At 68.8% G+C, this 56,818-nt stretch carries 53 protein-coding genes (2 of these 53 only partly in view); 34 read left to right on the top strand and 19 right to left on the bottom strand.

Features of this window, described 5'->3' with window-relative positions; all coding sequences use genetic code 11:
- The 4 genes in view from IPJ61_RS00810 to IPJ61_RS00795 are tightly spaced (each overlapping or abutting the next) and all read left to right on the top strand, a layout consistent with a single transcriptional unit that may run on beyond the window.
- A protein-coding gene (locus IPJ61_RS00810; protein WP_297102072.1) for a hypothetical protein crosses the window boundary here: on the top strand, window positions 1-468 show its 3' portion. It extends 447 nt beyond the left edge of the window; 468 of the gene's 915 nt are visible here — the last part of the coding sequence; its start codon lies off the left edge, out of view; its stop codon occupies window positions 466-468.
- On the top strand, window positions 465-1,589 hold the full coding sequence (locus IPJ61_RS00805) for a hypothetical protein (protein WP_297102071.1): 1,125 nt from the start codon (window positions 465-467) through the stop codon (window positions 1,587-1,589). Before IPJ61_RS00810 ends, IPJ61_RS00805 begins: the two co-directional genes overlap by 4 nt.
- On the top strand, window positions 1,589-2,251 hold the full coding sequence (locus IPJ61_RS00800) for an ABC transporter ATP-binding protein (protein WP_297102068.1): 663 nt from the start codon (window positions 1,589-1,591) through the stop codon (window positions 2,249-2,251). The genes IPJ61_RS00805 and IPJ61_RS00800 overlap by 1 nt, the downstream gene beginning before the upstream one ends.
- Complete coding sequence (locus IPJ61_RS00795) at window positions 2,248-3,429, top strand: ABC transporter permease (protein ID WP_297102066.1); 1,182 nt, start codon at window positions 2,248-2,250, stop codon at window positions 3,427-3,429. The genes IPJ61_RS00800 and IPJ61_RS00795 overlap by 4 nt, the downstream gene beginning before the upstream one ends.
- Before the next feature lie 384 nt (window positions 3,430-3,813).
- On the opposite strand, the gene IPJ61_RS00790 is transcribed toward IPJ61_RS00795, so the two are convergent.
- Both IPJ61_RS00790 and IPJ61_RS00785 read right to left on the bottom strand, forming a co-directional pair.
- Window positions 3,814-5,502 carry a glutamine--tRNA ligase/YqeY domain fusion protein gene (locus IPJ61_RS00790; RefSeq protein ID WP_297102064.1) on the bottom strand — a complete coding sequence of 563 codons (1,689 nt, stop codon included), beginning with the start codon at window positions 5,500-5,502 and terminating at the stop codon, window positions 3,814-3,816.
- Window positions 5,499-6,017 carry a DUF4112 domain-containing protein gene (locus tag IPJ61_RS00785; protein WP_297102062.1) on the bottom strand — a complete coding sequence of 173 codons (519 nt, stop codon included), beginning with the start codon at window positions 6,015-6,017 and terminating at the stop codon, window positions 5,499-5,501. Before IPJ61_RS00785 ends, IPJ61_RS00790 begins: the two co-directional genes overlap by 4 nt.
- A gap of 256 nt (window positions 6,018-6,273) precedes the next feature.
- Here IPJ61_RS00785 and gltX point away from each other — a divergent pair, with 256 nt between their 5' ends.
- Window positions 6,274-7,728, top strand: coding sequence for a glutamate--tRNA ligase (gene gltX, locus IPJ61_RS00780; protein ID WP_297102059.1), 1,455 nt, complete (start codon window positions 6,274-6,276; stop codon window positions 7,726-7,728).
- Here gltX and IPJ61_RS00775 read toward each other — a convergent pair.
- Together IPJ61_RS00775 and IPJ61_RS00770 are read right to left on the bottom strand one after the other, a co-directional pair.
- On the bottom strand, window positions 7,710-9,419 hold the full coding sequence (locus IPJ61_RS00775) for an NAD-dependent malic enzyme (RefSeq protein WP_297102058.1): 1,710 nt from the start codon (window positions 9,417-9,419) through the stop codon (window positions 7,710-7,712). The two genes, gltX and IPJ61_RS00775, sit on opposite strands and share 19 nt — an antisense overlap.
- A gap of 76 nt (window positions 9,420-9,495) precedes the next feature.
- Window positions 9,496-10,449: a glutathione S-transferase family protein gene (locus tag IPJ61_RS00770; protein WP_297102056.1), complete on the bottom strand. Its 954-nt coding sequence runs from the start codon at window positions 10,447-10,449 to the stop codon at window positions 9,496-9,498.
- Between the two features lie 22 nt (window positions 10,450-10,471).
- Between IPJ61_RS00770 and IPJ61_RS00765 the strand changes: the two genes are divergently transcribed.
- On the top strand, window positions 10,472-12,451 hold the full coding sequence (locus IPJ61_RS00765; protein ID WP_297102055.1) for an ABC transporter ATP-binding protein: 1,980 nt from the start codon (window positions 10,472-10,474) through the stop codon (window positions 12,449-12,451).
- Here the strand turns inward: IPJ61_RS00765 and IPJ61_RS00760 are convergent.
- The 7 genes from IPJ61_RS00760 to IPJ61_RS00730 all read right to left on the bottom strand — a co-directional run bounded on the left by IPJ61_RS00760 (window position 12,423) and on the right by IPJ61_RS00730 (window position 20,139).
- Window positions 12,423-13,253, bottom strand: a complete 831-nt coding sequence (locus tag IPJ61_RS00760; protein ID WP_297102054.1) for a hypothetical protein — start codon at window positions 13,251-13,253, stop codon at window positions 12,423-12,425. The two genes, IPJ61_RS00765 and IPJ61_RS00760, sit on opposite strands and share 29 nt — an antisense overlap.
- Window positions 13,250-14,224, bottom strand: a complete 975-nt coding sequence (locus IPJ61_RS00755; RefSeq protein ID WP_297102053.1) for a hypothetical protein — start codon at window positions 14,222-14,224, stop codon at window positions 13,250-13,252. The genes IPJ61_RS00760 and IPJ61_RS00755 overlap by 4 nt, the downstream gene beginning before the upstream one ends.
- Window positions 14,225-14,280: 56 nt before the next feature.
- Complete coding sequence (locus IPJ61_RS00750) at window positions 14,281-15,183, bottom strand: DUF4097 family beta strand repeat-containing protein (protein ID WP_297102051.1); 903 nt, start codon at window positions 15,181-15,183, stop codon at window positions 14,281-14,283.
- An 18-nt stretch (window positions 15,184-15,201) separates the two neighbouring features.
- The gene (locus tag IPJ61_RS00745; protein WP_297102049.1) at window positions 15,202-15,729 is read right to left on the bottom strand and encodes a toxin-antitoxin system HicB family antitoxin; all 528 of its coding nucleotides are present in this window, start codon (window positions 15,727-15,729) and stop codon (window positions 15,202-15,204) included.
- Between the two features lie 66 nt (window positions 15,730-15,795).
- Window positions 15,796-16,695: a hypothetical protein gene (locus tag IPJ61_RS00740; RefSeq protein WP_297102048.1), complete on the bottom strand. Its 900-nt coding sequence runs from the start codon at window positions 16,693-16,695 to the stop codon at window positions 15,796-15,798.
- Window positions 16,692-18,260, bottom strand: coding sequence for a hypothetical protein (locus IPJ61_RS00735; RefSeq protein WP_297102046.1), 1,569 nt, complete (start codon window positions 18,258-18,260; stop codon window positions 16,692-16,694). The genes IPJ61_RS00740 and IPJ61_RS00735 overlap by 4 nt, the downstream gene beginning before the upstream one ends.
- Before the next feature lie 127 nt (window positions 18,261-18,387).
- The gene (locus IPJ61_RS00730; protein WP_297102044.1) at window positions 18,388-20,139 is read right to left on the bottom strand and encodes a DEAD/DEAH box helicase; all 1,752 of its coding nucleotides are present in this window, start codon (window positions 20,137-20,139) and stop codon (window positions 18,388-18,390) included.
- Window positions 20,140-20,295: 156 nt separating this feature from the next.
- Between IPJ61_RS00730 and IPJ61_RS00725 the strand changes: the two genes are divergently transcribed.
- On the top strand, window positions 20,296-20,835 hold the full coding sequence (locus IPJ61_RS00725) for an NUDIX hydrolase (RefSeq protein ID WP_297102042.1): 540 nt from the start codon (window positions 20,296-20,298) through the stop codon (window positions 20,833-20,835).
- Window positions 20,836-20,843: 8 nt separating this feature from the next.
- Here IPJ61_RS00725 and IPJ61_RS00720 read toward each other — a convergent pair whose 3' ends face one another.
- Genes IPJ61_RS00720 through IPJ61_RS00710 form a run of 3 tightly spaced genes read right to left on the bottom strand, consistent with a single transcriptional unit; the run spans window position 20,844 to window position 24,455 of the window.
- Window positions 20,844-21,515, bottom strand: coding sequence for an exonuclease domain-containing protein (locus IPJ61_RS00720; protein WP_297102040.1), 672 nt, complete (start codon window positions 21,513-21,515; stop codon window positions 20,844-20,846).
- 55 nt (window positions 21,516-21,570) lie between these two features.
- Window positions 21,571-23,397 (bottom strand): DUF294 nucleotidyltransferase-like domain-containing protein, encoded by a 1,827-nt coding sequence (locus tag IPJ61_RS00715; RefSeq protein ID WP_297102038.1) that lies wholly within the window; start codon window positions 23,395-23,397, stop codon window positions 21,571-21,573.
- 23 nt (window positions 23,398-23,420) lie between these two features.
- The gene (locus IPJ61_RS00710) at window positions 23,421-24,455 is read right to left on the bottom strand and encodes a LacI family DNA-binding transcriptional regulator (protein WP_297102037.1); all 1,035 of its coding nucleotides are present in this window, start codon (window positions 24,453-24,455) and stop codon (window positions 23,421-23,423) included.
- A 244-nt stretch (window positions 24,456-24,699) separates the two neighbouring features.
- Between IPJ61_RS00710 and IPJ61_RS00705 the strand changes: the two genes are divergently transcribed.
- The 7 genes from IPJ61_RS00705 to pflA all read left to right on the top strand — a co-directional run bounded on the left by IPJ61_RS00705 (window position 24,700) and on the right by pflA (window position 37,008).
- A complete protein-coding gene (locus IPJ61_RS00705) occupies window positions 24,700-26,019 on the top strand; it encodes an ABC transporter substrate-binding protein (protein ID WP_297102036.1) in 1,320 nt (439 codons plus the stop codon).
- Window positions 26,020-26,090: 71 nt separating this feature from the next.
- On the top strand, window positions 26,091-27,038 hold the full coding sequence (locus IPJ61_RS00700) for a carbohydrate ABC transporter permease (protein WP_297102034.1): 948 nt from the start codon (window positions 26,091-26,093) through the stop codon (window positions 27,036-27,038).
- Window positions 27,031-27,843 (top strand): carbohydrate ABC transporter permease, encoded by an 813-nt coding sequence (locus tag IPJ61_RS00695; protein ID WP_297102031.1) that lies wholly within the window; start codon window positions 27,031-27,033, stop codon window positions 27,841-27,843. The genes IPJ61_RS00700 and IPJ61_RS00695 overlap by 8 nt, the downstream gene beginning before the upstream one ends.
- Window positions 27,840-30,848 (top strand): beta-galactosidase, LacZ type, encoded by a 3,009-nt coding sequence (lacZ, locus tag IPJ61_RS00690; protein ID WP_297102029.1) that lies wholly within the window; start codon window positions 27,840-27,842, stop codon window positions 30,846-30,848. The genes IPJ61_RS00695 and lacZ overlap by 4 nt, the downstream gene beginning before the upstream one ends.
- Before the next feature lie 40 nt (window positions 30,849-30,888).
- Window positions 30,889-33,810: a glycoside hydrolase family 2 TIM barrel-domain containing protein gene (locus tag IPJ61_RS00685; protein ID WP_297102027.1), complete on the top strand. Its 2,922-nt coding sequence runs from the start codon at window positions 30,889-30,891 to the stop codon at window positions 33,808-33,810.
- Between the two features lie 56 nt (window positions 33,811-33,866).
- Complete coding sequence (pflB, locus tag IPJ61_RS00680; RefSeq protein WP_297102026.1) at window positions 33,867-36,131, top strand: formate C-acetyltransferase; 2,265 nt, start codon at window positions 33,867-33,869, stop codon at window positions 36,129-36,131.
- Window position 36,132: 1 nt separating this feature from the next.
- A complete protein-coding gene (gene pflA, locus IPJ61_RS00675) occupies window positions 36,133-37,008 on the top strand; it encodes a pyruvate formate-lyase-activating protein (RefSeq protein WP_297102024.1) in 876 nt (291 codons plus the stop codon).
- Here the strand turns inward: pflA and IPJ61_RS00670 are convergent.
- From IPJ61_RS00670 to IPJ61_RS00660, 3 genes are read right to left on the bottom strand one after another with little or no spacing between them, the layout of a single operon-like run.
- Entirely contained in the window at window positions 37,002-37,679 is a 678-nt protein-coding gene (locus tag IPJ61_RS00670) for a response regulator (protein WP_297102022.1), read from the bottom strand. The two genes, pflA and IPJ61_RS00670, sit on opposite strands and share 7 nt — an antisense overlap.
- The gene (locus tag IPJ61_RS00665) at window positions 37,676-39,667 is read right to left on the bottom strand and encodes a sensor histidine kinase (protein ID WP_297102020.1); all 1,992 of its coding nucleotides are present in this window, start codon (window positions 39,665-39,667) and stop codon (window positions 37,676-37,678) included. Before IPJ61_RS00665 ends, IPJ61_RS00670 begins: the two co-directional genes overlap by 4 nt.
- 26 nt (window positions 39,668-39,693) lie before the next feature.
- The gene (locus IPJ61_RS00660) at window positions 39,694-40,377 is read right to left on the bottom strand and encodes a hypothetical protein (protein ID WP_297102019.1); all 684 of its coding nucleotides are present in this window, start codon (window positions 40,375-40,377) and stop codon (window positions 39,694-39,696) included.
- A 419-nt stretch (window positions 40,378-40,796) separates the two neighbouring features.
- Between IPJ61_RS00660 and rpsJ the strand changes: the two genes are divergently transcribed.
- The 11 genes from rpsJ to rpsQ are packed head-to-tail and all read left to right on the top strand — an operon-like array spanning window position 40,797 to window position 46,138.
- The gene (rpsJ, locus tag IPJ61_RS00655) at window positions 40,797-41,108 is read left to right on the top strand and encodes a 30S ribosomal protein S10 (RefSeq protein ID WP_015071250.1); all 312 of its coding nucleotides are present in this window, start codon (window positions 40,797-40,799) and stop codon (window positions 41,106-41,108) included.
- 11 nt (window positions 41,109-41,119) lie between these two features.
- The gene (gene rplC / locus IPJ61_RS00650) at window positions 41,120-41,776 is read left to right on the top strand and encodes a 50S ribosomal protein L3 (RefSeq protein WP_297102016.1); all 657 of its coding nucleotides are present in this window, start codon (window positions 41,120-41,122) and stop codon (window positions 41,774-41,776) included.
- A complete protein-coding gene (gene rplD, locus IPJ61_RS00645; RefSeq protein WP_297102014.1) occupies window positions 41,773-42,477 on the top strand; it encodes a 50S ribosomal protein L4 in 705 nt (234 codons plus the stop codon). The genes rplC and rplD overlap by 4 nt, the downstream gene beginning before the upstream one ends.
- Window positions 42,474-42,785: a 50S ribosomal protein L23 gene (rplW, locus tag IPJ61_RS00640; protein WP_297102012.1), complete on the top strand. Its 312-nt coding sequence runs from the start codon at window positions 42,474-42,476 to the stop codon at window positions 42,783-42,785. The genes rplD and rplW overlap by 4 nt, the downstream gene beginning before the upstream one ends.
- A gap of 34 nt (window positions 42,786-42,819) precedes the next feature.
- A complete protein-coding gene (gene rplB, locus IPJ61_RS00635; RefSeq protein WP_297102010.1) occupies window positions 42,820-43,656 on the top strand; it encodes a 50S ribosomal protein L2 in 837 nt (278 codons plus the stop codon).
- Window positions 43,657-43,674: 18 nt separating this feature from the next.
- Entirely contained in the window at window positions 43,675-43,956 is a 282-nt protein-coding gene (gene rpsS / locus IPJ61_RS00630) for a 30S ribosomal protein S19 (RefSeq protein WP_297102009.1), read from the top strand.
- 27 nt (window positions 43,957-43,983) lie between these two features.
- Complete coding sequence (gene rplV / locus IPJ61_RS00625; protein WP_297102005.1) at window positions 43,984-44,385, top strand: 50S ribosomal protein L22; 402 nt, start codon at window positions 43,984-43,986, stop codon at window positions 44,383-44,385.
- Between the two features lie 4 nt (window positions 44,386-44,389).
- Window positions 44,390-45,202, top strand: coding sequence for a 30S ribosomal protein S3 (rpsC, locus tag IPJ61_RS00620; RefSeq protein WP_297102003.1), 813 nt, complete (start codon window positions 44,390-44,392; stop codon window positions 45,200-45,202).
- Window positions 45,203-45,204: 2 nt separating this feature from the next.
- Window positions 45,205-45,624 carry a 50S ribosomal protein L16 gene (gene rplP, locus IPJ61_RS00615; RefSeq protein ID WP_297102001.1) on the top strand — a complete coding sequence of 140 codons (420 nt, stop codon included), beginning with the start codon at window positions 45,205-45,207 and terminating at the stop codon, window positions 45,622-45,624.
- Window positions 45,624-45,857, top strand: coding sequence for a 50S ribosomal protein L29 (gene rpmC, locus IPJ61_RS00610; protein WP_297102000.1), 234 nt, complete (start codon window positions 45,624-45,626; stop codon window positions 45,855-45,857). The genes rplP and rpmC overlap by 1 nt, the downstream gene beginning before the upstream one ends.
- A 2-nt stretch (window positions 45,858-45,859) precedes the next feature.
- Window positions 45,860-46,138 carry a 30S ribosomal protein S17 gene (rpsQ, locus tag IPJ61_RS00605; RefSeq protein ID WP_297101997.1) on the top strand — a complete coding sequence of 93 codons (279 nt, stop codon included), beginning with the start codon at window positions 45,860-45,862 and terminating at the stop codon, window positions 46,136-46,138.
- A gap of 66 nt (window positions 46,139-46,204) precedes the next feature.
- On the opposite strand, the gene IPJ61_RS00600 is transcribed toward rpsQ, so the two are convergent.
- Complete coding sequence (locus IPJ61_RS00600; RefSeq protein WP_297101995.1) at window positions 46,205-46,600, bottom strand: phage holin family protein; 396 nt, start codon at window positions 46,598-46,600, stop codon at window positions 46,205-46,207.
- Window positions 46,601-46,671: 71 nt separating this feature from the next.
- Between IPJ61_RS00600 and IPJ61_RS00595 the strand changes: the two genes are divergently transcribed.
- Window positions 46,672-50,148 carry an ABC transporter ATP-binding protein/permease gene (locus tag IPJ61_RS00595; RefSeq protein ID WP_297101994.1) on the top strand — a complete coding sequence of 1,159 codons (3,477 nt, stop codon included), beginning with the start codon at window positions 46,672-46,674 and terminating at the stop codon, window positions 50,146-50,148.
- Between the two features lie 149 nt (window positions 50,149-50,297).
- A complete protein-coding gene (locus tag IPJ61_RS00590; RefSeq protein ID WP_297101992.1) occupies window positions 50,298-50,882 on the top strand; it encodes a hypothetical protein in 585 nt (194 codons plus the stop codon).
- A 149-nt stretch (window positions 50,883-51,031) separates the two neighbouring features.
- Here IPJ61_RS00590 and IPJ61_RS00585 read toward each other — a convergent pair whose 3' ends face one another.
- Window positions 51,032-52,423: an IS1380 family transposase gene (locus IPJ61_RS00585; RefSeq protein ID WP_297105453.1), complete on the bottom strand. Its 1,392-nt coding sequence runs from the start codon at window positions 52,421-52,423 to the stop codon at window positions 51,032-51,034.
- A 164-nt stretch (window positions 52,424-52,587) separates the two neighbouring features.
- Between IPJ61_RS00585 and IPJ61_RS00580 the strand changes: the two genes are divergently transcribed.
- From IPJ61_RS00580 to rpsH, 7 genes are all read left to right on the top strand, one after another.
- Window positions 52,588-53,514: a hypothetical protein gene (locus IPJ61_RS00580; RefSeq protein WP_297101990.1), complete on the top strand. Its 927-nt coding sequence runs from the start codon at window positions 52,588-52,590 to the stop codon at window positions 53,512-53,514.
- Window positions 53,515-53,752: 238 nt separating this feature from the next.
- Window positions 53,753-54,721 (top strand): type IV toxin-antitoxin system AbiEi family antitoxin domain-containing protein, encoded by a 969-nt coding sequence (locus IPJ61_RS00575; RefSeq protein ID WP_297101988.1) that lies wholly within the window; start codon window positions 53,753-53,755, stop codon window positions 54,719-54,721.
- Between the two features lie 390 nt (window positions 54,722-55,111).
- The gene (gene rplN / locus IPJ61_RS00570) at window positions 55,112-55,480 is read left to right on the top strand and encodes a 50S ribosomal protein L14 (protein ID WP_297101987.1); all 369 of its coding nucleotides are present in this window, start codon (window positions 55,112-55,114) and stop codon (window positions 55,478-55,480) included.
- Window position 55,481: 1 nt separating this feature from the next.
- Window positions 55,482-55,850 (top strand): 50S ribosomal protein L24, encoded by a 369-nt coding sequence (rplX, locus tag IPJ61_RS00565; RefSeq protein ID WP_297101985.1) that lies wholly within the window; start codon window positions 55,482-55,484, stop codon window positions 55,848-55,850.
- Window positions 55,850-56,470 carry a 50S ribosomal protein L5 gene (gene rplE / locus IPJ61_RS00560; protein ID WP_297101983.1) on the top strand — a complete coding sequence of 207 codons (621 nt, stop codon included), beginning with the start codon at window positions 55,850-55,852 and terminating at the stop codon, window positions 56,468-56,470. The genes rplX and rplE overlap by 1 nt, the downstream gene beginning before the upstream one ends.
- Before the next feature lie 8 nt (window positions 56,471-56,478).
- A complete protein-coding gene (locus IPJ61_RS00555; RefSeq protein WP_219080753.1) occupies window positions 56,479-56,664 on the top strand; it encodes a type Z 30S ribosomal protein S14 in 186 nt (61 codons plus the stop codon).
- Window positions 56,665-56,744: 80 nt separating this feature from the next.
- Window positions 56,745-56,818: the start of a 30S ribosomal protein S8 gene (gene rpsH / locus IPJ61_RS00550; RefSeq protein WP_297101979.1), read on the top strand. Its footprint extends 331 nt past the window's final position; 74 of the gene's 405 nt are visible here — the first part of the coding sequence; the start codon lies at window positions 56,745-56,747; the stop codon falls past the right edge of the window.

The raw sequence follows: 56,818 nt of genomic DNA, 5'->3' as shown, positions 1-56,818 counted from the left end.
GCCGGCGGGTGCCGACGTCACGCGGAGGAGCAGCTCTTCGGAGACCCCGACGCGGTGTTCTTGCTGAGCGACGCGCTCAACAGCTTTTATGTGGACTGGGACGTGGTCCGCGCCACGCCGCAGGCCAAGGCTGTGACCAAGGAATGGTCGCGGTGCATGGCCGAGCGCAACCGGGTCTACGCCGAGCCCAGCGAGGCGAACGCCGAGGCCGCGGAGTCGTCCTCGCGGATCGCCTACGACGACGAGGGAAACGCGATGGGCACGGAGCGGACCGGCGTGAGCCCGACGGAGATCGAGATCGCCGTCGCCGACGCCACGTGCCGCGCGGAGACGGGCTACGACGAGACCGTGATCACGCTCCTCACGGCCGCCTACGCGCGGGAGGCGATGAAGATCGAAGGCGATATCCTCGCCGTCCTCGAGGTGTACGACGAGGCGATGGCGCGATCCCGGGAGCTGCTCGGGTGACGGGCCGGCGCTCGGTCGGGCGCATCGTCGTCTGGGTCACCCTGGCGTTGGCCGTCGCGGCGGGGCTGGTGCTCGTCGGGCGGTGGTCGGTGCCGCTGAACGAGCGGCCGGGGTTCGCTCCGCCGACGGCGATGCCGATCGTGGTCAGCCCGCAGATCGGCACGGTGACCGACCTGGTTCCGCTGAACGCGCAGGTGCAGTTCCGCTCGGCGGTCACCGTGCCGTTGCTGACCGCGCAGCCGGACGCGTTCCGGCACGCGGTCACCGCCGCCCCGCTGGACGTGGGCGATGAGGTGGAGGTCGGCGACCTGCTCGGGGAGGTCAACGGCGTGCCGGTCTTCGCGATGCGGGGGAGGGTGCCGTCGTTTCGCGTGATGTACGCGGGTGACCGGGGCGTCGACGTCGGGCAGCTGACGGCGTCGCTGGTGCGGCTCGGCTACCTCCGGGCTGAGGCGCAGGAGGTGACGCCGGCGGTTCTCACCGCCACCGAGCGGTTCCTGAACGACCGCGGGTACCGAGACCTGGGCGGGGCGCTCGCGAAGCATGGGATCGATGGGCGGTTGTTCGCCTTCGTTCCCGCGCTGCCAGCCACCGTCGCCGCGAGCCAGGCGGCGGTGGGCGCCATCGTCGATGAGGGAGCGGCACCTACCGTCACCCTGATCGCCGGCGATCCCGAGCTGGTCGTGGCGCCCGCTCGTGCAGGCGTCGAGCTGCCCGCGGGGGTGGCGATCTCCGCCACCTGCGGCAGCCGCACGCTCGCCGGCGAGCTGACCGACGACCGCGCCACGTGGCGGGCGTCCGACGAGCAGGGCGAGGGGGAGGCGGTGCCGGAGACCGGGTGGGTCGTCGACACGCACGATGCCGACGCCGAGACGGTCGGGGCCTCGTGCGCCGCCACCGCGACCGTCTCGCAGGGCGACGCCGACACTGTCTGGGTGCCTGCGGCCGCGCTGTTCAGCGCCGCGGACGGGACGCCGCAGCTGCGCATCCCGAACGACGACGGCGCGGGCTTCGCGGCGGTCGCCGTCGAGACCGGCGCCCCCGTGGGCGGCTGGGTGCCGCTCGTGGACCCGCCATCCACCTTGACCGCCTCGACGCAACTGCTCGCGGGCGACACCTGATGGCCGACTTCGCGCTCCGTGCCGCGGGCGTCAGTAAGCGCTTCGGCGGCCGCACGGTGCTCGAGGGCTTCCGCCTCGCCGTCGGTCGAGGCGAGTTCGTCGCTCTCACGGGCCCGTCCGGCAGCGGCAAGTCGACGGCGCTGAATATCGTCGGGCTCATCGCGACGCCGACGACGGGGCGTGTCGAGATCAACGGCACGGACCTGGCCGGTGCGCGCGATGTCGTCCGGAGCAGGCACCGCGGCCGGTACATCTCTTTCGTCTACCAGGGCTTCCACCTGGCCCCGACGCTCACCGTCGCCGAGAACGTCGAGCTCGGCGTGGCCAGCCAGCTGGAGCCGACCGCGGACCCGAGGACGCGTGTGGCCGAGGCGTTGGAGGTCGTCGGCGTCGGGCATGTGGCGCAGCAGTTCCCGGGAACGCTGTCGGGCGGCGAGCAGCAGCGCGTCGCGATCGCCCGCGCACTGGCCCGGCGCACCCCGTTGCTGCTGGCCGACGAGCCCACCGGCAACCTCGACCGAGGCAACGCCGACGCCATCATGGCGCTGATGGAGGCCCAGGTCGCGGCGGGCGCCGCCCTGGTGCTCGTCACGCACGACCCCGCTGTGGCCGCCCGCGCAGACCGGGTGGTCGAGCTCGCCACCCCGGGCGGGTCCGCGTGAGTACCGGGCTCCGGCTGGCGCTCCGGACCGCGCTCGCCTACCTCGCCCGCAACCGGGGCCGCGCCACGGCGGCCATCCTCTCAGCGGCGCTCGGCGCCGGGGTGCTTGCCGCCAGCTCTACCTTGGCCAGCTCTGCGCAGGCGGGCGTCGCCCAGCAGTTCCGCGACCTGAGATCGTCGCGGATCACGGCGTCGTCGATGGACGCCAGGCCGGGCTGGGCGAGCGATGCCCAACTCGCGCACACCGCCCGGCTGCCGGGCGTGCGGACGATCTGCTCCGCTGTTTCGGCCAGCGGTGCCGTGCCCGTGCGCACGTCGCTTCGCGCCCGTCCCGACTACGGCGCGCCCGTCTGGGCCGTCGGCCCCGGCTGCCAGGAGGCCCTCGGGATGCAGGTCAGCGCGGGCCGCGGACTCACCGCCTACGACCACGCCACGGACGCCCGGGTCGCGCTCCTTGGCGCATCCGTGGCCTCCGCGCTCGGGCTCACCGCGCTCACCGGCGACGACCGCGTCTACGTCGGCGGCGTCGCGTTCGCCGTCGTCGGCATCCTGGCCTCGGCCGATACGGCGGCGACGGATGGTCCGCTGCTCGTCTACGTCCCCACTCCCGCGTCCGGGGACGGCGCCGTCTCTGGTTGGGAGCCTGCGCCGAAAGTGATCGTCGATACGGAGCCCGCCGCCACGGACGCTGTCGCCGCGGCGTTGCCTGTGAGCCTGCAACCGGCCGATCCGGGCGACGTGTACGCGCTGGTCGGCGGCATCCCGACCGGACTCCAGTCGGCGGTCAGTGACCAGCTGACGATGCTGCTCGTGGCGCTCGGCGGGCTGTCGGTGGTGATCGGGTTGTTCGTGATGGGCAACCAGACGCTTCAGTCGGTGGGGCTGCGGCGAGCCGAGATCGCGCTTCGCCGGGCGCTGGGTCAGCCTCGGTACGTCGTCGTGCTGCAGGTGCTCGCCGAGACGGTGGTCTGCGGCGCCGCGGGCGGCTTCCTCGGCGCCCTGGCGGGTCAGCTGATGGCGGGGGCGGTCGCCGTCGGACAGGGCTGGCCGCCGCTGGCCGACATTCGGCTCGTGCCGCTCAGCGCGCTCGCCGGTGCCGTCGTCGGAGCCCTCGCGGGGGCCTACCCCGCCCACGTGGCCAGCACGACGGACCCGGCGGAGACGCTCAAGACGGGGTGAGGGATCGTTCCTTGGAACCCGAGGCCCACGGTGACGAAGGAGCCGCAGGGCCGTGTCGCACCGTGCTGAGCCGACGCGCGAGCGAAGCCGCCGTCGTGTCGAAGTAAAAGGTCCGAAACTGTGGGCAGGGAGCGGCGGTTGGCGCGGGACCTTTCGACACGGGCCCGGCGCTTCGCGCGGGGGCCCGGCTCAAGGAACGATGCTCCGCCCCGTGGTCGGCTCAAGGAACGATGCTCCGCCCCGTGGTCGGCTCAAGGAACGATGCTCCGCCCCGTGGTCGGCTCAAGGAACGATGCTCCGCCCCGTGGTCGGCTCAAGGAACGATGCTCCGCCCCATGGTCGGCTCAAGGGACGGGGCGGCGGCCAGGAGGGGAACAGCCGCGCTCAGCCGCGCTTCTGGATGGCGGCCCACTCGTCGCGGAGGCCGACGGTGCGGTGGAACAGCATGGGCTGTTCGAGGTCCGCGGCGAAGTAGCCGAGGCGCTCGAACTGGACGACGTCACCCGGGGCGGTGTCGGCGAGTGCGCCCTCGACCTTGCAGCCGGTCAGGAGTTCGCGCGAGTTCGGGTTCAGATCGTCCAGCGCCTCGCCCGTCGCCTCTCCGGGGGCCTCGGCGGTGAACAGCCGCTCGTACAGAGCGACAGTGGCCTCCGCCGCGTGCGGGGCCGACACCCAATGCATCGTCGACTTCACCTTGCGGCCATCGGGGGAGTTGCCGCCGCGGGACTTCGGGTCGTACGTCGCCAGGACCTCGACGACGGCGCCGTCATCGTCCTTGACCGCGTCGGTCGCCGTGACGAAGAAGGCGCCGCGGAGGCGCACCTCGCGGCCGGGGGAGAGGCGGAAGTACTTCGGCGGCGGGACCTCCTGGAAGTCCTCCCGCTCGATCCACAGCTCGCCCGTGAACGGGACGAGGCGGGTGCCGTCCTCGGCGTTCTCCGGATTGTTGGCGAGCTCGAACCACTCGACGACGGGTGCGCCCGCGTCGTCGACCGGCCAGTTGGTGATGGTCAGCTTCAGCGGACGCAGCACGGCCATGCGGCGCTGCGCGGAGGCGTTCAGGTTCCGCCGCACGTACGACTCGAGGGCCTCGATCGACTGGCGCGAGTTCGTCCGCGTCGTGCCGACCTCGCGGCAGAACGCCCGGATGGCCGCCGCGGGATAGCCCCGACGGCGCAGGCCGCGGATGGTGGGCATGCGGGCGTCGTCCCAGCCGTCGACCACGCCGTCGTTTACCAGCTTCGCCAGGCGGCGCTTGGAGGTGACGGTGTGGGTGAGCTCGAGGCGCGCGAACTCGTACTGGCGCGGCGCGTCCGCGACGCCGAGCTGGGCGAGGAACCAGTCGTACAGCGGGCGGTGCGAGTCGAACTCCAGCGTGCAGATCGAGTGGGTCGTGCCCTCGATGGCGTCGGACTGGCCGTGCGCCCAGTCGTAGGTGGGGTAGATGGGCCACGCGTCGCCCGTGCGGTGATGGTGCGCGTGCCGGATGCGGTACATGATCGGGTCGCGCAGCCACATGTTCTCGTGGTTCATGTCGATCTTCGCGCGCAGCACCCGAGAGCCCTCTGCGAACTCGCCGGCGCGCATGCGGCGGAACAGGTCGAGGTTCTCCTCGACGGCGCGGTCCCGGTACGGGGAGTTCACGCCCGGCTGTCCGTAGCCGCCGCGCCCGGCGGAGATCGCCTCGGCATCCTGGTCGTCGACGTAGGCGAGGCCCCGTTCGATCAGGGCCTCCGCCCACTCGTACAGCTGCCCGAAGTAGTCGGACGCGAAGCGCACCTCGGCCGGCTCGTAGCCCAGCCACTCGATGTCGTGGATGATCGAGTTCACGAAGTCCGCGTCCTCGGTCTCCGGGTTCGTGTCGTCGAGGCGCAGCACGCAGGTGCCGTCGAAATCGGCGGCGGCGCCGAAGTCGACGACGATGGCCTTCGCGTGCCCGACGTGCAGGTAGCCGTTCGGCTCGGGTGGGAACCTGGTCTGGACCCGACCGCCCCTGACACCCGCGGCCACGTCCGCCGAGATGGCGTCGTAGATGAAGTTACTCGGCATGTCGGAGGCAGTCATGGCCGTCATGGTAGTGCCCGCAGCGCCCACATGATGAGCAGGGCAGGCACCAGCAGGATCAGCCCCACCATGGAGGCCAGGATCGCGACGACGGCGATCCAGTACTTCACCGACGCGTCGCGAACCTGAGCGCGGTCGTCGATGGTGCGGTTGAGCAGCCGGAGGTTCTTGACATTGGACCGCCAGGCCGCGTCGAGGAAGGGCCCGACGAACGGGATGAGGCCGAGAACCCAGTCGATGGCCCAGTTGCCGAGCATCCGCGCCAGCACGGGGATCGGCATGCGGAGCCGGGCCGCGTCGAACAGGAGGACGGAGCCGAACACCGCGCCGCTGACCTGACCGGCCCCGGGAATGAGGCTGAGGAACGGGTCGACGCCGACCCGGAACGTCGTGCCGGGCACGGGAAGCAGGTCCTCGAGGACATACGTGAGCGCCCGCGTTGCCTTCGCCGGGCGGTCCTTCACCAGTTCGGTTTCTGCCTGCCTGCGCGCGGAGTCGAGGGCGTTCGTCGGCTCGAGTTCCATGGAGCAAGTGTGCCGTGCGCCTCAAGAGCGGCTTGTATGCCGGGCAGGAACCGACGCCGGTGCGACGACCGAGGCAGAGGTGGGGAGGTGGTTCGTCGAAGCGTAAGGGCCCACCCTGCACCGAAGCAGAGGGGAAGCCGGGCGCCCGAGGCTTGGTGGCAGCGAGACGGACCACCTCCCCACCTCTGCCGTCCGCCCGGGTGCCAGGCCCCGCCGTCCGCCCAGCGCCAGGCACTGGCGATAGGCTGGGGCCACTATGACGACGACACCCGCGCGCACCCGTGTTGCTCCCTCGCCAACCGGAGACCCCCACGTCGGCACCGCGTTCATGGCGCTGTTCGACCTGGCGTGGGCCCGCAAGACCGGCGGGCAGTTCGTGCTGCGGATCGAGGACACCGACCAGACGCGCCTCGTCGAGGGCTCCGAGGAGCAGATCTACGACTCGCTGGACTGGCTGGGTCTCTCGCCCGACGAGGGGCCGCACAAGGGCGGGCCGTACGCGCCGTACCGGCAGTCGGAGCGGCTGGACACCTACCGTCCGTTCGTGGAGCAGCTGATCGCCGACGGCCGCGCCTACTACTGCTGGTGCTCCTCGGAGCGGCTGGCGGAGCTGCGGAAGGAGCAGGAGGCGCAGAAGCTGTCGGTCACCGGCTACGACCGGCTGTGCCTCGGAAAGACCCGCGAGGAGCGCGCCGCGCTCCCCGGCTTCACGGACCGCGCGGTCGTGCGGATGCTGATCCCCGACGACGCCCCGCTCGAGTTCGAGGACATCATCCGCGGCACCGTCAAGGCGCCCCGCCCCGACGACCAGGTGATCCTGAAGGCAGACGGATTCCCGACCTACCACATGGCCGTCGTCGTCGACGATCACCTGATGGGGATCAACACCGTGGTGCGCGGCGAGGAGTGGATCTCCTCGACCCCGAAGCACGTCCTGCTCTATGAGTGGCTGGGGTGGGAGGCGCCGCAGTTCGCGCACATGCCGCTGCTGCGCAACCCGGACAAGTCGAAGATCTCCAAGCGCAAGAACCCGGCCGCGCGCGTGGTCTGGTTCAAGGAGGAGGGCTACCTCCCCGAGGCGGTCGTGAACTTCCTGCAGCTGCTGGGCTACGCCGGCGACGAGGAGCACGAGGTGTCGACGTTCGACGAGTTCGTCGACCGGTTCAGCTGGGAAAAGGTCAACACCGTCGGCCCCATCTTCGACGTCAAGAAGCTGGATTGGTTGAACGGCCACTACATCCGCACGCTGAGCGCCGACGAGCTGGCCGATCGCATCGCGACATTCGCCACGGCGACCGGACAGTGGACGGAGCCGACCGAGGCCCAGCTCTACGTGCTGCGCCAAGCCGTTCCGATCATCCAGGAGCGCCTCGTCCTGCTGAAGGACGCGCTGCCGCAGCTTGACTACCTGCTCGGCGACGCGACGCTCGACCCCGAGGCCGTCGCCAAGCTCGCCGACAACGCCGCCGAGGTCCTGGACGCGGCCATCGAAGTGGCCGAGACCGTCGACTTCGACGCCGCCTCCATCCAGGCGGGCCTGCGGGAGCGCATCGTCGACGGCCTGGGCATCAAGCCCAAGTTCGCCTTCGCACCCATCCGGGTCGCGATCAGCGGGCGTACGGTGTCGCCGCCGCTGTTCGAGTCGATGGAGATCCTCGGTAGGGAGGAGTCCCTGGCGCGGCTGGGAACGCTTCAGTCGATGATCAGCTGAGGATAGACCGGCTGCCACATGGCGTCATAGATCTGCTCGACGGGGCGGGTGAGCGGACGCTGGGCGACGCCGTCCGCCTCCGCGGCCGCAGCGACGGCGATCGCCACCGTCGCCGACACCCGGCGTAGATCCTTGATGCTCGGCAGGAGCGAGTCACCGAGGTGCGAGACCTGCACGAGCGACGCAACGGCCTCCGACGAGGCCGCGATCATGCCGTCGGTCACGCGGCTGGCGCGGCACACGGCGACACCCAGGCCGATCCCGGGGAAGACCAGCGCGTTGTTCGCCTGAGCGATGCGGTGCGTCACGCCGTCGTGCGTCACCGCGGGGAACGGCGAGCCGGTCGCGATCAGCGCGCGGCCACCGGTCCAGCCGAGCAGCTCCGCGGGCGTCGCCTCGGCCAGCGACGTCGGGTTCGACAGGGGCAGGATGAGCGGGCGGGCCACGTGTGCCGCCATGTCGGAGACGATCGCCTCGGTAAACGATCCGGGCCGCCCCGAGGTGCCGATCAGGACGGTGGGGTGCACGTTGCGGACGATGTCGGCCAGCATGTAGCGGCCGGTCTGGTCCACCTCCCACTCACTCAGCTCCCCGATGCCGCGCGCGTACGGGCGCTGGAAGTCGCGGAAGCGGAGCGTGGCGTCGTCGGTGACGAGGCCACGGCTGCTTGTCACCCAGAACCGGGTCCGCGCCTGCTCCGGCGTGAGGCCGTCCTTGACGAGCAGGTCGACGAGAAGGTCGGCGATGCCGATGCCCGCAGTCCCGCCGCCGTGCACGACGAAGCGCTGATCGGCGAGCCGCTCGCGCTTGGCGGCGACGCCGGCGAGGACGGCGCTGGTGACGACGGCCGCGGTGCCCTGGATGTCGTCGTTGAAGGTGCAGATCTGGTCGCGGTAGACGTCGAGGAGCCGATGCGCGTTGTCGGCGCCGAAGTCCTCCCAGTGCACCATGGCGTTCGGGAACACCGCGGTGGCGGCACGGACGAACGCGTCGACGAACTCGTCGTAGCGCTCGCCGCGCACGCGCGCGTGCCGCTCGCCGAGGTACAGGTCCTCGTTCAACAGGCGGAGGTTGTCGGTGCCGACGTCGAGCACGACCGACAGCATCCGGTCCGGGTCCATGCCCGCCGCGGCGGTATAGAGCGACTTCTTGCCCATGCAGATCTGGATCCCGCCGACGCCCTGGTCACCGATGCCGAGGATGCCCTCCGAGTCCGTCACGATCAACAGGTCGACATCGTCGGGATTGTGCCCGTAGCCGCGGAGCGAATCCTCGATGAGGTCCGGCCGGTCGATGGAGAGGAAGATTCCGTTGATGGGCTGGTACCAGAGACTGAACTCCTTGATTGCCTCCCCGATGGTGGGGGTGTAGACGATCGGCATGATCTCGTCGAGGTGATCGCTCAGGAGCCGGTAAAAGAGGACGGTGTTGCGCTCGCGAAGACCCTGCAGGTAGGCGAACTTCTCCAACGCGGTGTCTGCGGCGCGGAACCGGCTGTAGACGCGCGCCAGCTGCGCGTCGAGCGGCGTCACCTGCGACGGCAGCAGCCCGACGAGTCCGAGCTTTGTGCGCTCCTCGTGCGTGAAGGCCGTTCCGCGGTTGAGCCGCGGGTTGCGGAGAATCTCGCTGCCCCGGGCGTGGATGGCGACCCGGGAGCCGTGCCCGCCGGGGAGGACCTCATAGTCGCGCATGGCGCCCAGCCTAACGAGGCTGAGGCCGCGGCGTGCGTCGTTCGGGAAGCGTCTCGCGCCCGGGCGTCGGGGGAGCTCAGCGGCCCGATGGCGTGGTCCAGCCGCTGAGATCGGGGCCCTTTGGCACGATCCCGAGCGGGTTCAGGTCGGTGTGCACCTTGTAGTAGTGGTCCTTGATCTGCGCGAAGTCCACGTTGTTGCCGAACCCGGGCGTCTGGAACAGGTCGCGGGCGTAGCCCCACAGGTTCGGCAGCTCCGTCAGCTTGTTGCGGTTGCACTTGAAGTGGCCGTGGTAGACGGGGTCGAAGCGGACGAGCGTGGTGAACAGCCGGATGTCGGCCTCGGTGATGGCGTCGCCCATCAGGTAACGGCGGCCGGCGAGGCGCTCCTCGAGCCAGTCGAGCGCGGTGAAAAGGCGGTCGTAGGCGGCGTCGTAGGCCTCCTGCGAGCCGGCGAAGCCGCACCGGTACACGCCGTTGTTGACCTCCGTATAGACGCGCTTCATCACCTGCTCCATCTCCTCGCGGAGGTCCGCGGGCCACAGGTCGGGCGCGTCCGCCTTGTGGAACGGCTTCCACTGGAAGAAGAGATCCTCGGTGATCTGGGGAAAGTTGTTGGTGACGACCTCGCCAGTGGTCTCGTCGACGATCGCGGGAACGGTGATGCCGCGCGGATAGCCGGGGAAGCGCTTCTCGTAGGCGTCCTTCAGCTTGTGGATGCCCAGGACAGGGTCGATGCCGCCCGGGTCCAGGTCGAAGGTCCACGAGTCGGCGTCGTGCGTCGGACCCGGCGTGCCGAGCGAGATGACATCCTGGAGCCCCAGCAACTCGCGGACGATGATCGCGCGGTTCGCCCACGGGCAGGCGTACGCCGCGACCAGCCGGTACCGGCCTGGTTCGACGGGGTAGTCGTCGGTCCCCGGTCGCGGTTCCGCCATGATCCGCGTCTCGATGTATTGGGAGTCCCTGGCGAACTCCTTGCCCTTGACGGAGTAGACGCCGCCCTTCGAATGCTCTTCGTGATCGGTCATGGGCCCACGGTACCCTCAGCCCATGTCGGTTGGAGCGCGCGGAGGCCACGGGTTCAGGGGCGTCGACGAGGACGCGCAGCGGAGGGCGAACGCCGAGGCGCCGCACGTTCCCGACCTTGGAAAGCGCGTGGTGGAGTTGTTCCGGCCCTACCGGGGACGGATCGCGCTCACCGGGTTGATCGTGATCGTCAGCGCGGCGATCGCCGTCGTGCCGCCACTGATCGTGCAACGGGTGTTCGACGACGCGCTGTTTCCCGCGTCCGGCGGTCCCGAACTCGGGCTGCTGGTCCGGCTCGTCGCCGCCATGATCGCGCTGTACCTGTTGTCGTCGGGGCTGGGCATCACGCAGACGTGGCTGACGGCCACCGTCGGCAACCGTGTCACCGGCGACCTGCGCGTGCGGCTGTTCGAACACCTGCAGGCTATGGAGCTCGGGTTCTTCACCCGCACCAAAACCGGCGTGATCCAGTCGCGGCTGCAGAACGACGTGGGAGCCGTCGCCGGCGTGCTCACCAACACCATCTCCAGCATCCTCGGCAACACGGTCACGGTGGCGTCGGCGCTTGTCGCGATGGTGCTGATCGACTGGCGGCTGACGCTGATCGCCGTCGTGCTGATGCCGATCCTCGTGTTCGTCCAGCGCAAGGTCGGGCAGGTGCGGGCGAGGATCGCAGCGCAGACGCAGGAGTCGTTGTCCGAGCTGACGACGATCACGCAGGAGACCCTCAGCGTTTCCGGCATCCTGCTGTCGAAGGCGTTCAACCGGCAGCGGACGGAGTCGGCACGGTACCGACGAGAGAACGCCAACCAGATCACGCTGCAGGTCCGGCGCGCGATGAGCGGCCAGGGCTTCTTCGCCGTCGTGCAGGTCATTATGGCGAGCGTCCCTGCGGTGATCTACCTCGTCTCCGGTTACTTCATCGTCGGCGGCGCCGACATCACCGCGGGTACGGTCGTCGCGTTCACGACGGTGCAGGCGCGGCTGCTGCAGCCGTTGATGGGCTTGATGCGCGTCGCGCTGGACCTGCAGACCTCCGGTGCGATTTTCGCGCGCATCTTCGAGTATCTGGATCTGAAGCCCGCGATCGCCGATACGCCGGGCGCGATCGGCGTCGACGACGGCCCTGGGCCGGTCGGCGGGATCGAGTTCCGCGATGTGACCTTCCGCTACCCCGACGCCGCGGCGGACACCCGGCCGACCCTCGCGGGCGTGTCGTTCGTCGTCGAGCCGGGCCAGCACGTCGCGTTCGTGGGACCGTCGGGGGCGGGCAAGACGACGGTGCTGTACCTCGCGCCACGGCTGTACGAGGCGTCGGCAGGCAGTGTGCTGTTCGCGGGCACCGACGTGCGGCGGCTGCGCCAGGCGTCGATCATCGATCACGTCGGGATCGTGTCCCAGGAGACGTACCTCTTCCACGCGACGATCCGGGACAACTTGCTGTACGCGCGGCCGGACGCGACGCAGGAGGAACTTGAGGCGGCGTGCGCGGCGGCGAACATCCACCACATCATCGCCGGCTTCGAGGACGGCTACGACACGGTGGTGGGCGAGCGCGGCTACCGGCTCTCGGGAGGCGAGAAGCAGCGGATCGCGATCGCTCGCGTGTTGCTCAAGGATCCGCCCGTGCTCCTGCTGGACGAGGCGACGAGCGCGCTGGATACCGTCTCCGAGCGCGTGGTGCAGGAGGCGCTGGACAGCGTCGCCGCAGGACGCACGACGTTGACGATCGCGCACAGGCTCTCCACCGTCGTCGACGCCGACGTGATCCACGTGGTCGAGGCGGGCCGGATCGTCGAGTCGGGCACGCACCAGCAGCTGTTGGCCCGCGGCGGGCTGTACGCGAGCCTCGCCGCGCAGCAGATGGAGGCCGCGAAGATCGAAGGCATGGCCGCCGCCGACCACCCGGACCGCCGCGCCGATAAGGCCCCGCGCCCCGACCCGACGGATCAACTCCCCGCCGCGATCGCCCTGTTCACACCCCCGGAACCCGGGTGGGGCTGATCGCGCGCGGCAGCCGGTCCGGGTCGGGCAGGTAGTACAGCGCCAGCGGGCGCAGGATGCGCACGACCTGGTCCTGGGCGGCGGCACGCTCGGCGTCTGTGGCGGCGGCCCGCGCGAGCCGGGCGGCCCCTGCGGCTCGTCGGGCGCGGTCGCGGGCCTGCGCGGGGAGGTGCGCGAGGCCGACGGTCTCGGCGTGCGCGCGGGCGGTGTCGAAGGCGAGCACGGCCATGGCAGCGCGGCGGGCGACCTCGTCGTCGGGCGTCGACGCGGAGACGTCGGCCCACATCGCCATCGCGGTCTCGAACTGGCGGGTTGTGGGCACCGCAGTGTCGAAGAGTGCGGCGTTCTCAATCCGATAGGCGACGTCGGTCAGCATCCGGCCGTAGGTGGCCCGCACCTCGGCGACGCGGGCCTCGCCGTCGGTGCGTGGGTCGGGGAGCGGCGGGCAGGCGGCGAGGAAGGCGTCGATCGTGAGCTCGGCGCCGTCGGCCCAGATCAGCGGCGGGAGGAAGGGACGCCAGCGCACGTCCTCGACGACGAAGGCGCGCTCGGGCCGCCACTCCTGCGCGATCCCGAGGGAGAGGAGGGTGGCGTACTCGGGCACGACTCGGTGGACCTTGCGCGGGAGCGGCCCCGAGTTTCGCCACTGCGTGACTGGATACTCGCCGCGGGTGGCGCGGCCGCGGCGCGCCTGCGGGTTCTCGTGGTGCCCGGCCCGGGTGACGACCAGCACGTCGTCGCCCGCGGTGAGCACGGCGCGCTCGACGTCGAGGATCGTGGTGGTGAGCGGGACCTGGATCACGGCGCAGGCTCGATCTGTCGTCGCGCGCCGATCAGCGACGGCGCGGCGGGGTCGACCGGCGGGAGGTAGTACAGCGCCAGCGAGCCGAGGATCTCGGCGACCCACCGCCGCGCAGCCTCGCGCTCCGGGGCCGGGCCGTCGGCGAGCGCTGTCTCCGCGGCCTTGGCCGCGCGCCGGGCTGGTCCTTGGGCCGTCTCGGGCAGGTGCGCGATGCCCAGCGCCTCCGCTTTCGTTCGAGCGGCGTCGAAGGACGTCTCGATGGCGCGGGCCAGCTCGTCGGCACGTGGGGACTCCTCGTCCCAGAGAGCGAGCGCGAGCTGGAACTCGGCGGTCTCGGGGACCGCGGCGTCGAATAGCGCGGAGTTCTCGATGCGGTAGACGATGTCGGCCAGCAGCCGCCCGTAGGCGTCGCGGACGACGGCGACCCGCTCGGCCGGCGTCGGCCCGGCGGTGAGGGCGGCGGGCGCCGGGATGTAGGACCGGGCGGCGGTGGGCAGGATGTCGCGACCGCCGTCGACGATCCGCGCGGTGCCGTCCTGCGTATGGCGCGACTGCATGGCGCCGAGGATGAGGAGCGTCAGCCCTGGGATGGCGAATGCCACCTGTGCGATGGCCATGCCGCCGATGGCGAGCACCGCGCCGACCGCCATCATCCACGGGGTGAGCGTCGGGTCGCTCGTCCCCGTCCACTTCTGCGGCGGCGAGACCGCGGCGGCCTCCGCGCGGCAGCTGGTGTGCGCGAGCACGAGTTCGCGCAGCGTCACGGTCCCCGGCGCTCGCAGCCGCCGCGCGCCGAGCGGCGGCGTGTGCATGGTGGTGTCGCAGATGCGGGCGGTCACCCGCCCGCGGCGATGGCGCAGGACCTCGACGAGCACGGTGGTCCGCCGGTCGTCGGGCCCGAGTGCGACGACGGCATACGGCCCGAGCAGCGCTGACAGCGGCGTATCGACGTCGACTGCCTGCCATTGCATACGGTCACCATATTGGCTCGTGTGCGATCACCGATGTTCGACGCGGGTCGTGCGGGTCAGGCGCGACGGAAGGTGATGCCGCCGCTGATGGAACGCGCGACGACCTCTGCCGTACGGGCGAAGCCCTCGCCGTCGGAGACCTGGCCGAGCTCGCTCGTGACGCGGCCCGACACCGAGTTGGCGTCCACCTTCAACGCGGTTCCCTCGGCGACACCGATGCGCTGCGAGCCCGAGGCGGTGTTGGTCGACACCCGCCCACCGCGCAGTCGGTCGATGGCGATCGATCCAGAGCCGGTGGTGGCGTCGACATCGCCGTCCACGTCACCGATGCGCACGGATCCGGAGCCTGTCTCGACCCTCCCCGCGCCGGCGAGTTGGGCGACGCCGATGCTGCCGGACCCCGTGCTGGCCTCGAGCGCGCCCGTCACGGCTCGCGCTCTGATGACGCCGGACCCGGTCCCTGCGCGTAGTTCGCCGATGTCTTCGACGATGATGCTTCCGGAGCCGGTGTGCAGCTCAGCTCGCGCGGCCGTTCCGAGACGGACGTTTCCGGAGCCGGTCCCGATGTCAGCCCTCCTGGCGTGATCCACGCGGACGTCGCCGGACCCGAGGTGCGCCTCAACGGCCCTGTAGCCGCCGATGGCGTCCACGTCGCCGGAGCCGGACGCGATGTGGAGGTCTGTGCCCTCGGGGACCTCGACGCGGAGGCGAAGCGACGTCGCTGCGCCGAGGAAGCGGGCAGTCTTCGGCACTTCGATGTCGACGCGGCGGGGCCCGGCGGTCACGGCGACGGAGTCGGCGACCTCCTCCGCGCGAGTGCCGGTGGCCTGGATGGTGACGAGCACGCGCGAGAGGCCGGGCACGGCCGTGAGGGTGAGGTTCCCGTAGCGGAGATCTGCGGCGAGGGTGAGGTCGCCATCCACATCGAAGTTCTCGATTCGGGTGCAGGTAAGGGACATGAGCGGAATCCTGTTCTCTCAGGCGATCCAGCCGGAGAGGCTGCGGCCGGGACGGGTGGATGAGGTAGGGGTGCTCGGCGACGGCGGAGCGCCGAGGGCGCGTTCGGCGGCGCGGACGAGCCAGGTGTTCGCCGATACTCCCGCGGAGGCGGCGGCGCCGTCGACGCGTTCCTTGAGGTCCTCGGGGAGGCGCAGCGTGAACCGAGTGGCGGCACCGTCAAAGGGGCGGGCGTCGTGCTCGGCCTCGGTCGACGCCGAGTCCGCGTCGGGCTCGGCGGCCTGCTCCGGGGTGGCGACCAGCGACGGGCCGCTGGAACCGAGCAGCACATCGACACGAGCGGTTCCCGCCAACTGTGCCGATAGGTCGGCAGCGGCCTCGGCCAGGGCGGACTGGAGTGCCAGTCTGAGGGCGGGCTCAAGGAGGACCGCCAGGCGTCCGGAAGCCTCTTCGACAGACCCGCCCATGGCTGCGCCGGCAGCGTCGAGTTGGTCGCGAACGAGGCTCAGATGGGTGTCGAACATCATGACGCCAATGGTGTCACTCATGACATCATGAGGCAAGATGTGATGTCACTACGATGTCAAAGCGTTCATTGGGTCAACCGGCGGGGGCTAACCAGCGCCAGTCGGGTCCTGGGGGAGCTGGGGGATCTGGCCGCCGAGGAGGAGCGGGGCCGAGCGCGGGGAAGGTAGGTAATACAGCGCCAGCCGGGAGAGCAGCTTCGCGACTTTGTCCCGGGCAGCGGCGCGCTCGCCCTCCGTCGGCGACGTACGGGCGAGCGCCGACACCTTGATCGCCTGCCGCGCCGTGCGGCGGGCCGTCAACGGCAGATGAGACAACCCGAGGCGCTCGGCGTTCGCGCGGGCCGTGTCGAAGGCCAGCGCAACCTCCCGGGCCAACGCGTCCAGCGCCGCGCCGCCGACGCCTGGCCGGTCGAGGTGGGCGATCTGGTCGTCCCACTGCATCAGACGCAGCTGGAACTCCTTCGACTCAGGCACGGCGTTGTCGAACAGCGCCGAGTTCTCGATCCGGTACGCGACGTCGCTCAGCAGCGCGCCGTAGGTCTCCTTCGCGGCATCGACGCGCTGGCGCGCGACGTCGGGGCTCGACGGTGCCTCGACCGCGCCGAGGATGTACGAGTGCATGCTCGCCGTCTGTCCGTGCAGTTCGCGCAACCCCGGATACAGGTCCTCGGTGGTGAGGCCGTTCGGCAGCCGGAGCCGCACCGAGCCTCCGGACCAGTCGACGCCCAGGATCGGCGTGATCCGGCCGATCGTCTCGATCTGCAGCCTGTCGATCGCGAAGTGTCCGAGCGTCCGTTGCTCCGGCACCAGTACGCTCTGCGGGGTGCCCGCGTTGATGGGGGAGTGCCGCACGCCCACCTGCCCGGCCTGTTCCCGGCATACCAGGACGAATGGCGTCAACGGGCCGGTGAGGAACGTCGACGACACCACGATGGTGCGGCCGGCCAGCTCGCCCATCCTCGTCTGCGGAGTGACCTTGAGGATCACGGCGCTTCCCTCAACTGGTGCAGGGAGTCGCCGATCATCCGCCGAGCCTCCGCAGAACCGGGCAGGTAGTGCAGCGCGATCCCGTCCAGGAGCCGCGCGAGCTGCGTCGACGCGGCCTCGCGCTCACCATCGGTGGCGGCGTCGACGGCGAGCTGAGCGGCCTTGACCGCCCGCTCTGCCTTCGCGCGCGCCGTCCGCGGCAGGTGGTTCAGCCCGACGGCCTCGGCGTGCTGCCGCGCGGTGTCGAACGCCAGCCGTAGCTCCATCGCCAGCCGTTCAAGCGCCGACGGCGTGGCGTGTGCGAGTTCGTCCTCCCAGCGCATGAGCAGCAGCGAGAACTCCCTTGTCAGCGGGACGGTGTCGTCGAAGAGCGCGGAGTTCTCGATCCGGTAGACGACGTCGGAGGTAAGCGCGCCCAACTCCTCCGTGATCCCGTCTATGCGCGCCTGCGCCGCGGCGGGAGCGGACCCCCTGAGGGCTGGGGTGTGGGGCTGGGTGAAGGCAACCACGCGTGCGGTCAGCTCATGCTCCTGGTAGCCGATGGTTGGGTCATCCTCGCGAGGTATCCAGGTGGAGGTCGGGCGCCGAACGCCCGCAGCCCATACCGGCCGCGGCACTACGAGCACGTGGGCGATGCCGCGGCCCAGGCTCTTGTGGCACGAGTCGTTCAGCCGCGTTTTCTCGGGAAGCCGCTGTGTCTGTGGCCGCCTCGTGGACCCTAGCCGTGCCTGCGTCACTCGCACTTCGCCATGCCGCCAGTCGTGTGCAGGCGGCCGCGCGACGCTCATCACCAGTGGTTGCCCCTCCATCGAGTGGGGCCAGATGAGGACCGACGATCCGGCGAGCAGCGAGAGCGGCGCGTCCGGGGAGACCACCGACCAGCGCGGAGGCGCCGACCCCGCGTCGGTCGCCTGAGTGGCGGCAATCGCGGCGACCGGGCCGATCCGGGCGGCGATCTCATCTGCGCGCAAGTGCGTTCGGTGAGGCGCCCACACCCCGATGCCCGAGAAGGAGTGTGCCAGCCCCGCCAGGCCGATTGCGAGCACGAGCACCCCGAGCGCAACCGGAAGCACAATGGCGGGGATCCACGAGAGTGCCGTGGCGATGTCGCGGGCGAACTCAGGATCGTCCCGCGCGACCATCCAGGCGACGATGGGGATCATGACGACCCACGCCCACACCCGCCAGTCGCGGACGGTCGCCGCGAGGAACCGGCCGATGCCGTCACCCAGCCATCCGAGCTTGGCCAGCGGGCGCGTGTCGCGGCGGCGCCATGAGATCGGCACGCCCATCACAGCGGCTTCCGGCACGATCCGTGTCGTCTCCCTCAGCCAATCGGACAGCGTCATCGTCGGGTCGCAGCGGGCGGTCTGGCGCGTGGGTCGGGTGTAACGGTCGAGCGGAAGCAGCGACCACCAGACGGTCGCGGCTCCTTCGCCGACTGAGCGAACAGTGAGGAGCAGGTGCCGTGGCAGGCCCCCTTCGTCGGTGCCCGTGACCACGACGCCCTCATGGACGAGCGTCTCCATCAGCCGGCCCAGCGAGATGGCCAGCCATGATGTCATACAACAAGTCTATTCGAACGCGCTCCCCGGCCACCCGCACGGAATCGGCGACAACGCGGCCGGTTGGGCGAGTCTCCTCCAGAATCGGGCAGTTAGCGTCGGATCGGTGCGCCTCGCCGAGTAGCCGTCATCCGCGGAGCCAGGAACGGACGGCGCGGACGCGCTCGTCGACCTGTTCCTGGCTGGCCTTCGCCAGTGAGGGACCGCCGCACTCGCGGCGGAGGTCCGCGTGGACGTGGCTGTGCGGCACGCCCTTCAGGCGCGCGTACTGGCTGACCAGAGAGTTGAGTTCCTTGCGCTTCGACGCCAGGGCCCGGTGCAGCGCGACCTCCGGCTCGACCCTGCGGTCGTCGCGTTCCCGACGGCGCAGCTGCCGGCGCTGGCGCTCGGCGAGCAGGGCGCTGACCTGACTCGGCTCCAGCAGGCCGGGGAGGCCGAGGTAGTCGGCCTCGTCGGCGGAGGTCGGCTCGGCGTGCATCCCGAAGGCCTGTGCGTCGAACAGGACGTGGTCGAACGTCGCCTGGGATTCGAGCGCCTCGAACTCGCCCAGCAGGTCGTCGGAGCCCGACTCCTGACGGTTCGCCTGCTCCAGCTCCGCCTCGGACTCGGCCCAGATGTCACCGTCGTCGTTCTTGGGGCGGCCGAGGACGTGGTCGCGCTGCTTCTCGATGGTGGCGGCGTGGCCGAGCAGCACCGGGACGGTGGGGAGGAACACGGTGGCGACCTCACCCCGGCGGCGGCTGCGGACGAAGCGGCCGACGGCCTGCGCGAAGAACAGCGGCGTCGAGGTGGCCGTCGCGTAGACGCCGACGGCCAGCCGCGGCACGTCGACGCCCTCGGACACCATGCGCACGGCGACCATCCACCGCTCCTGAGACGCGGAGAACTCATCGATCCTGCCACTGGCCTTGCCGTCGTCCGACAGCACGATGCAGGGCTTGGCTCCGGTGATCTCGGTCAGCAGCTTGGCGTAGGCCCGCGCCGTCGTCTGATTGGTGGCGATGACGAGGCCGCCGGCGTCGGGGACGTGGCGGCGGACCTCCGTCAGACGCTGGTCGGCGGCGCGCAATACGGCGGACACCCACTCGCCTGTGGGGGAGAGCGCCGTGCGCCAGGCCGCCGCGGTGAGGTCCTTCGTCATGGGGACGCCGAGGTCGGCGGCCAGTTCGTCGCCAGCGCGCGTGCGCCACCGCATCGGCCCGCCGTAGTTCATGAAGAGCACAGGGCGCACGACGTGATCGGCGAGCGCCTCGGCGTAGCCGTAGGTGTAGTCGGCCCGCGACTGCTTCACGCCCGGCGCGAGCTCGTCGTAGGCGACGAACGGGATGGGGTTGTCGTCTGACCGGAACGGCGTTCCGGTCAGCGAAAGGCGCCGCGCGGCGGGCGAGAACGCGTAGCTGATCGCCTCGCCCCAGCTCTTGGAGTCGCCCGCGTGATGGATCTCGTCGAAGATGACGAGAACGTCCTTCGAGTGGCACAGGGCCTCGTAGACGTAGGAACGTGCCGCGACGCCCGCGTAGGTGACGGCCGAGCCGTCGTACTCCTTCGCCCGGCCCCGCCGCGTCGAGCCGTCGGTTCCCGGGTCCAGCTGGATGCCGACGCGTGCCGCGGCGTCGGCCCACTGCACCTTCAGATGCTCGGTGGGGGTGACGACGACGATTCTGCGGATGGTGCGGGACCGCAGCAGCCCGAGCGCGACACGCAGCGCGAAGGTCGTCTTGCCTGCGCCGGGGGTTGCAACGCAGAGGAAGTCGCGGGGCTGCTCGCGTTCGTACAGGTCGAGCGCCTCCTGTTGCCACGCGCGCAGCAAGCTGGCGGTTCCCCATGCCGCGCGCTGCGGGAACGCGGGGGACAGGTGCTCAAGGGCTGACGAAGACACGGGGCGTCACTCTAGACGTCCCTTCCGACAAAACCCAAGGGTGTCATTCCCGGCCCTCCCGGACACAGATCTCTGTATGCGCCGGGCCAGGACGTATATAGGCCCGGCTCGGCGCATACAGAGATCTGTGTCGGCCGGCGGGGTAACCTCTGGCACGTGAGCGAACCCTATTCGTTTTCCGGCGAGGGCTGGGCCATCGGTCCCGATGGGATGCCGCGCCGCGACGCCGCGCGCGTATTGCTGTTCGACGGGGAGGGTCGGCTGCTGCTGATCAATGCGCACGATGCCCAGAACCCTGGGCGCAGCTGGTGGTTCACGGTCGGCGGCGGTATCGACGCCGGCGAGACCGCCCGCGAGGCCGCGGTCCGCGAGGTGCGCGAGGAGACGGGACTGGAACTCGATCCCGCCTCGCTCGTCGGCCCGGTCGCCGTGCGCAGCTCGGTCTTCGACTTCCGCGCCCGGCATGTGCGCCAGGACGAAGAGTTCTTCGTTGCACGCCTCGACGCGGTTCCCGGTGTGTTCGACACCACCGGGTGGACCGCCGTCGAGCGCGACTTCATGGACGGCCTCGGCTGGTTCGCGCCCGACGAGATCGCCGAGTTCGACGTCGAGGTGTTTCCTGTCGAGCTACCGGAGGTCGTGTCCTGGCTCGTCGACGGCTGGGACGGAACGGTTCGTCGGCTCGGGGACCTGTGAGGCCTGGTTCAGGACCAACGCAGGGCCTGGCCGAGGGTCTTGACGCCCAGCTCTTGGGCGAGCGCGAGGTATAGCTCCGCGCAGGCGAGGGCGTCGACCACGGAGTCGTGGCCGCGGTAGGTCGGCAGGGCGGACCGACGGCGTAGCCGCCACAGGCGCAGGGCATCGGGTGGGTGATCCTCACCCTGGCCGAGGGCGCGGCGCCCGAGCTGGAGGGTGTCGACGGCGGGGATCTCGACGCTCACCCCGTACAGCCTGCCGACCGCCGCGGCGAGGAAGCCGACCTCGACCCCGGCGTGATGGGCCAGCAGCACCCTGCCCGCGAGCCTGCCGAAGACGATGTCCAGCGCCTCCTCCAACGGCACGCCCTTGGCGAGGAGCTCGTCGTCGGTCAGCTGGTGGATGATCGCCGACTGACCGACGCCCGTCCCGGGGTTGACGAGCAGGTTCGTCGCGGTGCCAAGGGGAATCCCCAAGCCATCGACGTCGACCATGCCCGCCGAGATGATCTGGTCTCGTCCCGGGTCCAGGCCGGTGGTCTCGAAGTCCAGCGCCAGCATCGGCACCCGGCCGACGGGGGTCTCGCGCGCCGGCGCGGGCGCGGCCAGGTAACGGCGCAGCCCGCCGTCGGGTACCCGCTCGACGAGCGTCGCGTTGGACTTCCGGAACGGCCACCTCATCGGGCGCCCGCCCGTCGTCCGCGAGCCGTCGTCGCGCGGCCCGTTCCTCGAGCGCTCATTGCATGTACTGCGTCTGGAAGCTGACGGTCAGCGCCCGCTGCGCCTTGCCGACGTACGAGAAGGCGTCGCGCAGCGTGCGCCGCTCGAACTCGGACAGCTCGCTGGGGGCGACGAAGTTGTCGGGCTGCTGCCCGGCGGCGACCTGCATGCCCTGGTGCTGCAGCCGGGTGTAGCAGAGGAACTCGTGGGCGTCGAGCAGGTTGTCGACCTCCGCGCCGTGCTCCGCGGCCGCCGCGAGCCGGGCGCGAGTGCCTACCTGACGCAGCCCCCACTTCAGCGCGTACAGCCGCGCGACGTCGACGATGGGGGTGATGCCGCCCTTCTTGACGTCCAGCCGGTCGCGGTGTGCGCCCTGCTTCTCCAGCACGAACCCGCGCCAGAACCCGATGGGCACCTCGATGTCGTTGGCGTGCGCCGCGAGGTGCCCGAGGAAGCGGGTCGCCTGCGGTGCGGCGGCGAGTATCCGACGCTGCAGCTGCACCGCGAGCGAGCGGTCGCCGTGGATGGGGCGCAGGTCGAAGAAGATCGACGAGTTCAGCACAGCCTCGGATGTCGGCGACGACAGCCACCCCGAGAACGTCCGCCACCACTGCCCGAGCGGCTGCCGCCAACGGGGGTTGGTGGACATGACGTCGCCGTCGCAGCGGGGGAACCCGCACTGGACAAGGGCCGACGTGAGGAACTCTGCGAGCTCGGCGAAGTAGGCGTCGTGCTCCGGGAGCGCGGCGTCGTCGAGGATGAACGCGTGGTCCTGATCCGAGCCCAGCGCCTGTTCCTGCCGCGCCAGCGACCCCAACGCGATCCAGCAGTACGGCACCGGCGGCGGCCCTAGCCTCTCCTCCGCCAGCTCCGCGAGGCGCTGCCACAGCGCCTCCGCGGTACGGCTGACGATGCGCGCGATGTCCTCGGCGCTCGCGTCCTGGCGCAGCAGCCGCGCCACCAGCCGTGGTAGCCGTCCCATCACGGTCGCGAGACCGGCGACGTCGTCCTGCCTGGCCATGTCGCCGACGAGGTACAGCGGGCTGGAACGTTCGAGCCGCATCAGGTCGCCCGAGGTCACCATGCCGACCACGCGGCCGCCGTCCACCACGGGCAGGTGATGGATGCGGTGCTCGACGAGGCTGAGCAGGACGTCGAGCGCCAGGGCGTCCTTCCCGACGGTGTACGGGTCTGCGGTCATCGCCTCGGCCAGCGGCGTGGTGCCTGGCTGCGCCATGGCGACGACGCGGCGCAGGTCGCGGTCGGTGAGGATGCCGGCGAGCTCCTCCTCACCGCGCGTGACCACGATCGCCGAGATCCGCTGGTTGTGCATAACGACCGCGGCGTCGCCGACGGTGCAGCCGACGTCGATCGTCACCGGCGACCGCGTGATCATGTCGGCGACCGCCACCTGCAGCACGGGGCCGTCCTCGGAGGCTTGGCGTGTGGTGTCGCTCAGCCGCGACTCGGTGAAGAACCGCAGCACCCGGGGGTTGGCCACCAACTCGCGCACGACGTCGGCCTCGAAGGACCACAGCAGCGTGTCCTCGGTCGCGGTGAACGTGAACCGGGAGGGTCGCTCCTCGAGGATGGACGACTGCCCGAAGCAGTGGCCCTCCTCGTCGTGGTCGATCAGCACGCCCTCACCGTCGCGCACCTCGACCGCCCCGGAGCGGATCACGTGCATGCGCGTGTTCGGCGCGCCCGCGACCAGGATCCGGGTGCCGCGCCGCACGTACGACGCGATCGCGCGTCTCGCGTACGCGGCCACCTCGCCGGAGGGCAGCAGCGACCAGGGTTCGCGGCCGGCCAGAAACTGCGTCGTCTCTGCAAGCTCGGACATGCCGGAAGCCTACGACACGCTCGCTAGCGGCGCGCCGGTGGCCCCGTGCTCGCCCTGATCTGGAGCTTGGTGGGCAGCACCACTCTTGGGACGTTCGGACCCACGGGGCCGGACATCTGCTCCGCGAGCACGCGCACGAGTTCGTGGCCGAGGTGCTCGTAGTCGAGGCTGACCGTGGTCAGCGGGGGGTGGCTGAACGCGCTGAGCGCGATGTCGTCGAAGCCGACGACCGAGACGTCCTCGGGAACGCGTCGTCCCGCCTCGTGTAGCGCCCTGATCAGGCCGAAGGCCATTTCGTCGTTGGCGCAGAAGACGGCCGTGACCGAGGGATCGGCCGCCAGTTCGCTACCGAGTTCGTAGCCCGAGCGGGGGGTCCAGTCGCCGACGAGCGGCTCCGGGGCGGCGATGCCCGCGGCGGAGAGGCAGCGCCGCCAGGTCGCCATCCTGACCGTCGCCGGATGCGCGTCCGGCGACCCGGCGATGTGGTGGACCGTGCGATGGCCGAGGCCCAGCAGGTGCGTCACCGCGTCCTCGACGCCGTGAACCTCGTTGCAGACGACAGACGGATAGTGCCCGGCCAGCCGCGAGTCGGCGACGACGACGGGAAGGGTGGGCGGGAGGGGGAGCGCGTCGGCGTTGGCGTGCCCTGCGCGGACCATGACGAGCCCGTCGAGTGCGGTGTTGGACAGGCGGTGGGTGGCCTTGCGCAGCTCCTCCGGGTCCGGCTCGGGCACCTCGACGAGGCTGACCGAGTAGCCGCGTTCCTGGGCGGCGGTCGCGACGGCGGCCGCGGTCACGCCGTCGCCGGTGCGCGAGAGCCGCTGCGTGACGATCCCGATGCTCTCGACTGTGCCGACGCGCAGGGCGCGGGCCGCGCGGTTCGGCGTGTAGCCGAGTTCCGTCATGGCCTTCAGGACGCACTCCCTCGTGGCAGGGCGCACGGAGGGCGAGCCGGTCGAGACGCGGGAGACGGTCTGGGCCGAGACCCCGGCCAGGGCGGCGACGTCCCCGATGGACGGCACCCTCGGCCGGCCGGTGCGTCGTTGCGTGCTCGCCATGACGCGATGCTAGTCGCCCCCTGTGGCAACGTCACCACTTTTCGTGCTCCAGGACCGTCGTAGCCGAATCGTTACCGATTGGGGAGCAGATTTCTCTTGCGTCCGGGGCGCACTTGGTGGTTCGCTTGGCAACGTAAACAATTGAGCGCGGATCGCGGCGACAGGGGTGTCGCAGCGTGGCCGTTGCTCGGTTGCCGGGCGCCGATCCGCTTTCGGCAGATGGTTTCAACAGAAGGACCGTTCAATGAAGAAGACGAAGTTGGTCAAGTTCGCAGCTGCGAGCCTGCTGGCCGTTTCGGTTGCACTCACCGGCTGCGGTGGCGACAACGGAGGCACCCCCGGAAGTGGGGGCAACACAGGCGGAGGCGGCGGTGACCAGACCCTCACCGTGTGGACGTGGGATCCCGCGTTCAACATCTTCGCCATGCAGGAGGCGGAGAAGATCTACCAGAAGGACCACCCCGACTTCAAGCTCGACATCCAGGAGACCCCCTGGGACGACCTGCAGACCAAGCTCACGACGATCGCCCAGTCGCAGTCGTGGAACGAGCTGCCCGACATCTTCCTGATGCAGAACAACGCGTACCAGAAGAACGTCATCAACTACCCGGACCTGGTGCAGCCGCTGACGGACTCGGGCGTGACCTGGGACGAGTTCCCGGAGAGCGTGAGGGCGTACTCCACGATCGACGGCGTCAACTACGGCGTCCCCTTCGATGCGGGCACCGCGATCTCGGCGCTGCGGACCGACATCATCTCCGAGGCGGGCCTCACCACCGCGGACTTCACCGACATCACGTGGGACAAGTACATCGAGCTCGGAAAGCAGGTCAAGGAGAAGACCGGCAAGGCTATGCTGTCCGGCACGGCCGGCTCTTCGGACATGATCATGATGATGCTGCAGAGCTCGGGCGCGAGCCTGTTCGATGACCAGGGCAACCCGACGATCGTCGACAACGCCACGCTCAACACCGCGGTCGAGACCTACGTGAAGCTCGTCAAGGAGGGCGTCTACGTCGAGGTCAACTCGTGGGACGAGTACGTCGGCGGGTTCGTCAACGGCAACATCGCGGGCGTGGTCAACGGCATCTGGGTCGTCGCCACCATGCAGACCGCCGAGGATCAGGCAGGAAAGTGGGAGGTCACCAACGTGCCGAAGCTCGACGGTGTCGCTGGTGCGACGAACTACACCGCCAACGGCGGCTCCTCGTGGGCGATCAGCCAGACGGGCGACTTCGACCTGGCCGCGGACTTCCTGAAGTCCACGTTCGCCGGCTCGACCGAGCTGTACGACATCATCCTCCCGAAGGCCGGAGCGGTCGCCAACTGGATCCCGGCCGGCAGCTCGGCGGTCTACAAGGAGCCCCAGCCGTTCTTCAGCGACCAGCCCATCTTCGAGATGGTCGTCGACTTCGGCTCCAAGGTCCCCGCGAACAACACCGGCGCCTATTACTACGAGGCGCGTGACGCGGTGAGCGCGGCCCTGACGAAGGTCATCAGTGGCACGGACATGGCGACGGCGCTGGCCGAAGCCCAGAGCACGGTCGAGTTCGCGATGCAGTGACTCGATGGGGTGCGGGTCGGGAGCTACGGCTCCCGGCCCGCACCCCTTCCCTTCGACGAAAGGAGACACGCGTGTCGACGACGACCGCTCAAGAGGGTGCCGGGGCGCAGGTGAGCACGCCCGGCCCGCGAAAGCGACGGATGCTTCCGTCGCAGCGCCACAACCTGACCGGCTGGGTCTTCCTGATCCCCGCCGCCCTGCTCATCCTGATCACCAGCTTCTGGCCGATGTTCGAGGCGTTCCTGCTCTCGATGCAGACGGGCAGGGGCACGCGCCTGAACTGGGCGGAGCCGCTGTGGTACAACTACGCCCGGCTCTTCCAGGACGAGACCTTCAAGCTCACGCTCGGCAACACGTTCGTCTACCTGATCATCCAGGTGCCGATCATGCTGGTCCTTGCGCTGGTGCTCGCGAACCTGCTGAACAACCCGAACCTGCGCTGGAAGTCGTTCTGGCGCACCGCGATCTTCCTGCCGTGCGCGGTGTCGCTGGTGTCCTACTCGCTGGTGTTCCGCACGCTGTTCGCCACCGACGGCTTCGTCAACGACGTGCTGAGTGGCCTGGGCCTCATCGGGGAGCCGATCAACTGGCTCGGTCAGACTGGCACCGCCCGCTTCGTCCTCATCCTCGGCCTGGTCTGGCGCTGGACCGGCTACAACATGGTGTTCTACCTCGCGGCGCTGCAGAACATCGACCACTCGAGCATCGAGGCGGCCCGGGTTGACGGCGCCAACTCGTGGCGGACGTTCTGGCACGTGACCGTCCCGCAGCTCCGACCGATGATCTTGCTCACGGCGATCATGTCCACAAACGGAACGCTGCAGCTGTTCGACGAGTCGTTCAACCTGACCCGCGGCGGGCCCGCGTACACGACGATGACGATGTCGCACTACCTTTTCGAGGTGTCGTTCCAGAGGAACCCGAACATCGGGTACGGCTCGGCGCTCTCCTACGTGATCTTGATCCTCGTCGCCATCCTGGCGCTCATTCAGATGAAGGTGGGTGACAAGCGTGACTAGGTACAAGTGGCGCCAGGTTCCCGGCTACGTGTTCCTGACGGTGTTCTCGGTCTTCTCGATCTTCCCGTTGTTCTTCATGGTGGTGTCGGCGACCAACACCAGCCAGGACGTCCTCGGCTCGCGCTTGCTTCCCGGCGGGAACCTGCTCCGGAACTGGAACGACCTTCTCGCGGCGTCGAACCTGGGGGCGGCGATGCTGAACTCCGCGTTGATCGCGGTCGGCACGACGGTTCTTGCGCTCCTGGTGTGTTCGATCGCAGGCTACGGCTTCGAGATCTACCACTCGAAGGGCAAGGACCGCCTCATGGCCGTCCTGCTGCTGGCGATGATGATCCCGTTCGCGGCGACCATGATCCCGCTGTTCCGGCTGTTCGCCTCGGTCGGTCTGCTGAACTCGACCTGGGCGGTCATCATCCCGGCGATCTCGACGCCGTTCCTGATCCTGCTCTTCCGACAGGCATCCAGGAACTTCCCGCACGAGATCCTCGAGGCCGCACGTCTCGACGGCCTGAACGAGCTCTCGATCTTCTTCCAGATCTACATCCCGACGATGCGCTCCACCTACGCGGCGGCGGCCGTGATCACCTTCATGGCGGCGTGGAACAACTTCCTCTGGCCGAAGGTCATCCTGCTGAAGACCGAGTACCAGACCATGCCTATGCTGATCTCCAACCTCAGCGCGGGCTACGTCACCAACTACGGCGTGCTGATGCTCGCGGTGTTGCTCGCCTCCCTACCGACCATGATCATCTTCCTCGTGCTGCAGCGCAGCTTCGCCGAGGGCATGACAGGAGCCATCAAGTGACCTTCGATCCCCGACAGATCTCCGACCCCTTGTTCTTCGCCGACAACAGAATGGCAGCCCACTCGGATCACCGGTGGTTCCGCGACGCAGCAGAGGCCGCGCGCGGGGTCTCCGGCTTCGAGCACAGCCTGAACGGCCTGTGGAAGTTCCACTACGCGAAGAATCCCGGCGCCGTCGTTCCCGGCTTCGAGTCACCGGACTTCGATACCTCGGGCTGGGACGACATCCGCGTGCCCGCCCACATCCAACTGGAGGGCTATGACCGGCCCCAGTACGCCAACGTGCAGTACCCCTGGGACGGTCACGAGGCGCTGGAGGCCGGCCAGGCGCCGCAGCTGTTCAACCCCGTCGGCAGCTACGTGACATCGTTCGCCGTCGACGAGCCCCTCGCCGAAGGGGAGCGCCTCAGCGTCTCGTTCCACGGGGCAGAGAGCGCGGTCGCGGTGTGGCTGAACGGCCGCTACATCGGCTACGCGGAGGACAGCTTCACGCCGTCGGAGTTCGACCTCACCGACGCGCTCGTCGCCGGCGACAACAAGCTGGCGGCCCAGGTGTTCAAATGGACGTCCGGCTCGTGGCTCGAGGATCAGGACTTCTACCGGTTCTCCGGCATCTTCCGCGACGTCGTGCTCTACCGCCGCCCCTCGACCCACGTCCAGGACCTCGTCATCCGCGTGGACGCGCCCGGGGACCTGAGCCTCGCCACGGTGACGCTCAGCACCGAGGTGCTCGGCGAGGGCGCCGTGTCTGCGCGGCTGGCCGGTGTCGGAGAGCTGGCCGGTGCCGACGGCGTGCTGGCCGTCGAGGTCTCCGATCCGCGGCCGTGGAGCGCGGAGGACCCGTACCTTTACGACCTCGAGATCGAGGTGCGCGACGCGTCCGGGACGCTGACGGAGTTCATTCGCCAACCGGTGGGCATCCGCCGGTTCGGCATCGAGGATGGGCTACTCAAGATCAACGGCAGGCGGATCGTCTTCAACGGCGTCAACCGCCACGAATTCGGCCTGCAGGGGAGGGTGATGTCGAGGGAGCAGACGGAGGCCGACCTGCGGCTGATGAAGGCCAACAACATCAATGCCGTGCGGACGAGCCACTACCCGAACAACTCCTTCTTCTACGAGCTGTGCGACAGGTACGGGCTCTACGTCATCGACGAGATGAACCTCGAGACCCACGCCATGTGGGATCGGCTGCGCTTCGCCGACGCCCCGGTCAGCGAGGCGCTGCCGGGCGACCGGGAGGAGTGGCTGCCTGCGCTGCTCGACCGCGCGGCGTCGATGCTCCGCCGCGACAGGAACCATCCGAGCATCGTGATCTGGTCCTGCGGCAACGAGTCCTTCGGCGGCACGGACATCCTCGCCGTGTCGAACTACTTCCGCAGCGTCGATGACCGGCCGGTGCACTACGAGGGCGTCGACTGGGACCCCCGGTACCCGGAGACCACCGACATCGTGAGCAGGATGTACACGCCCGCCGCCGAGGTCGAGGCCTTCCTGCAGGCGAACCGCTCGAAGCCGTTCATCCTCTGCGAGTACGCGCACGCCATGGGCAATTCGTTCGGCGCGGTCGACCGCTACCTGGATCTCGCGTACCGCGAGCCGCTGTTCCAGGGCGGCTTCATCTGGGACTTCGCGGACCAGGCGATCGCCCTCAGGGACCGTTACGGCCGCGACTTCCTCGGCTACGGCGGTGACTGCGGTGAGGCACCGCACGACGGGGACTTCTGCGGCAACGGCATCCTCTTTGCCGACCACACTCCGATGCCCCGGATGCAGGAGGTCAAGTACCTGTACCAGGGCATCGCGACCGATGTGAGCGCCGACTCGGTCACGTTGACAAACCGGATGCTCTTCACCGACACGTCGGCGCTGGACTGCGTCGTGACGTTGGCGCGCGAGGGCGTCGTGCTCGAGAGCGCGACGCTCGAGAACGCCGTCGCGCCGGGCGAGTCCGGCACCTACCCGCTGCCGCTTTCGGTCCCGCAGGAGCCGGGGGAGTACACCGTCGAGGTGTCCTACCGGCTTCGGAGAGGGACCTCCTGGGCGCCGTCGGGCGCGGAGATGGGCTGGGAGCAGGTTGTCGTCGACGTTCCCGGCGCCCCCGACCCTGCCCCGGCGGCCGCGCCGGAGCTGATCCAGGGCATCCACAACGTCGGCGTGCGCGGCCCGCACTTCCTCGCTCTGTTCTCGCGGACCTTCGGCGGCCTCCAGTCGTACCGGTACGGCCTGACCAGCGACGGCGACGGGCAACTGCTCGCGTCGATGCCGATGCCCAACTTCTGGCACGCGCCCACCGCCAACGAGCGCGGATGGGGTGCCCCGTTCGTCGACGGCGACTGGCTCCTCGCGAGTCGCTACGCCGAGACGTCGCGCACGCGTAAGACCCCGCAGGTCGAGGAACTCGCCGACTCCGTCGTCGTGACCTACGACTACGAGCTGCCCACCCGCCCGGTCAGTGCCTGCACGGTCGCCTACCGCGTGTTCGGAGACGGCCGCATCGAGGTGACGCTCAACGTCAAGCCGGGAGCGGGCCTCAGTGACCTGCCCGAGTTCGGCATGCTCTTCAGCGTCGACGCGGACCGTGGCCGCCTGCGCTACTACGGCGAAGGCCCGGAGGAGTGCTACGTCGATCGACGCGGCGGCGCCCGGCTGGACGTGTACGAGGCGAACGTCGACAACCTCCTCACCCCCTACCTGCGCCCGCAAGAGGCGGGCAGCCGCACGGGGGTGCGGTGGGCGGAGGTCACCGACGCCAAGGGCGCAGGCATCCGGTTCGAGTGCCCGCGAGGCATGGAGTTCTCGGCCCTGCCGTGGAGCCCGTTCGAGATCGAGAACGCGGCGCACGCCGTCGATCTGCCGCCGCCGCAGCGCACCTGGCTCCGGCCCGCGCTCATGCGTCGCGGTGTGGCCGGCGACGACTCCTGGGGAGCGCAGCCCCATCCCCAATATCGCCTGCCCGCGAACGGGGAACTGGAGTTCCGGTTCTCCTTCCGCGGCATCCGCTGACGGCCACCCCCGCCGTCGAACCAACCCCTGGGAGAGAGATATGCCATCGTCCGAGATCACCTCTTATGCGCCCGGCTCCGGACGGCGGGTGCGGCCGCGGTCGCGCGTGCCGTCGACGGCCGGAGAGGTGGACCTGAGCGGCACTTGGCGGTTTCGCTTCTCGGCCCGCCCCGAGGCGGCGCCCGATGGCGCCGAGGCCGTCGCCTTTGACGACTCGGGCTGGGACGAGATCGCTGTTCCCAGCCACTGGGTGCTGCAGGGGCGCGAGGACTGGGGCAAGCCCGTCTACACCAACGTCAACTACCCCTTCCCTGTCGAGCCGCCGCACGTGCCGGACGAGAACCCGACGGGCGACTACAGGGTCGGCTTCGACGTGGAGGAGGGCTTTGGCGATCGGGTCTATCTGCGGTTCGACGGCGTCGAGTCGCTCGCCATCGTGTCGCTGAACGGCGTCCGGGTCGGCGTGGTGCGCGGCAGCAGGCTGGCCCAGGAACTCGACGTGACCGACGAGGTGGTCGTGGGCCGCAACGTGCTGCATGTCCGCGTGCACCAGTGGTCGGCCGCCTCCTATCTCGAGGACCAGGACCAGTGGTGGCTTCCCGGTATCTTCCGCGAGGTCGCCGTGGTGGCCCGCCCGGCAGGCGGCATCGAGGACGTGTGGCTGCGCGCGGACTACGACGCCGCGACCGGGCTCGGCAGGATCCTGCCCGAGATCCGCGCCGACGACGCCGCCTACCCTGTCACGGTGCGGGTGGCTGGCGCGGAGCGGACGTACGAGACCGCGGACGAGGTCGCGGCCTTCGAGGTCGGCGTCGTCGAGCCCTGGAGCGCCGATGTGCCCCGGCTGTATGAGGCGGAGGTGGGCAACGCCGTCGAGACGCGCGAGTTGCGCGTCGGGTTTCGCCGGGTGGAGGTCGTCGGCCACGAGTGGCGGGTCAACGGGCGCAAGCTGCGGCTCCGCGGCGTCAACCGGCACGAGTACGACCCCGATCACGGGCGCGTGTTCGACGAGGACGCGGTCCGTTCCCAGCTTCACCTGATGAAGCGGCACAACATCAACGCGATCCGCACGTCGCATTACCCGTCCCACCCGCGTCTCTACGATCTCACCGACGAGCTGGGGTTCTGGGTCATCGACGAGTGCGACCTCGAGACCCACGGCTTCGAATACGGCGGATGGGTCGACAACCCGACCGACGACCCGAGCTGGCGCGACGCGCTGATCGACAGGATCGAGCGCACGGTCGAGCGCGACAAGAACCATCCCTCCGTCGTCGCGTGGTCGCTGGGCAACGAGTCCGGCACCGGTCAGAACGCTGCGGCGATGGCGGCTTGGGCGCGCCGTCGCGACCCGGGGCGCCCGGTGCACTACGAGCAGGACTACGAGGGCAGCTACACCGACATCGTCTCGCGGATGTACTCCTCCGTTGAGGAGCTGGACGCGATGTCGTCCGGCGTCGGTGACGACGGGCGGATCTCTCCGGGGCGCTACGCGGAACTGGCGAAGCGGCCGATGATGCTGTGCGAGTACGCGCACGCCATGGGCAACGGCTCGGGCGCGCTGGCCGAGTACGAGCGCCGTTTCGACGAGCTGCCGCAGCTCCACGGCGGGTTCGTCTGGGAGTGGCGCGACCACGGGCTGCGCACCACGACCCCCGACGGCACCGAGTACTTCGGCTACGGCGGCGACTTTGACGAGGAGATCCACGACGGGTCCTTCGTCTGCGACGGCATGCTCCTCGCCGACGGCACCCCGACCCCGATGATGGCCGAGTTCGCGGCGGTCACCACCCCGATAAAGATCGCCCTGGCCACCGAAACGGTCACCGTCGAGAACCGGCGGCACGACGGCGACACCTCGGATCTCAGGTTCGTCTGGCGCGACGAACTCGACGGCCGCGAGGTCGCGTCGGGAGAGGTCGTCGTCCCCGCCCTCGCGCCAGGGGAGAGCGCGACGATCGCGGCACCGGACTCCGTGCCCGGGGACGGCGAGCTGTGGCGCACCGTCGCGGCGGTCACCGCCGCGGACCTTCCCTGGGCCCCGGCCGGGCACGCCGTGAGCACGACCCAGCTACGGCTCGCCGACCGGACCGAAGACCTGCCCGCCGCTCCTTCGTCGGAGGCGCCGGTCGTCGACGGCGCGTCCCTTTCCTTCGGGCCCGCCCTCTTCGATGCCCACACCGGCGACCTCGTCTCCCTCGGCGGCACCGCCGTCGCGGGGCCACGCCTCGAGCTCTGGCGTGCCCCCACGGAGAACGACGCGCTCTCGCCGGCGGCGGCCCGGCGCTGGCGGGATGAGGGAATCGACCGCCTCCGGCGGCGGGTGGAGTCCGTCGTCGCGGAGCCGGGACGCGTCGTCGTGCGGCACCGCTACTCCGCGTCGGCGAAGCGCACGGCCATCGCCGTCGAGCTGACCTGGACCCTGCGAGGCGGGGGCCTGCACCTGGAGGCCACCGCCGTCCCGACGGTGGGCTGGGCGGGCACCTGGCCGCGGATCGGGCTGCATTTCGAGCTGGCAAGGGACGCAGGGCGCGTTGAGTGGTTCGGCACCGGCCCCTTGGAGAACTACGCCGACTCCAACGCGGCCGCGTTGGTGGGGCGGTTCGCGGCTGACGTCGGCGATCTCGTCGTCGACTACGCCGTTCCGCAGGAGAGCGGCCACCGGGCCGGGCTGCGCGAACTGGTCCTTCTTGACCTGGGAGTGTCTGTCGTGGCGCACAAGGCGGGTGGCGGTCTTCCAGGGTTCTCGCTGCGTGCGCATGACGCGGCGGAGGTCACCGCGGCGCGGCATCCGCACGAGTTGCCGCCCTCGCGGGCGACCCATCTCTACCTCGACGCGCAGCAGCACGGCCTCGGATCGGCGTCCTGCGGTCCCGATGTGCGCCCCGAACACCAGCTCCGTCCACGGTCCGCCGAGTGGTCGCTCACGTTGAGCCTTAGCGCGGGCGGCGTCACGAGTTAATCCTACTGAGGGTAGTATTTTCTCCGGATCGGCACACAGAGGATTCAGGAGCTTTCATGACGGCATCGACCACCACTGACATCGAGCGCGCAGACGCCTGGGAGGGGTTCACCGGCGGCGAGTGGCAGGAGATCGTCGACGTCCGCGACTTCATCCTCGCGAACTTCACCCCTTACACCGGCGACGCCAGCTTCCTCGAGGGGCCGACGGCGAAGACGTTGACCGTGTGGGACACGCTGCAGCGCGAGTACCTGAGCGTCGAGCGCGCCAAGCGGGTCTACGACGTCGAGACCCACATCCCGGGCGACGTCGACGCCTTCCCCGCCGGCTACATCTGCGAGGCCGACGACGTGATCGTCGGCCTGCAGACCGACGTGCCGCTGAAGCGCGCCATGATCCCCGCCGGTGGCTGGCGCATGGTCGAGACCGCCATTCGTGAGGCGGGCCTCGAGCCCGATGAGAAGATCAAAGAGATCTTCACCCGGCACCGCAAGACGCACAACGAGGCCGTCTTCGACATTTACACCCCCCGCATCCGCGCCGCCCGTAGCTCTCACATCATCACTGGCCTGCCCGACGCCTACGGCCGCGGCCGCATCATCGGGGACTACCGACGCGTCGCCCTTTACGGCGTCGACCGCCTCATCGAGGCCAAGACCAAGGACAAGGAAGCCGTCGTCGAGCTTCCCTTCAGCGAGGACTGGGCCCGCTACCGCGAGGAGCACTCGGAGCAGATCAAGGCGCTGAAGAAGCTGAAGAACCTCGGCGCCACCTACGGCTTCGACCTGTCGCGCCCGGCGCGCACGTTCATCGAGGCCGTGCAGTGGACGTACCTCGCCTACCTGGGCTCCGTGAAGAGCCAGGACGGCGCCGCCATGAGCATCGGCCGCCTCTCGGGCTTCTTCGACATCTACGCCGAGCGTGACATCGCCGCCGGCATCCTCACCGAGTCCGAGGCCCAGGAGGCCATCGACGCGCTGGTGACCAAGCTGCGCATCGTGCGCTTCCTGCGCACCATCGACTACGACCAGATCTTCTCCGGCGACCCGTACTGGGCGACCTGGTCCGACGGCGGGTTCGCCAATGACGGTCGCACGCTGGTCACCAAGACGTCGTTCCGCCTGCTGCAGACGCTCCGCAACCTCGGCCCCGCGCCGGAGCCCAACATCACGATCTACTGGGACCCCGCGCTGCCCGAGGGCTACAAGGAGTTCTGCTCGCTGATCTCGATCGAGACCTCGGCGCTGCAGTACGAGTCCGACAAGGCCATCCGCGAACACTGGGGCGATGACACGGGCATCGCGTGCTGCGTGTCCCCGATGGCGATCGGGCGCCAGATGCAGTTCTTCGGCGCCCGTCTGAACAGTGCGAAGGCCCTGCTGTACGCCATCAACGGCGGGCGTGACGAGATGTCCGGCAAGCAGGTCGTCAGCGGCTACGAGGCGATCGCCGGCGACGAGCCGCTCGACTACGACACCGTCTGGGCGAGGTACGACGCCATGCTCGACTGGGTCGTCGGCACCTATGTCGAGGCGCTGAACATCATCCACTACTGCCATGACCGCTACGCCTACGAGGCCATCGAGATGGCGCTGCACGACGACTTCATCGTGCGCACCATGGGCTGCGGCATCGCGGGTCTCTCGATCGTCGCCGACTCGCTGTCGGCCATCAAGTACGCCACCGTCACCCCGGTGCGCGACGACTCGGGCCTCGTCATCGACTACATCACCGAGGGCGACTTCCCCCGCTACGGCAACGATGACGACCGCGCCGATGAGATCGCCAAGCTGGTCGTGAAGACCGTCATGGACAAGATCCGCAGCATGAAGCTGTACCGCGACGCCATCCCGACGCAGTCGGTGCTGACCATCACGTCGAATGTGGTTTACGGCAAGAACACGGGCTCGTTCCCATCGGGCCACCAGGCGGGCACCCCGTTCGCGCCCGGCGCGAACCCGGAGAACGGCGCCGATACGCACGGGATGATCGCGTCGATGCTGAGCGTCGGCAAGCTGGCCTACGACGACGCCCTCGACGGCATCTCGCTGACGAACACCATCACGCCGCCGGCGCTCGGCCGCAACGACGAGGAGCGGGTCGCGAACCTCGTCGGCATCCTCGACGCCGGCATGGGGGAGGGCCTCTACCACGCCAACATCAATGTCCTGAACAAGGAGACGCTGCTCGACGCGATGGAGAACCCGGAGAACTATCCGCAGCTCACCATCCGTGTGTCGGGGTACGCCGTGAACTTCGTTAAGCTGACCCGGGAGCAGCAGCTCGACGTCCTGTCGCGCACGTTCCACGAGTCCGCCTGACGTGTTGCCGCTCCTTGAGCCGGCCACCGCGCCTTCATCGCCCTACGTGCGCACGGAGGACGCGGCGGCCTATTCGGCCCGTCGGCTCGGCGGGATCCCGGTCGTCGACGAGACCGACCGGGGGGCATTGCTGGCGGGGACCCGCACGGGCGAGATCGGGTTACTGCATTCGTGGGAGCTGGTGACCGCCGTCGACGGTCCGGGGACGCGGATGACGACGTTCCTCGCGGGCTGCCCGCTGCGGTGCCTGTACTGCCACAACCCGGACACGATGATGGCGCGCCGCGGCGTGCCCGTCCGCGCGTCGGATCTGCTGGCGCGCATCTACCGGTACCGCGGCGTGTTTAAGGCAACGAGGGGCGGCATCACGCTGTCGGGCGGCGAGGTGCTGCAGCAGCCCGCCTTCGCGGCGCGCATCCTCAAGGGCGCCAAGGAGTTCGGCGTGCACACGACGCTGGACACCTCCGGCTACCTGGGCCGCAACGCCACCAACGAGCTGCTCGCCGACGTCGACCTCGTCCTGCTCGACGTGAAGGCGGGCGACGAGGAGACTTACAAGCGGGTCACGGGGAGGGAGTTGCAGCCCACGCTGGACTTCGGCCGCAGACTGGACGCGCTCGGGATCGAGATCTGGGTCCGCTACGTGCTGGTGCCCGGCCTGACCGACGACCCAGCCGGCGTCGCGCGCGTGGCCGACTACGCGGCGTCGCTCCTGAACGTTTCTCGGGTCGAGGTGCTGCCGTTCCATCAGATGGGCCGCGACAAGTGGCACGAGATCGGCATGAAGTACCAGCTCGAGGACACGCAGGCACCGTCGATCGAGCTGACTGAGGCCACCCGCGACATCTTCCGCTCGCGGGCGCTTACCGTCTACTGAGTCTCGTCCGGGCGGGGAGCGCCGCCGAGGCCCTTCGACCTCGCGACGACGATGGCCGCGGACCGGTCGCGCAGCGAGAGCTTCGCCAAGATGGTGGCCAGCGTGTTCCGGACCGTCTTGGGGGCGACGGAGAGCCGATAGGCGATCGAGGTGTTGTCGAGGCCGTGCGCGACGAGGTCGAGGATCTCGCGCTCGCGGCCGGTCAGTTCCGGGAACAGGAGTCGCGCGGTCTGCTGTCCGCCCAGCAGGTAGGCCATCGCGCGCTCGGCGACGGCGGGCGACAGGATCATCTCGCCGGCCGCGACGGCGCGGATCGCGCGCTCCACGGCGTCGGGCGGCGACGACTTCACGATAAACCCGCGGGCGCCTGCGCGCACCGAGGCGACGACGGCGTCGTCGTCCTCGTGCATCGTCACGGCCAACACCTTGAGGCCCGGCCGTGAGCGCAGCAGCTCGCGGGTAACCTCGGCGCCGGAGCCGTCCCCGAGGTCGAGGTCCATCAGCACGACGTCGGTCTCGTGCGGCCCCGCGAACAGCGCGAGTGCGGCGGACGCGCCGTCGGCCTGGCCTGCGACGGTGATCCCGGGCAGGGAGTTCAGCAGTGCCGCCATGCCGATCCGGAACACCGGATGGTCGTCGACGAGGGTCACGCGGATGGGTGCTTCGGTCACGGGGTCTCTCCTGTCGGGTGCAGCGGCAGCGCGGCGCGCACGACGGTGCCGACGCCGTCCGGTCCGGCGCCGATGTCGAGCGTGCCGCCCAACTCCGCCGTGCGCTCGCGCATCGAGCGGGTGCCGACGCCATCCGTCGCGGTGAGCGGGCGTCCGTTGCCGTCGTCACGGCACACGATGAGCAGGTTCGCGCCGTCGATGGTCAGCTCCACGGCGCACCCTTGGGCGCCCGAGTGGCGGGCCGCGTTCAGCGTCGACTCCGAGACGACGGCGTAGGCCGCGGCCGCCACGCGCTCGTCGAGCAGGCGCACCGCATCGCGATCGCCGGCGGAAAGGCCGCCGACGGTGACCGCGAACCCCGTCGCCGCATGGCGCGCCACGAGTTCGTCGAGGGCGACGCCGAGGCCTCGCTCCTCGAGAACCGGCGGGAGCAGGCTGCGCGACATCAGCCGCACGTCCTGGAAGCGCTGGGCGACCTCCGCCTGCAGCGCGGCGAGCACCTCGTCCGCGGCGGCGGGATCGGAACGCAGTACGTTCCGCGCGCCTTGCAGCCCGAGCTGAAGCCCCGACATCCAGGGGCCGACGCCGTCGTGCAGCTCGCGTCGGATGAGCTTGCGCTCGGCGAGCCGGGCGCGGGTGGCGGCGTCGCGGGCACGCACGACGTCGGCCGTCGCTCGCACCAGCCCGACGCCGGCCGCGATCACCGGCTGAAGGCGGTCGAGGGCGTCCAACGTGCGGCGGTCGAGCAGTTCGCCCGGCCGGGGTGTGACCGCCAGCCAGCCCACCTGATCCGGACCGGTCTCGGCCGGCCGGGTGACCGGCAGCTCGACCGGCGCGCTCGTCGGCACGCCCCATCCGCCGGCCGCATCGTCGGCCCCGGAAAGGGTGAGTCGCACCGACTCGAGACGGAGGGATTCGCCGACGGAGGCGGCGAGGCGGTCGAGCAGTTCGCCGCCCTCGTGGGCCGCGGAGAGCGAGGCGCCGATGCTCAGCGCCGCCAACCCCGGGGAGGCGGCGTCGCCCCAGACGAGGCGGCGCACCCGTGCCTCGATCCATCGTCGCAGCGGTTGCACCGCGAGCACGACGCCGACCGCGGCCACCACCTGGGCGACCGCGGAGCTCCCGACCAGCGCGGTGGCGGCCCACACCAGCGTGGCGTAGACGATCACCATGCCGAGCGTCAACAGACCGGCGATCACCGCGCGGCTCACCGCGAGGTCGATGCCCCAGAGGCGGTTGCGCAGCATCGTGACCAGCAGCGCGCCCGGGAACACCGCCTGGCAGGCAAGGTGAGAGATGGGCGCGAGGAGGATGATGCCTTCGGCGGTGTAAGGCACGAGCACCAGCGGCAGGAACGAGAGCGCCATGACGGCGGTGCCGAGGGCGAGGAGGCCGAGGCCCGCTCGCTCCCCGGGCGGGCCGGTGCGGTGCCGCCAGGCGACCGCCGCGGCCGTCACGAGTCCCACGACGACGACCGCGACGATCACCGCGGAGGTGTCGGTCATCGGGAAGAGGAGCCGCTGCCCCGTGAACACGGCCGCCGTCAGCACGCCGACGCCCGCCCCAATTCGGGCGCCGACAGGCAACGGGTGGTCGCGCACGAGCCACGGAACGACGAGGAAGAGGGCGAGCGTCCCTGGCACCCATGCGGTGCCGAAGAGGCTGCTGCCCACCTGGAGGGCGGGGACGCTCGGATGCGTCATCGCGAACGACATCCAGCCGCCGCCCAGCGCCGCGAGCCCTGCGCCCACCGCGGCCAGCGAGACCAGCCAGGCGACGGGGTGGCTGCGCCGCGAAAGGATGACGGCGGCCACGCCGCCGTAGACGATCCCGACCATCACGTCCACGACGAGGAAAAGCACGTCGGGCGTGACCGGGAGCCTGCTCGCGGCCTGCAGCACCGCGCCGGCGACGGCGGGAACGAACGCGCCGACCGCCACCGCGACCGCGACGCGCGGGCGGCCGGGGTGGCGATCGGTCATCGTCATGGCAGGACCCTAGCTTCGCTGGAGGCTCAGCGTCGGTCGCCGAGCGCGAACCCGAGGGAAGCGATCAGCAGCCACACCGGAGCCACGAACCCTGCGAGGTACTGGAGCGGGGAGGCGCCGCTGACAACGGTCAGGACACCCAGCGCGAGCGAGACCACGCCGATCCAGCGGGGGACCGCCCCGTGTCGCAGGGCGGCGGCAGCGACGGAGAGTGCGGACAGCCCTGCTCCGACCCAGAGCCAGGGGACGGTGGCGACCCAGTCGGTGTAGAACGCGGCGGACTCGGGAACGTACAGGGACGGGTCGGAGAGGCCGAGCGCGAACTGGGTGTCGAGGCCGCTGCCGAGCAGGAGCGCCGAGGCGGTGAGCAGGAGGCCGCCGAGCGCCACCTGTCCGTGCAGTGACCCTGCAGGCGCCCGCTGGTCGAGCCTGCGCTTGAGGCCGGCGGCGAAGACGACCACGGCGAGCATCGTCAGCACCGCGAGGGCGTGGAAGACGAGGTAGGCGCCCTGCTTGGTCGTGGCGTCGGCCAGCATCTTCTCGGCGTCGCCGGCGGTGGCCTCCCAGTTCACGGAGGCGGCCATCGATGCCTGGATGGTCGCGATGCCCAGGGCGCCGGCCGCGACGCCGACCCAGGCCCAGCCGCGCGGCCCACGTCGAACGACGTCGGCCGCGTCTGTGGTCGTCGGGTCTGTGAGAGAGATCGACATGTAAGTCTCCTTCGTAGGGCCCACCGTCCTTCGGTGGGTGCTGAGTACATGTTTGGCGGGCGCTCGTCCCGGGCACCAGGGCACGCGGCCCGGATCCTCGGGCGGTCCGGAGTCCCTGCCCCCGCGCTCGGGCGTGTCGCGACTACGTCTCGACGGTTGGGGCACCCCCGATTTGGCGTCGCTGAACGACCATGCCAAGATAGGAGGGTTGCTCCGTGAGGGGTTTGGGCGCTTCGGCGCTCGGAATCGCTCGCGACTCTGGCCAAATCCACGCATTCGGCCTCCGGGGACAGCTCCTCGAAGGCTCGGTTGGAGAGCGGCCGAGACCGCGACACTCCCGAGTGCGGGGGCCGGAGCGACAAGGGGTTTTACCCCACAGGAACTTGAAATTTCCAAAGGGACGAGAAGAAGGAACGACTGTGGCTGGACAAAAGATCCGCATCAGGCTGCGGGCGTATGACCATGAGGTCATCGACAGCTCGGCGCGCAAGATCGTCGACACCGTGACGCGCACGGGTGCGAAGGTGGCCGGTCCTGTGCCGCTGCCGACGGAGAAGAACGTGTTCTGCGTGATCCGTTCGCCCCACAAGTACAAGGACAGCCGCGAGCACTTCGAGATGCGCACGCACAAGCGTCTGATCGACATCCTCGATCCGACGCCGAAGACCGTCGATTCGCTGATGCGCCTCGACCTGCCGGCCGGTGTCGACATCGAGATCAAGCTTCCGTGAGGTCTGCTGAAATGAGTGAACGAATCGTGAAGGGCATCCTGGGCACCAAGCTCGGCATGACCCAGCTGTGGGACGAGAACAACAAGGTCGTCCCCGTAACCGTGATCCAGGCCGGTCCCTGCGTCGTGACGCAGGTCCGCACCCCCGAGCAGGACGGCTACAACGCCGTGCAGCTTGGCTTCGGTGCCGTCAAGGCCAAGAAGGTCACCAAGCCCGAGGCCGGGCACTTCGCCAAGGCCGACGTGACGCCGCGCGCCCACCTCGTGGAGCTGCGCACCGCCAACGCCTCCGAGTTTAAGCTCGGCCAGGAGCTGACCGCCGAGGTCTTCGCCGGCGGCGAGATCGTCGACGTGACCGGCACCTCCAAGGGCAAGGGCACCGCGGGCGTCATGAAGCGCCACGGCTTCCACGGCCTGCGCGCATCGCATGGTGTGCACCGCAAGCACCGCTCGCCCGGCTCCATCGGTGGCTGCGCGACCCCCGGTCGCGTGTTCAAGGGCCTCCGCATGGCCGGCCGCATGGGCAACAACAAGGTGACCGTCCAGAACCTGAAGATTCACGCGGTCGACGCCGAGCGTGGCCTGCTGCTTGTGCGCGGCGCCATCCCCGGCAACAACGGTTCCCTCGTTGTCGTCCGCAGCGCAGCTAAGAAGGGTGACGCAGCATGAGCAACCTCACTGTTGACGTGATCGACGCCAAGGGCAAGAAGGCCGGCACCACCGACCTCCCCGCGGCGCTGTTCGACGCGCAGACCAACATCCCGCTGATCCACCAGGTGGTCGTGGCCCAGCTCGCGGCAGCTCGCCAGGGCACCCACGACACCAAGACCCGCGGCGAGGTCCGGGGCGGTGGCATCAAGCCGTGGCGCCAGAAGGGCACCGGCCGCGCCCGTCACGGCTCGCGTCGCTCGCCGATCTGGACCGGCGGTGGCGTCGTCCACGGCCCAACCCCGCGCGACTACTCGCAGCGCACCCCCAAGAAGATGGTGGCCGCGGCTCTCCGTGGCGCCCTTTCCGACAGGGCCCGCGACGGCCAGGTCTACGTGATCTCCGAGCTCGTCTCCGGTGAGAAGCCCTCGACCAAGGGCGCGCTGGCCGCGCTGACGCAGGTCGTCGGCGACGTCAGCAAGGTGCTCGTGGTTCTCGACCGCTTCGAGGACGTCGCCTGGCTGAGCGTTCGCAACGCCGCCGACGTGCACGCGCTCGCCGTCGATCAGCTGAACACCTACGACGTTCTCGTCAACGACAAGGTCGTGTTCACGTCCGCCGCGCTGGCCGCCTTCGTGGCCGGTCCCGGCGCGTCGGCCGCGGCTGTCGCTACCGAGTCGGAGGCCGCCGAGGCCGCTAACACCGAGGAGAAGGACCAGTGACGCAAGCGCTGAAGATCCGTGATCACCGCGACATCATTCTGCGTCCCGTGGTGAGCGAGAAGAGCTACAACCTGCTCGACGACGGCAAGTACACCTTCGTGGTGGCGCCGGACGCGAACAAGACGGAGATCAAGATCGCCATCGAGGCCATCTTCGACGTCAAGGTCACCGCCGTGAACACGATCAACCGCCAGGGCAAGCGCCGTCGGACCCGCTACGGGTACGGCAAGAAGGCCGACACCAAGCGCGCGATCATCACCCTCGCTGAGGGCCAGAGCATCGATATCTTCGGCGGCGCGGGCGCCTGACCCGGCTGCTGCTAAAGACAAGGGAACTACTTACATGGGTATCCGCAAGTACAAGCCGACTACGCCGGGCCGTCGCGGCTCCAGCGTGTCCGATTTCGTCGAGCTGACGCGCTCCACGCCGGAGAAGTCGCTGCTCGCCCCGAAGACGAAGACCGGTGGCCGTAACAACACCGGCCGTATCACCACGCGCCACATCGGCGGCGGCCACAAGCAGGCCTACCGCATCATCGATTTCAAGCGCTACGACAAGGACGGCGTTCCGGCAAAGGTCGCTCACATCGAGTATGACCCCAACCGCACCGCCCGCATCGCGCTGCTTCACTACCTCGATGGTGAGAAGCGCTACATCATCGCCCCGAACGGCCTGACCCAGGGCACCGTCATCTCGGCGGGCGAGGGTTCGGACATCAAGCCGGGTAACAACCTCGAGCTGCGTCAGATCCCCGTCGGCACCACGGTGCACGCGGTGGAGCTGCGGCCCGGCGGTGGCGCCAAGCTCGGCCGTTCGGCCGGCGCGGCGATCCAGCTGGTCGCCCGCGAGGGCAAGTACGCCACGCTGCGCATGCCTTCGGGCGAAATGCGCATGGTCGACGTCCGCTGCCGCGCGACGATCGGCACCGTCGGCAACGCCGAGCAGTCGAACATCAACTGGGGCAAGGCCGGCCGCAACCGCTGGAAGGGCATCCGCCCGACCGTTCGTGGCGTCGTGATGAACCCCGTCGACCACCCGCACGGTGGTGGCGAGGGCCGCACGTCGGGTGGCCGTCACCCCGTGTCGCCGTGGGGCAAGCCCGAGGGCCGCACCCGCGACAAGAACAAGGCGAGCAACCGCCTGATCGTCCGCCGTCGCAAGACCGGTAAGAAGCGCTGATAGGGAGCCTGAGGAACTATGCCACGCAGCCTTAAGAAGGGCCCCTTCGTCGACGACCACCTGCAGAAGAAGGTGGATGTTCAGAACGAAAAGGGCACCAAGAACGTCATCAAGACCTGGTCGCGCCGCTCGATGATCGTCCCCGACATGCTCGGGCACACCATCGCGGTGCACGACGGCCGCAAGCACGTCCCGGTGTTCGTCACCGAGGCGATGATCGGTCACAAGTTGGGCGAGTTCGCCCCCACGCGCACCTTCAAGGGTCACGTGAAGGACGACAAGAAGGCCCGCCGCCGCTGAGGCGCGAGATAAGGAACTGATTCAACTATGAGCAACGAGAACGGCAACAGCCGTCGTCGCGAGACCCTGCTCGGGGATCGTCCTGGCTCGTACGCCATCGCGCGCCACGTCCGGATGAGCCCCTCCAAGGTTCGTCGCGTCGTCGATCTGGTCCGCGGCATGGACGTCAAGGACGCCCTTGTCGCCCTCAAGTTCGCCCCGCAGGCCGCTTCCGACCCGGTCTACAAGGTCGTGGCTTCGGCTGCCGCCAACGCGGAGTCGGCTGAGGCGCTGCGGTCCGACGACCTGTACATCTCCAAGGCGTTCGTGGACGAGGGTGTCACCCTCCGCCGCATCCGTCCCCGTGCGAAGGGCTCGGCCAGCCGCATCCTGAAGCGCGGCTCGCACATCACTGTGGTCGTCGAACCCCGCGAGACGAAGGGAGCCTGATTCCATGGGCCAGAAGATCAACCCGAATGGCTTCCGCCTCGGCATCACCACCGATCACAAGACGCGCTGGTACAGCGACAAGCAGTACGCGCAGCTGGTCGGCGAGGACGTCAAGATCCGTGAGTACCTGACCAAGACGCTGGAGCGCGCCGGCATCTCGTCCATCGAGATCGAGCGCCGCTCGGAGCGCGTGACCATCTTCCTGCACGCCGCCCGCCCGGGCATCGTCATCGGCCGCAACGGCGCCGAGGCGGAGCGCGTCCGCGCCGAGCTCGAGAAGCTCACCGGCAAGCAGGTTCAGCTGAACATCCTCGAGGTCAAGAACCCTGAGATCGACGCTCAGCTGGTCGCGCAGGGCATCGCCGAGCAGCTCGGCGCCCGCGTCGCCTTCCGTCGCGCCATGCGCAAGGCCCAGCAGACCGCCATGCGTGCGGGCGCCAAGGGCATCCGCATCAAGTGCTCCGGCCGTCTCGGCGGCGCCGAGATGTCCCGCTCCGAGGGCTACCGCGACGGCCAGGTGCCGCTGCATACCCTCCGCGCCGATATCGACTACGGCTTCTACGAGGCCCGCACGACGTTCGGCCGCATCGGCGTGAAGGTCTGGATCTACAAGGGTGACGTCGCCGGCACGCGCGCCGAGCGCGCCGCCCAGAAGGCAGCCCGCAACAACGCGCCGTCTGGCCGTCAGCGTCCGGGCCGTCGTCCCGCCCGCGGCGAGGGCCGCGGGGATCGTCCCGAGCGCGGTGGTCGCCGTCGCGCCGACGCAGCCCAGGCCGACGCCGCGGCTGCGCCCGCAACTGAGAACGCAGGAGCCTGAGCATGCTGATTCCTCGTCGAGTCAAGTTCCGTAAGCAGCACCACCCCACGCGGCGTGGTGCGGCCAAGGGCGGCACCAAGCTGGCCTTCGGTGAGTACGGAATCCAGGCGCTCGAGTCCTCGTACATGACGAACCGTCAGATCGAGGCCGCTCGTATCGCCATGACCCGCCACATCAAGCGTGGCGGCAAGGTCTGGATCAACATCTACCCGGACCGCCCCCTGACCAAGAAGCCCGCCGAGACCCGCATGGGTTCCGGCAAGGGCTCGCCCGAGTGGTGGGTCGCCAACATCAAGCCGGGCCGCGTGCTGTTCGAGCTCTCCGGTGTGCCGGAGGACGTCGCCCGCGAGGCCATGCGTCTGGCTATCCACAAGCTGCCCTTCAAGGCACGCTTCATCAAGCGCGAAGCAGGTGAAAACTGATGAGCAAGACTCTCGCCGCACACGACCTGCGTGGTCTGTCGCGTGATCAGCTCAACGCCAAGGTCGTTGAGCTCAAGGAGGAGCTGTTCGGGCTCCGGTTCCAGGCTGCCACCGGCCAGCTGGAGTCGAGCGCCCGCCTGCGCTCCGTCCGTAAGGACATCGCCCGCATCTACACCGTGCTGCAGGAGCGCAACCTCGGCATCGTCGATGAGCCGGTTGTTGAGGAGAAGTGAATATGAGCGCTGAGAACACCACCCCCAAGGAGCGGGGCCGCCGCAAGGTCCTGCAGGGCGTCGTCGTGTCCGACAAGATGGACAAGACGATCGTCGTCCTCGTCGAGGACCGGGTCAAGCACCCGCTGTACGGCAAGGTCATGACCAAGTCGTCGCGCCTCAAGGCCCACGACGAGACCAACGACGCCGGCATCGGCGACCTGGTGCGCGTCATGGAGACCCGCCCGCTGTCGGCGCAGAAGCGCTGGCGTCTCGTCGAGATCCTCGAGCGCGCCAAGTGATCGAGAGGTCCTAGACCCACATCCACGGAGGCCGTCCCGCATCGCGGGGCGGCCTCCGTCGTCGTGTCAGGCGGTGTACTCGGCCTGCGGACGGGAGCTGCCGAGGAGGCCTCCGAGCAGCGCGCCGACGATCGAGATGATCAGGGCGCCCCAGAACGCGGGCCAGAACCCGTCGACGTGGAAGCCGAGGCCGACGAGGCCCGCGGCCCAGGACGTCAGCTGCAGCATGAGCGCGTTGATGACCAACAGGAACAGGCCGAGCGTCAACACGATCAGGCAGGCTCCGAGCACCTTGACGATGGGCGCGACGACGCTGTTGATCAGGCCGAAGACGAGGGCGACCCCGAGCAGCGTCATGACCTTGTCCGTTGTGTCGCTGCTGGTGAGGTTGATGCCGGGGACGAGCCAGACCGCGACGGCGGTCGCGATGGCGGTTGCGATAAGACGTGTGACGAACTCCATACCTCAAGAGTGCCACGCTGCTCGTTTCGGACGACCCGTAGTATTGCAGTGCCCCAGCCAGGAAGGTGCACATGCTCCAGCTCGTCGACGTCCGGAAGTCGTACCGGACGGGTGACTTCACCCAGGTGGCGCTGAAGGATGTATCGATCTCCTTCCGGGACAACGAGTTCGTGGCGATCCTCGGTGCGTCGGGTTCGGGCAAGACGACGCTGCTCAACATCGTCGGTGGCCTCGACCACTACGACTCCGGCAACCTCATCATCGACGGCGTGCCGACGTCGCATTACAAGGACCGCGACTGGGACACCTACCGCAACAACCGGATCGGGTTCGTCTTCCAGAGCTACAACCTGATTCCGCACCAGTCCGTGCTCGCCAACGTCGAGTTGGCGCTCACGCTCGCGGGCGTCTCGCCGGCGGAGCGGAAGCGCCGTGCGCGGGAGGCCTTGGAGCAGGTGGGTCTCGGCGACCACGTGCACAAGCGGCCCAACCAGCTGTCCGGCGGACAGATGCAGCGCGTCGCCATCGCCCGCGCCCTGATCAACGATCCCGAGATCCTGCTGGCCGACGAGCCCACCGGTGCGCTCGACTCCACCACCAGCGTCCAGATCATGGGGCTGCTGACGAGCATCGCCAAGGACCGTCTCGTCGTGATGGTGACCCACAACCCGGAGTTGGCGGAGGAGCACGCCACGCGGACGGTGCATCTGAGCGACGGCGTCGTCGTCGCCGACAGCGATCCCTTCGACCCCGCCGCGGCCGCGGCGGCGGCGGCGCCGACGGCGCGGCGGACCAGCATGTCGTTCCTGACGGCGGTCGCGCTGTCGTTCAACAACCTGATGACGAAGAAGGGGCGCACGCTGATGACGGCCTTCGCGGGCAGCATCGGCATCATCGGGATCGCCGCGATTCTCGCGCTCGCCAACGGCGTCAACGCCTACATCCAGGGCGTAGAGGAGGACACTCTCTCCCTATATCCGCTGACCATCCAGCGCCAGGGCATGGACATGACCGCCATGCTCGCGGCTTCGGCCGGCATCGTCGACGAGGCGAGCGGCAAGGGCGGTAACGGCGAATCGGATGTCCACGAGGTGCAGGTGATGGGGAAGATGTTCTCCAGCGTCGGCACGAACGACCTCGCCTCCCTGAAGACCTTCCTCGAGACCGGCGGCAGCGGGATCGAGGAGCACGTCAACGGCATCCTGTACTCCTACGACGTGACCCCGCAGATCTTCGCCTCCGACACCTCGGAGAAGGTGCGCCAGGTCAACCCCGACGCCGTCTTCAACGCCATGGGGTTCGCGTCGTCGACGTCGGCGTCGAGCCTGATGTCGTCGTCGATGAGCAGCGGCGTGTTCCGCGAGCTGGTGCCGGACCTGTCGCTGATCGACTCGCACTTCGACGTGGTGGCGGGCCGGTGGCCGACCGCCTACGACGAGACCGTGCTCGTGCTCACCCCCAGCGGCGGTGTCAGCGATCTCGCGCTTTACGCCATGGGCCTGCGCGACCCGTCCGAGCTCGACGCGATGGTCGACCAGGTCCTCAACGAGGAGACCGTTGAGACGCCGTCGGACCCGCTGAAGCTCGGCTATGACGACATCATGGGAGCGACGTTCAAGCTGGTCGCGGCCCCGGACCGCTACACCCACGACGACGAGTTCGACGTCTGGACCGATCGCAGCGGGGACAAGAAGCAGTTGAAGAAGCTCGTCGACAACGGCGAGGAGCTGCGCATCGCGGGCATCGTCAAGCCCAGCGACGACTCGTCGCGCCTGCCCCCGGGCATCTACTACACGCGCGCCTTGACCACGCACGTCGTCGATCAGGCCAACGCCTCCGAAATCGTGCAGAAGCAGATCGCGGATCCCTCCGTCGACGTGTTCACCGGCCGCGGCTTCGGTGAGGAGACCGACGAGTCCGAGTTCGACTTCTCCTCGCTGTTCAGTATCGACGAGGACGCCATCGCGAAGGCTTTCACGTTCGATCAGTCGAAGCTGAAGCTCGACATGTCCGGCCTGCAGTCGGGGCTCTCCGACATGGATCTCGGCCTCGCCGACATGAGCCTCGACCCGTCGAAGATGCCGGCGCTCGACGTCGACAAGATCCTTGGCCAGCTCGACCTCTCCAGCCTCATCACCATTCCCGACGCCCCGGACGCGGACCCGGACCCCGCACCCGGCGCGGATGTCGAGCAGATCACCCAGGCGGTGACGAAGCTGGTCGAGGGGTACGCGGCGTTCGCCGCCGCCAACGAACTCGACCCTGCCGATGTCGCGGCCACCTTGCCGGCGTTCCTCGAGACCCCGGAGGCGGCCGAGGCGCTCGCGGACGCGGGGGAGGGGATCGACGCCGAACTCGCCACGACCATCGTCGAGGGCTACGTGACGTTCGCGGCCAAGAACGAGCTCGATCCCGCCGACGTCGCCACGGCTCTTCCCGCGTTCCTGGCCTCGCCCGACGCCGCAGCGATCCTCGAGGCGCTGACGCCGCAGCCCAACCCGAACCCCGGCCTCGCGGAGCGCCTGGTGGAGGGCTACTTGGCGTTCGCCGTCGGGAAGGGGCTCGACCCCACCGACGCCGCGACGAACTTCCCCGCCTTCCTCGACTCTCCCGAGGGGAGGAAGCTGGTGGGGGAGGCCGCGGGGTACATCGACACGTCGGCACTTGAGGCGCAGCTCCAGGGCGTCCTTGCCGACTACATGCAGCAGGTGATGGCCGCGTACATGGGCGAGGTGTCGTCGAAGCTGACGTCCGCGCTGACGTCGCAGATCTCCTCTGCGCTGGAGACCAGCATGGGGCAGTTGGCCGACAACATGTCGGAAGCCATGGGCATCGACCAGGACGCCTTCATGGACGCGTTCAAGATGGAGCGCAACAAGGAGGAGCTGACGCAGCTGCTCGTGTCGATGGCGTCGACCCAGTCGGCGAGCTACGAGGCGAACCTCCGCAGGCTCGGCTGGGCGGACTTCGACAACCCGTCGCGGATCGACCTGTACCCGATCGACTTCGAGTCCAAGGAGCAGGTCACCCGGATCCTCGACGACTACAGCGACAGCATGCGCGCGAAGGGCCTCGAGGACCGCGCGATCACCTACTCGGACTTCGTCGGCGCCCTGATGGGCTCGGTGACCGACATCATCAACATGATCAGCTACGTGCTGATCGCGTTCGTGGCGATCTCCCTGGTGGTGAGCTCGATCATGATCGGCGTCATCACCTACATCTCGGTGCTGGAGCGGAAGAAGGAGATCGGCATCCTCCGCTCGATCGGTGCGAGCAAGCGCGATATCCGGCGCGTCTTCAACGCGGAGACCCTCATCATCGGCTTTGTTGCGGGTGCCCTCGGGGTCGCGATCACGTTCCTGATCACCATCCCCGCGAACGCGATCGTCTACTCGAACTTCGACGTCGAGAACATCGCCCAGCTGCCCTGGGCGGCCGCGGGCATCCTCGTCGTGATCAGCATGGCCCTCACCGCTCTCGCCGGCCTGCTCCCGGCCTCGGCCGCCTCGCGCAAGGACCCCGTCGAGGCCCTGCGCAGCGAGTAGACCTACTTCAGGTGGACTGTTCTCACGCCTCTTGACAGCGAGGATTGCGCCAAGAGTTGCGGGGGGGGGTAACCGGTACGGTCAACTGCATGGATCGGTTGGTCGTTCAAGGGGGAGACATGCGATTCAGGTCAAGGATTGCGGTTGCAGTGACGGCGTTCGTGTTGGCGCTCCAGACGGCAGCCATTCTGCCCAGCGCAGCCGAGTCAGCTTCGGCCCCTGTGCTAGAGAACGACTACCTTAGGATCAGCACGTCCGGCTGCCAGACGTTCCGGATCGAGAATCGCTCACATGACACAAAACTGTTCATGTCGACGTCGCACGGTGAGGTCCGAATCGGAGACTATGCGGGGGATGAGTGGGCTCATGAGGCGCAGCTAGTTGGGCGGTCTGATGACGCGACGCTGCGCGCCTTCTCCGGTGTCAGCAGTGTGCCTCTGACGATCGTATCCACCAACATGCAGTCTCAGCGTGCCGAGTCCTTTGAACTTCAGGTGCCGGTCAAGTGGTTCTGCCCCCAGGTGCCCACGAAGGATCCCCAGATAGCGGTCTCTTGCGTGGAAGGGGGCCTGCAGTTCACCAATCCTTCCGAACATTGGGCGGTCTACCTTGTCGCTGGATGGTGGAACGAGGAGACCGGCTATCACATCCTGGGGAACGACTTCGACGTCAAGCCTGGTGGCAGTTGGCTTAGGGAAGCCCGCGAAATTCCGGCTAACCTCGATCTTTCATGAGGGGCCCGTTTGGGGCTTGTCGGCGCCGGTGGCGTCGAGGCAGATCTGATTCTTGCAGGTGGGTGTGACAAGGCTCCGCGTGACGTCTGCGGTGCGGGTTTCCAGGCCGGGAGGTTTCAGGTTCGGGGGGACAGGGGGGGGCCCGGGGGTCAGGTCGCGGGTGCCGGTAGGTCTCGGAGGCGGCCGATGCCGTTGATGATCAGCTCGGCCCAGCGGGATTGTTCGGTGAGGTGCAGGACGACGCGGCGAGCGCGGCGGGCCAAGGTCGCGGGGATGGTGTAGAGGCGGTAGCGCAGCCGTTTCGGCTCCCAACGTCGGGCTTCATGGCCGGCCAGGGCCAGCATCCCGCTCCAGGCCTGCAGCTCGGAGGCCAGCGCCACGATCTGGCACCAGATCCGGTTGGCGTTGAACCCGTGCAGGGGGAGGTTGGTCAGGCCGGTGTCCTTGGCGATCCGGATCCGGTCCTCGCAGCGGGCGCGGCGACGATGCCTGAGCTCCAGGTCTTGCAGGGTGCCTGTGGTGGTGTTGGTGGCGAAGGCGGTGAGTCGGTAGCCGTCGACGTCATCGAAGCGGAGTTGAGCGCCGGGGTGGGGCCGTTCTCGGCGGACGATTACCCGCATCCCGGTAGGCCAGCCGTCGAGGTTGAGCAGGCCGGTGAAGTCGGCCAGATCCGCCCCTTCACGCGCCTCACCATCGGCGTTCAGGGCTGGGACCCAGACCCATTCGGGGACCTGTTGGTAGAGGGTGCTGGTGTCGAGTGGGAGCGTGAACCCGACCGAGTACGACACCCGATGAGTCGCGAGCCAGGCGGTGAAGTCCTTCGTGCCGCCGGCGCCGTCCGCGCGGACCAACACCTTCCGGCCGGGGCGGGGATTCTTCCCCGGGAGCTGCGCTAACGCGGCCTTGGTGACGGTGATGTGATCGGTGGCGGTGTTCGAGCCCGCGTTCCCGGGGCGTAGATGGACCACCAAGGCTTCGCCGGTGCCTTCGGGGCCGTGGTCGGCGAACGCCATCAACGGGTGGAACCCGAACCCTCGTTTGAACGTCGGCGCCGCCTGCTGTTTCTCCGAGTGTGCGGTGATCAGGGATGCGTCGAGATCGATCACCACAGGATCCTCGGCAGTGGCTGCGTGGTCGGGGGCATGCTGACCGGCCAGGGCCCAGGCTCTGGCGCGGGCCTGTTGCCGGGCTCCGGCGATCGCTTTGATGGCCTTGTCCGCGTCCTTGGCGAGGGTGGCGATGAGTCGGGACACGGTCGGGTCCGATGCCACCGGGCCGTAGACGCCTGGTTCGGCGCGCAGGGTAGCGAGGTCGCTCAACGCTTCACCACCGAGGACCAGTGACAGGGCGAGATCCAGGATGATTTTGCCCGGGTCGTGGACTGCCATCGGTTTGCGCCACCTGGTGAGCGCCTCGGACAGGGCCTGGTCGAGGCCGGCGGCGCGGATGGTTTCGGTCAACAGGATCCCGCCGGCCTGCCCGACCGCGGCCACCTTGGCGGTATCGACATGAGCCCTGGGATAGGAGCCGGTACTCTTCACCTCGAAGGTGCTCCTCACTTGTTGGACGATTTGTTCTTCGCAAAACACATCATCCCAAGTCAGGGGCACTTTCGCTATCTCAGGCCGCTACAGTCCACCCACCGTCATGAAAGCGCGAGGCTAACGCCCGGCTCTTCTACCGAGGCCCATGGGGTTGGGGTCTGATGCCGGGGAACGTCTTTAAGCAGGTTGGGGACCGGGAGTCTGAGGAGGGCTTTGAGATCCAGTGGGTCGATTGCGGACTCACCGAGGATCCGGTAGCGAACGAGGTAACCGCGGGGACACCGACGATCTCTGGAACAGTGAGGGTGGGCTCCACCCTGAGCGCTGTGCCGGGGGACTGGGGCCCGACGGGCGTCGCCGTCTCCTACCAGTGGCTCCGTGCGGGAACGGAGATCTCAGGCGCCACAGCCGCGACGTACAAGCTAGTCGCTGCCGATCAGGGCAGGAAGATCAGCGTGAAGGTGACCGGTGCATATGCGGGGTACAGGTCGGTGTCGAAGACCTCGGCCGAGACTGTCGCGGTCGCCGCGGCTATGCCGCCTGTTGGGTCGTTGACGGCTCCGACTCCGAGGATCACGGGCACGGTCGCCGTCGGGAAGAAGCTGACGGCGAAGCCGGGGACTTGGAGGCCGTCCGGCGTGAAACTGGCCTACCAGTGGTTGCGCTCCGGGAAGGCGATCAGGAAGGCGACGACGTCGACATACACGCTCGTGGCGGCCGACAAGGGCAAGAAGATCTCTGTGAGGGTCACTGGCTCGAAGCCCATGTACGCATCGGCGTCGAAGGTGTCGAAATCGACGACGGCCGTGAAGGTTGGGAAGTTGACGGCGACGCCGGTTCCGAAGATCACCGGCACGGCGAAGGTCGGCAAGACGCTGAAGGCCAAGGCCGGGAAGTGGAAGCCAGCGACGGTGGAGTTGTCGTATCAGTGGCAACGTGATGGGAAGAAGATCAAAGGCGCGACGAAGTCGTCCTACAAGCTGGCGAAGGCGGATAAGGGGAGGAAGATCACTGTGAAGGTGAAGGGTTCCGAGTCCGGGTTCACGTCGGTGACGAAGACCTCGAAGGCGACAGCGAAGGTCAAGTGAGCCTGGGATTACGGCGTTAGCGTGGCGGTAAACGTTCGATCCACGCATTGATCGACGTCAGCGTGCGTGTCAGAGTCAGATAGTTGACTTTGGCGTACACGCTAACCCTGGTCCTGGCTCACAGAGGACGTTTGCAGCCACGATGAAGGTCAGCTGCCTTGCGGGTGCCCGGCAGACTTATCCACAGGTAGCCCGGAGGGCCTTTCGCCGTATGGTGCGGGCGTGCATGATCAGGCGCATGGATAGGAAGACCTTCGCGACGTGGAGCCGTGAGCATCGCGGCGTCGTCACACGAGCTGAGCTGATCGACGCCGGGGTCAGCCCCGGGACGATCGCCAACCGCGTCGGCAACGGCGAGTGGCAGCGGCCGTTCCACGGCGTGCTCGTTCTGTCGTCGGAGCCGCCGTCAACAGAGCAACGGCTCCTCTGCGTCCAGAAGTGGACTGCTGGTCGGGCCGTGTTCTCACATCAGACCGCCGCCTACCTGCATGGCCTGCGCCGTGACCTGCCGCCAGTGCTTGAGGTTTCGACGCCGTCCTCGGTCGGTCTGCGCTCTACCGCCAGGTGTGCGGTTCGGCGCACCCGGGTCGCACTGACGAGAGTGGGGGATCCACCCAGAACCTGCCTGGAGCAGACGGTTGTAGACCTCGTCGACGATGCGGCCACTGCGTCCAGCGTGCTCGACCTCTTGATCAAGGCGATCCAGCGCGGCATGAGCGTGCCCCGCTTCCTCGGCTACCTCGCCAGATGTAGACGGGTACGCCACCGTGACTTCGTTCTCCGGGTAACAGCGGAGACCGCCGACGGCGTCGAGTCTCATCTTGAACTCGAGTACCTACGCCGAGTCGAGCGGGCGCACAATCTGCCCCGATCTGTCCGGCAGAAGCGGGAGCGGATTCGCGGGCGGTGGATTCGCTCCGACTGCTGGTATCCGGAGTTCGGGGTGCGGGCCGAACTCGACGGCGAACTCGCCCATCCGGGCAGGGCGACGGCCGACGACCTCATCCGCGACAACGACGTCCGCCTCGCGCTCGACGAGATCACGCTGCGTTACCGCTGGACACATGTCTGGGATGCGCCCTGCCTGGTGGCCGGTCAGGTCGCCGCCGCGCTCTACAAGCGTGGTTGGCAAGAAGCGTTACGCCCATGCTCCCCGGGATGCGGCGCTCCTGCGGTCTTCGCCTCGCTGACGGTTGACGCGGCCTGACCCTCGCAGCCGTCATTGTGGCTGCAAACGTTCACTGTGAGCCGGGACTCGTCTGCGTGTGCGTCAGAGTCAGATAGTTGACTTCGGCGTACACGTTGTCTGGTTCAGCCCTGCGGACAGGACGTTTTCAGCCACGGAAGTGATCCGACCGGGTCGGCGAGGCCTCCGGCCGTGGCTCGGCGACGGGCACGGCTGGGCGATTTCCCCGCGCTCGGGCCTGTGGGATAGACTGCCGAAGTTGTCTTGGGTCTGTGCCCCTTCGGGGGGACCTTTCCCAGACATCGCCACGGCCTCCTCTCCCTCGAGCTGGGGGTTGCCTCCTGGCAAAATCCAGGGGGTTCGTTTCTAGTTTCACTAGGCCTTTCGGAACCGGTGAGACAAGGAGAAGTAATGATCCAGCAGGAGTCGCGACTGAGGGTCGCCGACAACACTGGTGCCAAGGAGATCCTTTGCATCCGTGTGCTCGGTGGCTCCAAGCGCCGCTATGCGTACCTCGGCGACACGATCGTCGCCACCGTCAAGGATGCGATCCCTGGCGGCAACGTCAAGAAGGGCGACGTCGTCAAGGCCGTCGTCGTCCGCACCAAGAAGGAGCGTCGCCGCGCCGACGGTTCCTACATCAAGTTCGACGAGAACGCCGCCGTCATCCTGAAGAACGACGGGGAGCCCCGCGGCACCCGCATCTTCGGCCCGGTCGCGCGTGAGCTGCGTGAGAAGAAGTTCATGCGCATCGTCTCGCTCGCCCCGGAGGTGATCTGACATGAGTCTTCACGTCAAGAAGGGTGACCGCGTCAAGGTCATCTCGGGCAAGGACAAGGGCGTGGTCTCCGAGATCATCGCCGTCGACCCGAAGGCCGAGAAGGTCATCGTCCAGGGTGTCAACCTGGTCAAGCGTCACCGTCGCGAGTCGCAGGGCGCCAACGGCCAGCGCATCGAGGGCGGCATCATCACCGTCGAGGCCCCCATCCACGCCAGCAATGTGCAGCTCGTGGTGAAGGTCGACGGCAAGGAGGTCGTCACGCGCGTCGGTTACAAGCGTGTCGAGGTCACCAAGCGTCGCCCCGACGGCTCCGAGTACAAGGCCGAGCGCTCCGTGCGCATCGCGCGCAAGACCGGTGAGGAGATCTGATGAGCGAGACCACCACCATCCCGCGCCTCAAGGCGAAGTACCGCGAGACGATCGTGCCCGCGCTGCAGGAGGAGTTCACCTACTCCAACGTCATGCAGATCCCCGGCCTCACCAAGATCGTGGTGAACATGGGCGTCGGCGAGGCGGCCCGCGACTCGAAGATCATCGAGGGCGCCATCCGCGACCTGAAAGCGATCACCGGCCAGAAGCCGGCCGTGACGAAGGCCCGCAAGTCCATCGCGCAGTTCAAGCTGCGTGAGGGCCAGCCCATCGGCTGCCACGTGACCCTGCGCGGCGACCGCATGTGGGAGTTCGCCGACCGTCTCCTGACGCTCGCGCTGCCCCGTATCCGCGACTTCCGTGGCCTCAACGGCCGCCAGTTCGACGGCAACGGCAACTACACCTTCGGCCTCAACGAGCAGGTCATGTTCCTGGAGATCGACCAGGACAGGATCGACCGCGTGCGCGGCATGGACATCACGTTCGTGACCTCCGCCACCAACGACGAGGAGGGCCGCGCGCTGCTGAAGCACCTCGGCTTCCCCTTCAAGGCCGTCGACGACCCGAAGAAGCAGAAGGCCAAGCGCGGCCCCGCGTTCTACGCCAAGAAGAAGAAGTGAGCTGAGCAATGGCAAAGACAGCACTCAAGGTCAAGCAGTCCCGCAAGCCGAAGTTCGGCGTGCGCGCTTACACCCGCTGCCAGAAGTGCGGCCGACCCCACTCGGTCTACCGCAAGTTTGGTCTCTGCCGTGTCTGCCTGCGCGAGATGGCTCATGCCGGCGAGCTGCCCGGCGTGACCAAGTCGTCCTGGTGACCCGACCCACTTCATCGAAACATTAACTAACACCAGGTCCGGGCCTCCCGGAAACCGGTGTGAGAAAGAGGCAACAAGTCATGACGATGACTGATCCCATCGCGGACATGCTCACGCGTGTCCGCAACGCCAATCAGGCGTACCAGGAGACCAC

The sequence above is a fragment of the Tessaracoccus sp. genome (assembly GCF_016714275.1).
Taxonomy (GTDB): domain Bacteria; phylum Actinomycetota; class Actinomycetes; order Propionibacteriales; family Propionibacteriaceae; genus Arachnia.
This window is presented reverse-complemented; position numbering and strand designations above follow the sequence as displayed.

Coding starts and splice junctions, on each gene's coding strand:
- pflB (WP_297102026.1), top strand. CDS start 33,867: ATGACGGCATCGACCACCACTGACATCGAGCGCGCAGACGCCTGGGAG.
- gltX (WP_297102059.1), top strand. CDS start 6,274: ATGACGACGACACCCGCGCGCACCCGTGTTGCTCCCTCGCCAACCGGA.
- IPJ61_RS00745 (WP_297102049.1), bottom strand. CDS start 15,729: ATGAGTGACACCATTGGCGTCATGATGTTCGACACCCATCTGAGCCTC.
- IPJ61_RS00665 (WP_297102020.1), bottom strand. CDS start 39,667: ATGACGATGACCGATCGCCACCCCGGCCGCCCGCGCGTCGCGGTCGCG.
- IPJ61_RS00765 (WP_297102055.1), top strand. CDS start 10,472: ATGTCGGTTGGAGCGCGCGGAGGCCACGGGTTCAGGGGCGTCGACGAG.
- IPJ61_RS00800 (WP_297102068.1), top strand. CDS start 1,589: ATGGCCGACTTCGCGCTCCGTGCCGCGGGCGTCAGTAAGCGCTTCGGC.
- rplP (WP_297102001.1), top strand. CDS start 45,205: ATGCTGATTCCTCGTCGAGTCAAGTTCCGTAAGCAGCACCACCCCACG.
- rpsC (WP_297102003.1), top strand. CDS start 44,390: ATGGGCCAGAAGATCAACCCGAATGGCTTCCGCCTCGGCATCACCACC.
- rplD (WP_297102014.1), top strand. CDS start 41,773: ATGAGCAACCTCACTGTTGACGTGATCGACGCCAAGGGCAAGAAGGCC.
- IPJ61_RS00790 (WP_297102064.1), bottom strand. CDS start 5,502: ATGACGGCCATGACTGCCTCCGACATGCCGAGTAACTTCATCTACGAC.
- IPJ61_RS00715 (WP_297102038.1), bottom strand. CDS start 23,397: ATGTCCGAGCTTGCAGAGACGACGCAGTTTCTGGCCGGCCGCGAACCC.
- IPJ61_RS00770 (WP_297102056.1), bottom strand. CDS start 10,449: ATGACCGATCACGAAGAGCATTCGAAGGGCGGCGTCTACTCCGTCAAG.
- IPJ61_RS00600 (WP_297101995.1), bottom strand. CDS start 46,600: ATGGAGTTCGTCACACGTCTTATCGCAACCGCCATCGCGACCGCCGTC.
- IPJ61_RS00660 (WP_297102019.1), bottom strand. CDS start 40,377: ATGTCGATCTCTCTCACAGACCCGACGACCACAGACGCGGCCGACGTC.
- IPJ61_RS00710 (WP_297102037.1), bottom strand. CDS start 24,455: ATGGCGAGCACGCAACGACGCACCGGCCGGCCGAGGGTGCCGTCCATC.
- rplE (WP_297101983.1), top strand. CDS start 55,850: ATGAGCGAGACCACCACCATCCCGCGCCTCAAGGCGAAGTACCGCGAG.
- rpsQ (WP_297101997.1), top strand. CDS start 45,860: ATGAGCGCTGAGAACACCACCCCCAAGGAGCGGGGCCGCCGCAAGGTC.
- rplC (WP_297102016.1), top strand. CDS start 41,120: ATGAGTGAACGAATCGTGAAGGGCATCCTGGGCACCAAGCTCGGCATG.
- rplV (WP_297102005.1), top strand. CDS start 43,984: ATGAGCAACGAGAACGGCAACAGCCGTCGTCGCGAGACCCTGCTCGGG.
- IPJ61_RS00785 (WP_297102062.1), bottom strand. CDS start 6,017: ATGGAACTCGAGCCGACGAACGCCCTCGACTCCGCGCGCAGGCAGGCA.
- IPJ61_RS00685 (WP_297102027.1), top strand. CDS start 30,889: ATGCCATCGTCCGAGATCACCTCTTATGCGCCCGGCTCCGGACGGCGG.
- IPJ61_RS00750 (WP_297102051.1), bottom strand. CDS start 15,183: ATGTCCCTTACCTGCACCCGAATCGAGAACTTCGATGTGGATGGCGAC.
- IPJ61_RS00705 (WP_297102036.1), top strand. CDS start 24,700: ATGAAGAAGACGAAGTTGGTCAAGTTCGCAGCTGCGAGCCTGCTGGCC.
- rplX (WP_297101985.1), top strand. CDS start 55,482: ATGAGTCTTCACGTCAAGAAGGGTGACCGCGTCAAGGTCATCTCGGGC.
- IPJ61_RS00575 (WP_297101988.1), top strand. CDS start 53,753: ATGGATAGGAAGACCTTCGCGACGTGGAGCCGTGAGCATCGCGGCGTC.
- IPJ61_RS00755 (WP_297102053.1), bottom strand. CDS start 14,224: ATGCAATGGCAGGCAGTCGACGTCGATACGCCGCTGTCAGCGCTGCTC.
- IPJ61_RS00735 (WP_297102046.1), bottom strand. CDS start 18,260: ATGACATCATGGCTGGCCATCTCGCTGGGCCGGCTGATGGAGACGCTC.
- IPJ61_RS00775 (WP_297102058.1), bottom strand. CDS start 9,419: ATGCGCGACTATGAGGTCCTCCCCGGCGGGCACGGCTCCCGGGTCGCC.
- IPJ61_RS00595 (WP_297101994.1), top strand. CDS start 46,672: ATGCTCCAGCTCGTCGACGTCCGGAAGTCGTACCGGACGGGTGACTTC.
- rplB (WP_297102010.1), top strand. CDS start 42,820: ATGGGTATCCGCAAGTACAAGCCGACTACGCCGGGCCGTCGCGGCTCC.
- IPJ61_RS00720 (WP_297102040.1), bottom strand. CDS start 21,515: ATGAGGTGGCCGTTCCGGAAGTCCAACGCGACGCTCGTCGAGCGGGTA.
- IPJ61_RS00580 (WP_297101990.1), top strand. CDS start 52,588: ATGCCGGGGAACGTCTTTAAGCAGGTTGGGGACCGGGAGTCTGAGGAG.
- rpsS (WP_297102009.1), top strand. CDS start 43,675: ATGCCACGCAGCCTTAAGAAGGGCCCCTTCGTCGACGACCACCTGCAG.
- rplN (WP_297101987.1), top strand. CDS start 55,112: ATGATCCAGCAGGAGTCGCGACTGAGGGTCGCCGACAACACTGGTGCC.
- rpmC (WP_297102000.1), top strand. CDS start 45,624: ATGAGCAAGACTCTCGCCGCACACGACCTGCGTGGTCTGTCGCGTGAT.
- IPJ61_RS00555 (WP_219080753.1), top strand. CDS start 56,479: ATGGCAAAGACAGCACTCAAGGTCAAGCAGTCCCGCAAGCCGAAGTTC.